The 50613-nt window shown below is 70.6% G+C and carries 36 protein-coding genes and 3 pseudogenes; 20 read left to right on the top strand and 19 right to left on the bottom strand.

Annotated features, from left to right (window positions below; translation table 11 throughout):
- Positions 1-275: pseudogene (locus ACWCRB_RS26625) on the top strand (hypothetical protein); the annotation flags it as partial.
- Between the two features lie 115 nt (positions 276-390).
- On the opposite strand, the gene ACWCRB_RS26620 reads toward ACWCRB_RS26625, so the two are convergent.
- From ACWCRB_RS26620 to manD, 6 genes are all read right to left on the bottom strand, one after another.
- Positions 391-1023 carry a bifunctional 4-hydroxy-2-oxoglutarate aldolase/2-dehydro-3-deoxy-phosphogluconate aldolase gene (locus ACWCRB_RS26620; RefSeq protein ID WP_450998438.1) on the bottom strand — a complete coding sequence of 211 codons (633 nt, stop codon included), beginning with the start codon at positions 1021-1023 and terminating at the stop codon, positions 391-393.
- 31 nt (positions 1024-1054) lie between these two features.
- Entirely contained in the window at positions 1055-2059 is a 1005-nt protein-coding gene (locus ACWCRB_RS26615) for a sugar kinase (protein WP_450998437.1), read from the bottom strand.
- Between the two features lie 49 nt (positions 2060-2108).
- Positions 2109-3140: an L-idonate 5-dehydrogenase gene (locus ACWCRB_RS26610; RefSeq protein ID WP_450998436.1), complete on the bottom strand. Its 1032-nt coding sequence runs from the start codon at positions 3138-3140 to the stop codon at positions 2109-2111.
- 26 nt (positions 3141-3166) lie between these two features.
- Positions 3167-4570 carry an MFS transporter gene (locus ACWCRB_RS26605; RefSeq protein WP_450998435.1) on the bottom strand — a complete coding sequence of 468 codons (1404 nt, stop codon included), beginning with the start codon at positions 4568-4570 and terminating at the stop codon, positions 3167-3169.
- A 75-nt stretch (positions 4571-4645) separates the two neighbouring features.
- Positions 4646-6091: a mannitol dehydrogenase family protein gene (locus ACWCRB_RS26600; protein WP_450998434.1), complete on the bottom strand. Its 1446-nt coding sequence runs from the start codon at positions 6089-6091 to the stop codon at positions 4646-4648.
- The gene (gene manD / locus ACWCRB_RS26595; RefSeq protein WP_450998433.1) at positions 6088-7296 is read right to left on the bottom strand and encodes a D-mannonate dehydratase ManD; all 1209 of its coding nucleotides are present in this window, start codon (positions 7294-7296) and stop codon (positions 6088-6090) included. Before manD ends, ACWCRB_RS26600 begins: the two co-directional genes overlap by 4 nt.
- A 160-nt stretch (positions 7297-7456) precedes the next feature.
- Between manD and ACWCRB_RS26590 the strand changes: the two genes are divergently transcribed.
- The 5 genes from ACWCRB_RS26590 (at position 7457) to ACWCRB_RS26570 (ending at position 12439) form a co-directional block, all read left to right on the top strand.
- Positions 7457-8170: a GntR family transcriptional regulator gene (locus tag ACWCRB_RS26590; protein ID WP_450998432.1), complete on the top strand. Its 714-nt coding sequence runs from the start codon at positions 7457-7459 to the stop codon at positions 8168-8170.
- A gap of 148 nt (positions 8171-8318) precedes the next feature.
- Positions 8319-9539, top strand: coding sequence for a metallophosphoesterase (locus ACWCRB_RS26585; RefSeq protein ID WP_450998431.1), 1221 nt, complete (start codon positions 8319-8321; stop codon positions 9537-9539).
- Positions 9540-9602: 63 nt separating this feature from the next.
- Positions 9603-9965, top strand: a complete 363-nt coding sequence (locus ACWCRB_RS26580; RefSeq protein ID WP_450998430.1) for a winged helix-turn-helix transcriptional regulator — start codon at positions 9603-9605, stop codon at positions 9963-9965.
- A gap of 123 nt (positions 9966-10088) precedes the next feature.
- Positions 10089-11126 carry a zinc-binding alcohol dehydrogenase family protein gene (locus ACWCRB_RS26575; protein ID WP_450998429.1) on the top strand — a complete coding sequence of 346 codons (1038 nt, stop codon included), beginning with the start codon at positions 10089-10091 and terminating at the stop codon, positions 11124-11126.
- Between the two features lie 518 nt (positions 11127-11644).
- On the top strand, positions 11645-12439 hold the full coding sequence (locus ACWCRB_RS26570) for an SDR family NAD(P)-dependent oxidoreductase (RefSeq protein ID WP_450998428.1): 795 nt from the start codon (positions 11645-11647) through the stop codon (positions 12437-12439).
- Between the two features lie 479 nt (positions 12440-12918).
- On the opposite strand, the gene ACWCRB_RS26565 is transcribed toward ACWCRB_RS26570, so the two are convergent.
- The 4 genes and pseudogenes from ACWCRB_RS26565 to ACWCRB_RS26550 all read right to left on the bottom strand — a co-directional run.
- A complete protein-coding gene (locus ACWCRB_RS26565) occupies positions 12919-14061 on the bottom strand; it encodes a ricin-type beta-trefoil lectin domain protein (RefSeq protein WP_450998427.1) in 1143 nt (380 codons plus the stop codon).
- 182 nt (positions 14062-14243) lie between these two features.
- Positions 14244-14426: a hypothetical protein gene (locus ACWCRB_RS26560; protein WP_450998426.1), complete on the bottom strand. Its 183-nt coding sequence runs from the start codon at positions 14424-14426 to the stop codon at positions 14244-14246.
- A gap of 261 nt (positions 14427-14687) precedes the next feature.
- Positions 14688-14831 (bottom strand): annotated as a pseudogene (locus ACWCRB_RS26555) (sugar kinase); the annotation flags it as partial.
- A gap of 1 nt (position 14832) precedes the next feature.
- Positions 14833-15210: pseudogene (locus ACWCRB_RS26550) on the bottom strand (bifunctional 4-hydroxy-2-oxoglutarate aldolase/2-dehydro-3-deoxy-phosphogluconate aldolase); the annotation flags it as partial.
- A 256-nt stretch (positions 15211-15466) separates the two neighbouring features.
- Here ACWCRB_RS26550 and ACWCRB_RS26545 point away from each other — a divergent pair.
- The 9 genes from ACWCRB_RS26545 to ACWCRB_RS26505 all read left to right on the top strand — a co-directional run bounded on the left by ACWCRB_RS26545 (position 15467) and on the right by ACWCRB_RS26505 (position 28705).
- On the top strand, positions 15467-16402 hold the full coding sequence (locus ACWCRB_RS26545) for a metal ABC transporter solute-binding protein, Zn/Mn family (RefSeq protein ID WP_450998425.1): 936 nt from the start codon (positions 15467-15469) through the stop codon (positions 16400-16402).
- The gene (locus tag ACWCRB_RS26540; protein WP_450998424.1) at positions 16399-17241 is read left to right on the top strand and encodes a metal ABC transporter ATP-binding protein; all 843 of its coding nucleotides are present in this window, start codon (positions 16399-16401) and stop codon (positions 17239-17241) included. The genes ACWCRB_RS26545 and ACWCRB_RS26540 overlap by 4 nt, the downstream gene beginning before the upstream one ends.
- A complete protein-coding gene (locus tag ACWCRB_RS26535) occupies positions 17238-18119 on the top strand; it encodes a metal ABC transporter permease (protein ID WP_450998423.1) in 882 nt (293 codons plus the stop codon). Before ACWCRB_RS26540 ends, ACWCRB_RS26535 begins: the two co-directional genes overlap by 4 nt.
- Before the next feature lie 144 nt (positions 18120-18263).
- A complete protein-coding gene (locus tag ACWCRB_RS26530; RefSeq protein WP_450998439.1) occupies positions 18264-19826 on the top strand; it encodes an acyl-CoA carboxylase subunit beta in 1563 nt (520 codons plus the stop codon).
- A gap of 98 nt (positions 19827-19924) precedes the next feature.
- Complete coding sequence (locus tag ACWCRB_RS26525) at positions 19925-21673, top strand: fatty acyl-AMP ligase (RefSeq protein ID WP_450998422.1); 1749 nt, start codon at positions 19925-19927, stop codon at positions 21671-21673.
- Positions 21670-25647, top strand: a complete 3978-nt coding sequence (locus ACWCRB_RS26520; protein WP_450998421.1) for an acyltransferase domain-containing protein — start codon at positions 21670-21672, stop codon at positions 25645-25647. Before ACWCRB_RS26525 ends, ACWCRB_RS26520 begins: the two co-directional genes overlap by 4 nt.
- Before the next feature lie 21 nt (positions 25648-25668).
- Positions 25669-26610 (top strand): alpha/beta hydrolase, encoded by a 942-nt coding sequence (locus ACWCRB_RS26515; RefSeq protein WP_450998420.1) that lies wholly within the window; start codon positions 25669-25671, stop codon positions 26608-26610.
- A gap of 122 nt (positions 26611-26732) precedes the next feature.
- Entirely contained in the window at positions 26733-27971 is a 1239-nt protein-coding gene (locus tag ACWCRB_RS26510) for a PucR family transcriptional regulator (RefSeq protein ID WP_450998419.1), read from the top strand.
- A gap of 80 nt (positions 27972-28051) precedes the next feature.
- Positions 28052-28705, top strand: a complete 654-nt coding sequence (locus tag ACWCRB_RS26505; RefSeq protein WP_450998418.1) for a cutinase family protein — start codon at positions 28052-28054, stop codon at positions 28703-28705.
- Between the two features lie 92 nt (positions 28706-28797).
- Here ACWCRB_RS26505 and ACWCRB_RS26500 read toward each other — a convergent pair whose 3' ends face one another.
- Positions 28798-30525 (bottom strand): hypothetical protein, encoded by a 1728-nt coding sequence (locus ACWCRB_RS26500; RefSeq protein ID WP_450998417.1) that lies wholly within the window; start codon positions 30523-30525, stop codon positions 28798-28800.
- Positions 30526-30636: 111 nt separating this feature from the next.
- The gene (locus ACWCRB_RS26495; RefSeq protein WP_450998416.1) at positions 30637-31263 is read right to left on the bottom strand and encodes a hypothetical protein; all 627 of its coding nucleotides are present in this window, start codon (positions 31261-31263) and stop codon (positions 30637-30639) included.
- Between the two features lie 145 nt (positions 31264-31408).
- Here ACWCRB_RS26495 and ACWCRB_RS26490 point away from each other — a divergent pair, with 145 nt between their 5' ends.
- Positions 31409-34609, top strand: a complete 3201-nt coding sequence (locus ACWCRB_RS26490; protein WP_450998415.1) for a glycoside hydrolase — start codon at positions 31409-31411, stop codon at positions 34607-34609.
- Between the two features lie 92 nt (positions 34610-34701).
- Complete coding sequence (locus ACWCRB_RS26485) at positions 34702-34917, top strand: superinfection immunity protein (RefSeq protein ID WP_369030101.1); 216 nt, start codon at positions 34702-34704, stop codon at positions 34915-34917.
- Positions 34918-34943: 26 nt separating this feature from the next.
- Here the strand turns inward: ACWCRB_RS26485 and ACWCRB_RS26480 are convergent, their stop codons facing one another.
- The 5 genes from ACWCRB_RS26480 to ACWCRB_RS26460 all read right to left on the bottom strand — a co-directional run bounded on the left by ACWCRB_RS26480 (position 34944) and on the right by ACWCRB_RS26460 (position 42269).
- Positions 34944-37094 carry a glycoside hydrolase family 127 protein gene (locus ACWCRB_RS26480; RefSeq protein WP_450998414.1) on the bottom strand — a complete coding sequence of 717 codons (2151 nt, stop codon included), beginning with the start codon at positions 37092-37094 and terminating at the stop codon, positions 34944-34946.
- A gap of 36 nt (positions 37095-37130) precedes the next feature.
- Positions 37131-39092 (bottom strand): glycoside hydrolase family 127 protein, encoded by a 1962-nt coding sequence (locus tag ACWCRB_RS26475; protein WP_450998413.1) that lies wholly within the window; start codon positions 39090-39092, stop codon positions 37131-37133.
- Positions 39093-39150: 58 nt separating this feature from the next.
- Positions 39151-39972, bottom strand: coding sequence for a carbohydrate ABC transporter permease (locus tag ACWCRB_RS26470; RefSeq protein ID WP_369030103.1), 822 nt, complete (start codon positions 39970-39972; stop codon positions 39151-39153).
- A 14-nt stretch (positions 39973-39986) separates the two neighbouring features.
- A complete protein-coding gene (locus ACWCRB_RS26465; protein ID WP_450998412.1) occupies positions 39987-40859 on the bottom strand; it encodes a carbohydrate ABC transporter permease in 873 nt (290 codons plus the stop codon).
- A gap of 114 nt (positions 40860-40973) precedes the next feature.
- Positions 40974-42269 carry an ABC transporter substrate-binding protein gene (locus ACWCRB_RS26460; RefSeq protein WP_450998411.1) on the bottom strand — a complete coding sequence of 432 codons (1296 nt, stop codon included), beginning with the start codon at positions 42267-42269 and terminating at the stop codon, positions 40974-40976.
- A 235-nt stretch (positions 42270-42504) separates the two neighbouring features.
- On the opposite strand from ACWCRB_RS26460, the gene ACWCRB_RS26455 reads away from it, so the two are divergent.
- The 3 genes from ACWCRB_RS26455 (at position 42505) to ACWCRB_RS26445 (ending at position 48463) form a co-directional block, all read left to right on the top strand.
- Positions 42505-43533, top strand: coding sequence for a LacI family DNA-binding transcriptional regulator (locus tag ACWCRB_RS26455; RefSeq protein ID WP_450998410.1), 1029 nt, complete (start codon positions 42505-42507; stop codon positions 43531-43533).
- Between the two features lie 124 nt (positions 43534-43657).
- Complete coding sequence (locus tag ACWCRB_RS26450) at positions 43658-46942, top strand: discoidin domain-containing protein (protein WP_450998409.1); 3285 nt, start codon at positions 43658-43660, stop codon at positions 46940-46942.
- Between the two features lie 24 nt (positions 46943-46966).
- A complete protein-coding gene (locus ACWCRB_RS26445; RefSeq protein WP_450998408.1) occupies positions 46967-48463 on the top strand; it encodes a family 43 glycosylhydrolase in 1497 nt (498 codons plus the stop codon).
- Here ACWCRB_RS26445 and ACWCRB_RS26440 read toward each other — a convergent pair.
- Both ACWCRB_RS26440 and ACWCRB_RS26435 read right to left on the bottom strand, forming a co-directional pair.
- Positions 48435-49619 carry a PP2C family protein-serine/threonine phosphatase gene (locus ACWCRB_RS26440; RefSeq protein WP_450998407.1) on the bottom strand — a complete coding sequence of 395 codons (1185 nt, stop codon included), beginning with the start codon at positions 49617-49619 and terminating at the stop codon, positions 48435-48437. The two genes, ACWCRB_RS26445 and ACWCRB_RS26440, sit on opposite strands and share 29 nt — an antisense overlap.
- 107 nt (positions 49620-49726) lie before the next feature.
- Positions 49727-50485 (bottom strand): IclR family transcriptional regulator, encoded by a 759-nt coding sequence (locus tag ACWCRB_RS26435; RefSeq protein ID WP_450998406.1) that lies wholly within the window; start codon positions 50483-50485, stop codon positions 49727-49729.
- Positions 50486-50613: the final 128 nt, after the last annotated feature.

Here is a 50613-nt window from a genome sequence, read left to right as displayed (position 1 = left end):
GTTGGGGGGACGCCGACGAGATCGGCACCCTCAACCTCATCACCGACCAGGTCGTCCGCGAGGCCACCGCCGTCCCCCCCTTGGCCCCGACCACCGTTGACCACTCCGGCGCCGACGTTGCACCTGACCGCCCCGGCCTGCACGTCACCCGCCGTAGCCCGGCGTACGGCACAGCTCCCGGTTCCTCCCACCGCTGTCCCGCTCCTGACCAGCGCTTCCGGGCCAGTCACGGACCGAACCCCCGACTCGCCCCGCAGGTACCGCGCCCTGGCTGACGCGATCCCGCCGCTGCATGGAGTGCTCGACGAGACGGTTGGCCTGCTCCCGAACGCCGTCCAGGAACCCTCCTGAGCAACCGCCACGAGGAGACGGGCGACCTGGGCCCTGAGGTCAATCAGCGGCCCTGGTCGCGTCGGTGAAGGCACGTGCGCGTCGGGTGATCTCCGGCCAGTCGCCCGCGGCCACGACGGCCGGCGGTACGACCTCCGAACCGGCGCATACCGCGCGTGCCCCGGCCGTGAGGAAGTCGGCCGCGTTGTCCGCGTTGATGCCGCCCGAGGCCACCAGCGGTACGTCCGGGAAGGGGCCGGCCAGGTCGCGGAAGTGGCGGGGGCCGAAGGCGCGGGCGGGGAAGATCTTCACCGCCGCCACGTCGAGGTCGAGTGCGAGGCCGACCTCCGTGGGGGTCAGGGCGCCCATGACGACCGGTATGCCGGCCGCCGCTGCCGCCCGGGCGACGCTTGGGCGGCAGCCGGGGGTGACGAGGTACCGGGCTCCCGCCTCGATCAACTCCTCTGCCTGATCAGCGGTCATCACCGTGCCGGCGCCGACGCCGTCCCGGCCGTCGGCCACCGCGCGGCGCAGATGCGCGGCGAGTCCGGGGGTGGTGCGGGTGAACTCGATCCAGTGGATGCCGCCCTCGCGAAGGGCCTCGCACAGGGCCGCGCCGTCGGGGATCTCCGGGGCCCGGACTACGGCGATCACCCGGTCCTTCGACAACTGGGCGAGGAAGTCGGTGCTCATGGGGCCAGGGCTCCTTCACGTGTCTGTGGGTTCAGCGTGGGGTCGTGCGGGACCAGGCCGCGCCGTCCAGGGCCAGGTGGCGGTCGGTCTCCGGGCGCGGTGGCAGGGCGGGGACGTCGGCCCTGGTCCGTAGTGCCGCGGAGGCTGCCAGATGGCCGAGGCGCAGGCGGGAGCGTTCGTCGCGGTTCTCCAGTACGGCGGCCAGGTAGCCGGCGGCGAAGGCGTCGCCCGCGCCCACCGGTTCGACCACCCGGGTGGGCAGCGCGGGGACGAACGTACGGGTGCCGTCGGCGTAGGAGGTCGCGCCGTGTTCGGCGTCCTTGACGACGATCAGCGGGGCGGGTGAGAGCAGCTGCGCCACGTCGTCCGGGTGGGCGGTGCCCCAGAGGGCCTCGGCCTCGTCCCGTCCGACGAACACGATGTCGGCGGCGCGGGCGAGGGTCAGCAGACTCTTCGCGGCCTCCGCGGTGCCGCCCTGCCACAGTGCGGGGCGGTGGTTGACGTCGAAGGAGACGGTCGGCCCGCCGGTGGCGCGGTCGACGAGGATCGACTCCAGCAGCCGGGCGCAGCTGTCGGAGAGCGCCGCGGCGACGCCTGACAGATGCACGATGCGGGCGTGGCGCAGCGCGGGCAGCCGGGTCAGCTCGGGTCCCATCAGGGTGGCGGCCGATCCGCTCCGGTAGTAGTGGGTGCGGGTGCCGTTCGGGGTCGGGTCCTTGAAGTAGATGCCGGTCGGGCGGACCGGGTCGGTCTCCACCGCCGTCACGTCCACGCCGCGCGCGGCGAGTTCGGCCAGGATGCGGCGCGCGAACGGGTCGTCGCCCAGGCGGCTCACCCATGCGACGCGGTGACCGAGGCCGGCCAGCGTGCAGGCGACGTTGGACTCGGCACCGCCGATGGCCATGGCGAGTGTCGACTGCTCGGCGAGCGGGCCGCTGCCCGGTGGGCTGAGGACGGCCATCGTCTCGCCGACACACACGACGTCGGCCGCCTGTTCCTGTCCGTCGGCCGTACGGGGCGGGGGCGGCAAGGGCACGGGAATCTCCTGGTTCTCGGGAGGGCGACGTGTGGTCACGTGCGGGGGGTCAAGTGGCGGTCAGGCGGAGCATCACCTTGCTGCTCCCGCTGCCGGGGTCGGCAGCGACGGCCAGCGCCTCCTCCGCCCGTTCCAGCGGGAAGCGGTGGGTGATCACCGGTGTCACGTCCAGACCGTCCCGCAGCGCGAGCAGGGCGTCGTCGATCTCCTCGACGAAGCGGTAGGAGCCGATCCAGGTGATCTCGCGGGTCACCAGGTCACCGAGGGCGGCGGACACCGCCGTACCGGGGAGGTTGCCGACCTGGACGAGCGTGCCGCCGCGAGCCGTGGCCCGTAGCACCGGGCCGAGCGCGGACGGGGCGCCGGACGCCTCGAAGACCACGTCCACGTCCTCGGGCAGGCCCTCGCCGCGGGAGATGTCGCGGGTCTCGTCGGCGCCCATCGCGCGGGCGACGGCGAGGGAGGAGGCGGACAGGTCGGCGGCGATGACGGTGCCCGCCCCGTGGTGTCTGGCGGCGGCCACGACCAGGGAGCCGATCGGGCCCGCTCCGTTGACCAGGACCGTCCGGCCGCGCAGCGCCGGGACCCGGCCCACGGCGTGCAGGGCGACGGCCAACGGTTCGGCCAGGGCGCCCTGTTGGGTGTCGACGCCGTCCGGCAGTGGTCTGACCTGGGCCGCGCGGACCGTACGGTATTCGCTGAACCCGCCGTCGGTGTGCGGGGCGAAGGCCGCCGAGCCGAAGTAGCGGATGTGCGGGTAGAGGTTGGTGCGTCCGGCGATCCGGTCCGGCAGGACGCCGTCGCCGACCAACTGGGCCGGGTGGACGGTGACCTGCTGTCCCTCGTGCAGACCGGTGACCCCGTCGCCGAGTGCGGCGATCCGGCCCGCGACCTCGTGGCCGAGCACCAGCGGGTGTGAGAGGGAGGCGGTGCCGGATGCCCCGTTCTTCCAGTACGCGATGTCGGATCCGCAGATCCCGCCCCACTCCAGGGCGAGCAGCACCTCGTCGGCGCCCGGCACCGGCCGGGCCCGCTCGTCGACGCGTACGTCGCCGGGGCCGTGCACCACGACCGCCCTCATACGGCATGAACTCGTACGGCACGGACTCATACGGCGTCCTCCAGTCGGACCAGGTCGCGTCCCCGTGTCTCGGGTGCCAGGTACGCGCTGACGAAGGTGATGAGCGAGTAGACGACGAGCATCACCGCGATGGGCCACCAGCTGCCGGTGACGGCGGTGAGCGAGGCCGCGAGGACCGGGCCGATCGCGGTGGTGAGGATGCCGCCGATCTCCTTGGCGAGGGCGAGCTGGGTGAACCGGGTGCGGGAGCCGAAGAGTTCGGCCATCGTCACGCTCTCCAGGGAGAAGAGGCCGAGGACGCCGATGTTCAGGCCGAGGACCATGCCGAGCATCAGCGCGGGGGTGGAGCCGGACGTGATGAGGAACATCACCGGGAAGGCCATGACGACGGTCAGCAGCGAGAGCGCCATGTAGAGCGGGCGGCGTCCGAAACGGTCGCCGAGCATGCCCACCGCCGGCACGGTGGCGAAGCCGAGGAGTGAGCCGTAGACGATCGCGTCCGTGGGGATGGAGCGTCCGACCGAGAGGTTGGTGGCGATGTAGCCGACCAGGAACGTCTGGATCAGCCCGGAGTTGCCCGCCTGGCCGAGGCGCAGCCCCAGCGCGAGGAAGAACGCCCTGCCCTTGCGCTGGCGGATGCCCGCCGCGAGGACGCTGCTCCGGTGCTCGTCGACGGAGGAGACTGCGGCGATGGTGGACTCGACCTCGCTGCGGTCCATCGCCACACCGTCGACGACGTCGGGGCGTTCCTCGAAGACCGGGCTCTCCTTGAGGCCGCCGCGCAGCCAGACCGCGAAGAGCATGAGGACGAAGCTCAGCAGGAACGGCAACCGCCAGCCCCAGGAGAGGAGTTGGTCCTCGCTGAGTACGCCGATCAGGATGGCCCACAGCCCGGAGGCGGCGAGAGTTCCGGAGTTCGTGCCGAGCGACACCAGCGAGGCGATCAGCCCGCGCCTGCGTACGGGGGCGTACTCGGCGAGCAGCACGGTGGCCCCGGCGATCTCCGCACCGGCGCCGAAGCCCTGGATCAGCCGCAGCAGGACGAGCAGGCTCGGCGCGAGGATGCCGATCGTGGCGTAGGTGGGCAGGGCGCCTATGAGGGTGGTGGACGCGCCCATCAGCAGGATCGTGATGACGAGGACCTTCTTGCGGCCGATCCGGTCGCCCATCCGGCCGAAGTAGATGGCACCGGCCAGCCGGGCGACGTAGCCGACGCCGTAGGTCGCCATCGCGGCTATCAATCCGATCGCGGGGCTGACGTCCGGGAAGAAGATCTTGTTGAAAACGATCGCCGCGGCCAGCGAGTACAGCTGGAAGTCCATGAACTCCATGGCCGTACCGAGCCAGCCGGAGACGGCGGCCTTGGTGAGATCGCGTGTGGTTCGCCGAGCGGGGGGAGCGGTCTCCGCGAGGGTGGGGCTGTCGTGCATCGTGAACTCCGTTGTTCGTATGCCGTGTTGGGGACGCGGGGCGGGAACGAGATGGGGGACGGGCGGGGCGGGGGCTCAGATCTCGATGCGTCCGGCCTGGAGGGCGGGGAGTCGGCCGGCGATCGCGGTGGTGAGTGCGTCGTCGTCGGCCAGGTCCGTCGAGCCGAGGGCGCGCAGCAGTGCGCGGACCGTCTCCACAGGGGTGGTGCCCACGTCCCAGCAGGCGGCGAAGGTGTCGGCCGCGGGGTCGGTGAAGGTGCCGGGTGGGCGGGTGCCGAACACCCAGGCGGCGAGGGCGAGTTCGAGTACCGGGGCGCTGGTGCCCCGGGCGCGCAGCGTGCGCAGGGCGGGCAGCCAGCGCTCCGGGATCTTCAGGGATCCGTCGGAGCCGATCTGCCGCAGCAGATGGTGCATCGCGGGATTGCGGAAACGTACGACGAGGTCGTCGGCGTACGCGCTCGGATCGGGGCCGCCCGCCGGGAGGGTGGGGGCGACCTCCGCGCACAGAGCTCGGACGAGACGCTCGCCCCAGTCGGTCGCCATGGTGTCGGCGACGGTGGTGCGGCCGGCTGCCGTGCCCAGGTACGCGAGCGCCGAGTGGGAGCCGTTCAGCAGTCGCAGCTTGGTGAGCTGATACAGCGTCACATCCCTGACGAACAGGGCGCCGTCCCGTTCCCACGGCGGCCGGGGCGCCGCGAAGGAGTCCTGCAGCACCCACTGCCGGTACGGCTCGGCCGTCACGGGCAACTCGTCGCGTACGCCGAGTGCGGTCGCCGCGGCCACCCGGTCAGCCTCGCTCACCGCGGGCACGATCCGGTCGACCACCGTCGCGGGGAAATCGACGGTCTCGGCGATCCGGTGCAGGATCCGGTCACGGTCGGGCCAGTCGGACGCGTCGACGAATTCCCGTACGACCCGGCTCAACACGGCACCGTTGTCCGCCATGTTGTCGCAGGACACGACGCTGATCGGCGCACCGCCCGCCCGGATCCGCGCCGCCAGCCCGGCGGCCAGCCGCCCGAGCACGGTGGTGAGCGGCCCGTCGGGGTCCGCGACGAGGTCGGCGGCGACGGCGGCCGTGTCCAGCCCGCCCGTGGACGCGAGCCGGTGGTAGCCCTTCTCGGTCACGGTGAGCGTCACCACCGTCACCTCCGGATCGGCGAGCAGGGCGTCGACGGCCTGCGCGTCGGGCCCCATGGCCAGCGCGTCGACCACCGCGCCGACGACCCGGGTGCGCGGGCCCTCCGGGCGGCGCTCGGTGAGCGAGTACAGGAAGTCCTGCTCTCGCAGGGCCCGTACGATCTCCGCCGACCTCGGCGCCACGGCGGTGATGCCCCAGGGCTCGCCGGACAGGGCGGCGGCGTTCTCGGTGTAGACGGCCTGGTGGGCGCGGTGGAAGGCGCCGAGTCCGAAGTGGACCACGCGGGTGCGCAGTTCGGCGGGGTCGACCGCGGGCCGGGCCTGCGGGGCGAGCGGCGTCGTACGGCTCAGAGGCTTCGTAGGGTTCGGTCGCGCGTTCACCAGTCGTGCACCGACCCGTCGAGGCGGCGCGCGACCGGGAGATAGCGCTGCTGGTACGGGAAACGCTCCGCGGCCTTCTCGTCGTACTCGACGCCCAGGCCTGGCTCCTCGGACGGGTGGAGCATGCCGGCGGAGAACGTCACGCCGGTGCGGAACACCTCGGCGGCCTCGTCGGGGTGGCCCATGTGTTCCTGGATGCCGAAGTTCGGCACGGCGATGTCGAGGTGCACGGCCGCCGCCATGCTGACGGGAGAGAGGTCGGTCGCGCCGTGCGAACCGGTCCGCACCTGGTACAGCGCGGCGAGGTCGAAGATCCGCCGTAGGTGGGTGATGCCGCCCGCGTGGACGACGGTGGTGCGGACGTAGTCGATGAGCTGCTCGGTGATCAGGTCCTTGACGTCCCAGATCGAGTTCATCACCTCGCCGACCGCGATCGGTGTCGTGGTGTGCTGCCGGATGAGGCGGAACGCCTCCTGGTTCTCGGCCGGCGTCGGGTCCTCCATCCAGAACAGCCGGCACTCCTCGACGCTCTTGCCGAAGCGGGCGGCCTCGATCGGGGTGAGCCGGTGGTGGATGTCGTGCAGGAGGTGGAAGCCGAAGCCGAAGCGTTCCCGGACGGCTTCCAGATAGGTGGGCGCGAACCCCAAGTAGGCCTCGGTGTCCCACGGTTGCTCGTCGGGCAGCTCGCTCGCGGCCGGTTCGTAGACCTTGCCCTTGCGGACGCCGTAGGTGCCCCCGACGTCGGGCACGGCGGCCTGGGCGCGGACGGCCTTGTAGCCCAGCTCCAGGTAGCGCTCGACGTCGTCGAGCAGTGAGGGTACGTCGGTGCCGCTGGCGTGCGAGTAGACCAGGACGCCGTCCCGCGACCGGCCGCCGAGGAGCTGGTAGACGGGCAGTCCGGCGGTCTTGCCCTTGATGTCCCAGAGTGCGGTGTCGACGGCGGCGATCGCGGTCATGGTGACCGGCCCGCGCCGCCAGTAGGCGCCCTTGTAGAGGTACTGCCACATGTCCTCGATACGGGCGGGGTCCTTGCCGATCAGCAGGGGGACCACGTGATCGCGCAGATAGCTGGCGACGGCCAGCTCACGGCCGTTCAGCGTGGCGTCACCGAGGCCGGTCACGCCGTCCGTGGTGGTGATGCGCAGCGTGACGAACGTGCGCCCGGGAGAGGCGACGAACACGTCGACGCGCTCGATCTTGCTCACGGGTGACTCTCCTTCGAGGGTGCGTGCGACTAGTCGGCCAGTACTTGTATACAAGCATGTGTCGTGAAGTGGCAATGGTCGTGGCGCCACGTTTTCACGCCCCCTGCCCCGCCGCGGGCTCCGCAGCTCACGGGCACGCACCCACCGATACGATGGCCGCATGGCTCAACCGAAACGGGACCGCACGAGTCGACGCGAGATCTATCTGAAACTCCGTCAGATGGTCCTGACCCTCGAACTCGCCCCGGGCGCCGCCCTGTCGGAGAACGAACTCGCCGCGTCTCTGGGCGTGAGCCGGACACCGGTGCGGGAGAGCCTGATCCTGCTGTCCCAGGAGGGGCTGGTGCAGGTCTTCCCGAAGATCGGGTCGTTCGTCTCCCGCGTGGACCCGGCGCAGGTCGCCGACGCGCAGTTCCTGCGGGAGGCCGTCGAACTCGCCTCCCTGGACGATCTCCCCGCGGAGCTCGACCCCTCGGTCGACAGGGAACTGCGCGAGAACCTGGACCGGCAGCAGCGCGCGGATCTCGGCCTGGAGGAGTTCTTCGAGCTGGACGAGGCCTTCCACCAGGGCCTGATGCGGCTGAGCGGCCACGGCAACGTGTGGACCAACGTCGCCGCGGCCAAGGGGCACCTCGACCGGGCCAGGCGGCTCGGCCTGCATGAGAACGTGTCGCCGGCCGTGTTCGCCATCCAGCATCGCGAGATCTACGACGCGGTCGTCGCCGGTGATGTCGCGCTCGCCCGCGCCGCCATGCGCACCCATCTGCGGGCCGTCTTCAGCGACATCGAGCGCATCCGCGCACACTCACCGGAACTGTTCGCCAGCGGGCCCTCGACGGTGCCGGTGCGGCGCAATGTGGTGGTGTGGGAGTGACCGCGCACGCCGCGGTCCACGGCGGAGTCCTGACCTCCCGCGGAAAACCCTTCGCCCCAAGGAACCGCACCCATGAACACCCCTCCGGTCGGCCCGAGGACGACCGGATACAGTGCGCGGGACGGTAGCCCGGTCAGAGAGGGGAAGCGTGACCGACACCAGCGACACCCGACCCGCCGACAGCGAGGTGCAGGCTCCGCGGCAGAGCCGACTGCACCGCCTGATGCGCTACATCCCCCTGATCGCGCCCGTCCTGCTGTGGGCCGTGCCCTGCTGGGTGCTCCTGTACACCGGCCAGCACTGGCCGCTGCCCGTCGCGCTGGTCGGCACCGCCCTGTTCGCCCTCGGCCTCGTCGTGATGCCGCTCGCGATGGGGCGCGGGCACGGCCGACGCCAACAGGACCGGGCGGCGATCGTCGGTGACACCCTGCTGGGCGCCGTCTGGGTCCTGTTCACCTGGTCCGTCCTGCTCGGCATCCTCTTGCGGCTCGCCCTGACCGTGACCGGCGTCGGCGAGAGCCAGGACCGCGCCCGGATCGTCACCTGGGCCGTCCTCGGCACCACCGCCCTCCTGCTCGCCTGGGGATACGCCGAAGCCCGCCGCGTGCCGCGCGTGCGCCGCCTCGACGTGCAACTCCCCCGGCTGGGCGCCGGGTTGGACGGCCTCCGCGTCGCCCTCATCACCGACACCCACTACGGCCCCCTCGACCGCGCCCGCTGGTCGGAGCGGGTGTGCGAGACGGTGAACACCCTGGAAGCCGACCTGGTCTGCCACACCGGCGACATCGCGGACGGCACGGCCGAACGCCGCCGCGCCCAGGCCGTCCCGCTCGGTACCGTGCGAGCCACCCGGGCCCGGGTCTACGTCACCGGCAACCACGAGTACTACAGCGAGGCCCAGGGCTGGGTCGACCTGATGGACGAGCTGGGCTGGGAGCCGCTGCGCAACCGCCATCTGCTGCTCGAACGCGGAGGCGACACCCTCGTGGTCGCCGGCGTGGACGACGTCACCGCCGAGTCCTCCGGCCTGCCGGGCCACGGCGCCCACCTCGCCGGAGCCCTGAACGGCGCCGACCCCGATCTGCCCGTCCTGCTCCTCGCCCACCAGCCCAAGTTCATCGACCGGGCGGCAGCCGACGGCATCGACCTCCAGCTCTCCGGCCACACCCACGGCGGCCAGATCTGGCCCTTCCACCACTTGGTCCGCCTCGACCAGCCCGCCGTCGCCGGTCTCAGCCGCCACGGCGCCCGCACCCTCCTCTACACCAGCCGCGGCACCGGCTTCTGGGGCCCGCCCTTCCGCGTCTTCGCCCCCAGCGAGATCACCCTGCTCGTACTCCGCTCCCCGCACCTGCCCACCTCGCAATAGCGCCTCCGGTCACTCCGACAGAGGACGCCGGGGGCACCGGTACCCAATGGGTACTATCGCTGGATGACGACGACATCGGACCTCTGCGACGACCCCAAGAGCGTCTACGCGGCCGCCTGCCCCTGCCGCGACATGCTGGATCTGCTCGCCAACAAGTGGAGCGCTCTCGCCCTGGGGGCACTCGAGGACGGGCCGAGGCGCTTCGGAGCACTGCGAGGCCAGCTGCAGGGCGTGAGCCCGAAGGTCCTTACCCAGACGCTGCGCCGCCTGGAGGACCACGGCCTGATCAACCGCCGGATCTACGCCGAGGTACCTCCCCGTGTCGAATACAGCCTGACCTCGCTCGGCAAGGACGCCTGCGCACCTCTCGCCCATCTGCGCACCTGGGTCGAGCAGAACATCGACCGGTTTCCCGACTCCGACTGACCCCACCTGGATACTTCCCAATGGGAAGTAGACTCCCTTGAAGGTTACTACCCCCCGGTGGATACCTTGCGGCCATGGCCGCCACCCCTCGTCGGCCCACCCCACACGTCGAGGAGATCCATCATGAGTAAGACCTGGAAGACGACGACGATGCCTGCCGTCGCCTACCGCAAGAGCCTGCCGATCGATGACGACGAGAGCCTCGTGGATGTCGAGCTGCCCGTGCCGCAGCCGGGTCCGCACGATCTGCTGGTCCAGGTGGAGGCTGTCGCGGTCAACCCCGTGGACTACAAGGTCCGGCAGAGCAACGACCCGGGCGGCGAACCCAAGGTGCTCGGCTGGGACGCCGCCGGCACGGTCGTCGCGGTCGGTGAGCTGGTGGAGTTGTTCGAGGTCGGCGACGAGGTCTTCTACGCCGGCGCGATCGACCGGCCGGGCACGAACGCACGCTTCCACACCGTCGACGAGCGCATCGTCGGCCGGAAGCCCGCCACGCTCTCCTTCACCGAGGCGGCGGCGCTGCCGCTGACCTCCCTGACCGCCTGGGAGGGCCTGTTCGAACGCCTGGGCCTGCGCGAGCGCGCTCCGGAACAGACCGGCACGCTCCTGGTGACCGCGGCGGCGGGCGGTGTCGGAGCCATGGTGGCCCAGCTGGCGCGAGCCCTCACCGGCCTGACCGTGATCGGCACCGCCTCACGCCCGGAGACCGTCGAGTTCGCCCGCCGGATGGGCGTGACGCACGTGGTCGACCACCATCGCCCGCTGCCGGCGCAGGTGACCGAGGTGGTGCCCGGCGGGGTGGACCACATCTTCAGCACCGCCGGCACGGACCGGAACCTCGCCGCGTACGCCGACATCCTGAAGCCGTTCGGCCGGCTGGTCGCCATCGACGACTTCGGTCCCGTGGAGATCGGCCTGCTGAAGCCGAAGAGCATCTCGTTCCACTGGGAGCTCATGTTCACCCGCTCGCTGTACCGGACCCCGGACCAGGCGGCGCAGCACCACATCCTCGGCGAGATCGCCCGGCTCGTCGACGCGGGCGCCCTGCGCACCACAGCCACCCGGGACCTCGGCGCGATCAACGCCGCCCATCTGCGCGAGGCGCATCGGATCCTGGAGTCCGGCTCCGCCATCGGCAAAATGACGCTCACCGGATTCTGAGTCTTCCGTGAACCTCCTTCTTCTCCGTCCCGTCTACAGGGCTGATGGAGAACAGGCCTTCTCGCAACCATGGAAAGGTGACGGGCATGCGAGTTATGAGGTTCACGCCGGAGCAGCGAACAAATCACCTGCTCAGCTGGGCAACCGAATGGAACGGAACGCGACAAGGGCGAAGTATGTGGGCGTACTCCCTGAGTCTGGGAGGTTCTCATGCCCTTCTGAACGACTGGGTCAACAACGAGAAACTCATGGATCTCCTCTCCCCGGAAGAGAGAAGCGTGATAGCCGCAGCACGCCGACGGGCGACTCGACGCGAGACCGCTGCGATTCGGCGAGCGCGATAGCGGCATATGGCCGTCCGCCATTTTCCGATTTCACCGTTCTTCTCCGGGAAGCAGTAGGGCGCGTGCATGAGATCGGCCGGAGTGGCGAACCGATAGGCCTCCGGCCAGGCTGACGGCAGACATACCGGCGCGCAGGACGGACGCACCTACCAAGCACAAAGGGACTGGTTCCACATGCAGATCGACCTGGCGGGACGCACCGCCCTGGTGACGGGCTCGACACAGGGCATCGGCGCGGCGATCGCCGCCGGGCTCGCGCGCTCCGGCGCCCGGGTGGGGGTGAACGGCCGAGACGAGCGGCGGGTCGAGGAGGCCGTGGCGCGGCTGGCGGCGGAGGTGCCGGGTGCCTCCTTCGTGCCCGTGGCCGCCGACGTGGCGAACGAGGAGGGCGCACAACGCGTCCTGGAAGCACTGCCTGACGTGGACATCCTCGTCAACAACCTCGGCATCTTCGGCTCCGCCGACCCGCTGGAGATCAGCGACGAGGAGTGGCGGCGCTACTTCGAGGTGAACGTGCTGGCCGCGGTACGGCTGACCCGCATGTATCTGCCGGGTATGACGGAGCGCGGCTGGGGCCGGATCCAGTACATCGCCAGCGACTCGGCGGTCGTCATCCCGGCCGAGATGATCCACTACGGCATGTCCAAGACCGCGCTCCTCGCCGTCGGCCGCGGCTTCGCGAAGCAGGCGGCGGGCACGGGCGTGACGGTCAACTCGGTCATCGCCGGACCCACCCACACGGGCGGCGTCGAGGACTTCGTCTACGAACTCGTCGACCGCGACCTGCCCTGGGACGAGGCCCAGCGCGAGTTCATGCGGAAGCACCGGCCGCAGTCCCTCCTGCAGCGGCTGATCGAGCCCGAGGAGATCGCCCACATGGTCGTGTACCTCAGCTCCGACCAGGCTTCGGCCACAACGGGCGGAGCCCTGCGGGTCGACGGTGGATACATCGACTCGATCCTGCCCTGAGGAGGCGGCGGCTTGGCTTCTCCCAGGGCTGGTTTCTTCCAGGGGCTGGTTTCTTCCAGGGGCTGGTTTCTTCCAGGGGCCTGGCGAGGGGTGTCTGCCCGGGAAACTCGTAGGCAGACACACCCTTCGGGTGTACGGCGTCGTCCATCGCGGTGTCGATCCCCTGAGGGCCCCGTCGGCGAGCTGGTGATGCGTCAGCGAGGTGCGCCCGAGGAGTCGGGACCCGGCAGCGCGCGATCGACATCGCCGAGCGCGCCGGCCGCGAGGGCCTGCTCGCCGCGGCCCTCATCGGCCGGCAGGTGCCGCCCCCTTGGCAGGCCCGGCCGTACGGGGTTGTCGACCACGGAGTCGTGAGCGCACTCGAACGGCTGCTCAGGGACACCGAGTTGGACCCGTCGACCCGCTGCCGCCTGCTCGACAGCCTCGTCGCGGAGCTGACCGGCGAGGAGCGCATGCCCTCGGATTCAGTGGGTGTGCCCTCAGCCGGTGCTCCATTTCTGGTTGTCCCCGCCGGTGCAGCTCCACAGTTGCAGTTCCGCGCCGTTGCCGGTCCCCTGGTCGGTGACGTCGACGCACTTGTCGGCCTGGATGTTGACCAGGTCGTGCGCGGCGTTGAGCCGGAACCGCTGGGCCCCGGTGCCGTTGCAGGTGACGAGCTTGATCCACGCGCCGTCCTCCCGTGAACCGCCGTCCACGTCCATGCACTTGCCCAGGGCGCGGACGGTCCCGTCCGACGAGAACTGCCACTTCTGGCGGGCGGCGCCCGTGCAGTCCCAGATCTGCAGGCGGGTGTGGTCCGCCAAGCTGCCTCCGCTCACGTCGATACAGCGGCCGGAGGCGTGGCCCCGGACCAGCACGCCCTTGACCACGTCGGAGTCGGCGTCTCCGGAGTCGACGGTCGGCGCGGAGTCGCCGGGCGAACTCCCGGTCTGCGCCCCGCCGTTCTCGGTGTCGCCCTTCGAAGCGGGCGTCGCATCGCCGGTGTTGTCGCCGGATGCCGGTGAACTGCCGCCCGGGGTCGGCTGCCCGCCAGGCCGCTCGGTCACGTTCGTGGCGTTGGCTTCCAGCGCGGAGGATCCGCCCGACGGCGAGGCGGAGCCGAACGTGCCGGATGCGGCCGGGTTCTCCCCGCCGTCCGGGACCGTGTCCGATCCGGTACCGGCAGCCGCCGGACGCCCCTTGCTGTCGCCGCCGCCGCTCACGAGGAACACGGAGCCGACCAGCAGGACGCCGACGCCGGTGCCGACGGCAGCCGCCAGCAGCATCTTGCGGTACCGCACGAGCAGCGGCACGGACCGGCTCGGAGCGACTGCGACACCGGCGCGGTGGTCAGCCGTGTCTCCGGCAGGGGCATCGGGACGGATACCGGGCACCGCGGTGTCCGGCGGGGTCCCGGTGAGTGCCGCGAACTCGGCCGCCGCCGCGGACATGGGCGGCGGGGGCACGGACTCGGGGTCGGGTACGGCCTCGGGTTCGGAGGTGGCGGCGGACCCCAGCGCGGCAGCGGCCTCGGCGATCGCCGAGGAGCCCTTCGACCGGCGTGGCAGAGGCAGTGACGCGGCGTCGGTCTGGTCGGGCCGGGCCGTGACGGCCTCCGCCGTCGGATCCTCGGAGGAGGCCATCATGTCGTCCTTCCGGTACTGGGGTTGGTGGATTCCCGCGCGGCCGGAACGCCGTCGAGGTGTCGAAGACGTCGTGGTCGTGCGCGGTGGCCCGTGATGGTGCGTGATGGCCTCGGGCGGGCGCCAGCGATCGGCCGTCCACGTACCCGGGGGCGATGTACCCGATGGCGATTCTGTCGTGCTCACGACCGCCTAGGCAAAGGGCGACACGCGGTGTCCGGTACCGGAAGCTCGCGGAGTTCGGCGCGCAGACAGTCGGCGTCGGCGCGGCCGAGCCGTTCGAGGATGTGCAGGGCCGCGGTCCACCCGGCGCGCACCAACTCGGGGCGCCCCGCGCTCAGATGGGTGTCGCCGAGCCGGCCCATGCTGTCCGCCTCGGCATAGGGGGAGGGCGTTGCGGTAGGCGATGACGGCCTCCTCGTGCTGGCCGAGATGGTGGCGGGGGCAGCCGATGCTGTCCCAGATGTCCGCCTCTCCGTAGTCATGGCCGGGCTCCTGAACCGGCCTGCTACCGAACTATGCAGACGGGTCTTGGAACAGACTTGGAACGCTGGAGCCACGAGCTGAGACGGGGGCGCCCGACTTCGCCGCCGGCATGCCCATCAGCCCACCGGCGATCTCCCGGATCAGCGAATGGTCGTACCCTCCGCCTCGTCCAACAAGCCGAGTTCGTGCCGCGTCGGAAGGCCCTCCCAGTCGCCCCGGGTCGCGACGGCGAAGGCCGCGGTGGAGACGGCCCGGTGCAGCCGGGCCGGGATGTCCGCGCCGTCAGAGTTTGATCGCGGCGGCGCCCCGGGCGAGGGCGGCCTCGACCTCGGTCGGTGTCAGGGCGCCCATCAGCACGGGGACGCCGTACGGCTCAAGACCGTCGACCAGCGCCGGGGTGACCAGGTACGACGCGCCAGCGTCCACCGCGCGGGCGGCGTCCGTGGCCGAGCGTACGGTGCCGGCGCCGAGGAGTGCGTCGGGGCCCAGCTCGGTGCGTGCCCGCCGGATGACGGTCAGGGCGTCGGCGGTGGTCAGCGAGACCTCGACGGCCGGGATGCCCTCCTCCGCGAGGGTGCACACGGCGCGCAGGGCAGCGACGGGATCCTTGCCTCGTACGATCGCCAGCAGGCGGTGGGCCCGGAGCGATTCCACCAGGTTCATGGGAGCGGGCTCTCCTTCTGCTTCTGCGTGGCGTGCCGGCTTCGGCTTCTGCTTTTGCGTGGGGCGCCTGCCTGCCTCTCGCGGCATCGTCATGATCTTCTCCCGGGCGACGTGGGGCGCGTCAAGGGTTGGCAATGGTTTCCATATCGATCGGAATCGGCCATGTTCTTGACATTCATTTCCATCTACCGTGGCGCATGCCGGTCCGTCGCGTGCCGACCGGGCCCCCTGTGCATGCTGCTCTCGTGGAGGATCCATGTCCCCGTCCCCGTCCCGGCGTCTCGCCCTGATCACCGGCGCCTCGCTGGCCCTTCTCGCGGGGTGCGGCAGTTCGTCGGACTCCGGCGGTGACGGGAGCGGTGCGCAGGAACCGGTCGCCTCGTCGAAGGTCGCCGTGGTCGCCTCCACCAACGTCTACGGCGACATCGTCGAGCAGATCGGCGGCGCGAAGGTCGACGTCACGTCGATCATCAGCGACCCCGACCAGGACCCGCACTCCTACGAGGCCAACACCCAGAACCAGCTGGCGCTGTCCAAGGCCAAGCTCGTCGTCGAGAACGGCGGCGGCTACGACGACTTCGTGGACCGCATGCTGAAGAGCAGCAGTTCCTCCGCCGAGGTCGTCAACGCCGTCAAGGTCTCCGGGAAGACCGCCCCGAAGGGGGGTGAGCTGAACGAGCACGTCTGGTACGACTTCCCGACCGTCGCGAAGATCGCCGACCGAATAGCCACCGCCCTCGGCAAGGCCGACACCGCCGACGCCGCCCTCTTCACCAAGAACGCCGAGGCCTTCAAGACGAAGCTCACGGCGTTGGAGGCGAAGGAAGCCCAGATCAAGAAGGAGCACGCGGGCGAGGGCATCGCCATCACCGAGCCCGTGCCGCTCTATCTCACCACCGCCAGCGGTCTCGTCAACAAGACGCCCGAGGCGTTCAGCGAGGCCATCGAGGAAGGCGACGACGTCTCCCCCCGGGTGCTTCAGGCCACGCTGGCGGTGTTCTCCGACAAGCAGGTCGCGGCGCTCGTCTACAACGAGCAGACCTCCGGCCCGCAGACCGAGAAGTCCAAGGCCGCGGCCAAGGCGGCCGGCATTCCCGTCGTACCGGTGACCGAGACCCTGCCCGCAGGCAAGGACTACCTCGGCTGGATGACCTCCAACGTCGACGCGCTCGCGAGCGCGCTCGCCAAGTGAGCCGGTCCGCCCCGGAGGCGGTGATCAGCCTGCGCGGCGCCGAACTGTCGTACGGTGCGCGCGTGGTGTGGCAGGGCCTCGACCTGGATGTACGGCCGGGTGAGTTCCTGGCCGTGCTCGGGCCGAACGGCTCGGGCAAGACCAGTTTCGTACGGGCCCTGCTGGGCCGGCAGCCGCTGTCCGCCGGGACTCTGACCGTCCTCGGTGGCCCCGCTCGCGAGGCCGGCCGTCATCTCGGGTACGTCCCCCAGCAGGCGGAACTGTCCGCGCAGGCCATGCTGCGGGCCCGCGATCTCGTGCGCTTCGGCATCGACGGGCACCGTTTCGGACCCCGGCTGCGCACGGGCGCCGTCCGCCACCGGGTCGACGAGATCCTCGCCTCGGTCGGCGCGTCGGCGTACGCCGATGTCCCCCTCGGCATGCTGTCCGGCGGTGAACGGCAGCGCGTCCGGATCGGGCAGGCCCTGGCGACCGACCCGCGCATCCTGCTCTGCGACGAGCCGCTGCTCTCCCTCGACCTGAACCACCAGCGGGCCGTCACCGAACTGGTGGACGCCCGCCGCCGCTCCCACGGCACGTCCGTGGTCTTCGTGACCCACGAGATCAACCCGGTCCTCGGCCTGGTCGACCGCGTGCTGTACCTCGCGCCGGGCGCTCACCGGGTCGGGACCCCGGAGGAGGTCCTGACCTCGGAGTCGTTGTCGCAGCTGTACGGCACCCGGGTCGACGTCCTCCGCGTCCAGGGCCGGGTCGTGGTCGTCGGCGCCCCCGACGGACCGGCCGCACCCCCCCATCACACCAACCAGACCATTCTCGAGACCGAGGAAGTGCGCCGATGACGCTCGCCGAGGGGGTCTGGCACCAGATCTTCAGCTTCGAGAACTACGGCGAGCTGCTGGCGCTGGTCCGCAACTCCCTCATCGCGGGTGCCGCGCTCGGCCTCGTCGGCGGGCTGGCCGGGGTCTTCGTCATCATGCGCGATCTGCCCTTCGCGGTGCACGGCATCAGCGAGCTGTCCTTCGCGGGCGCCTCGGCGGCACTGCTGCTGGGCACGAACATCGTGGCGGGCTCGATCGTGGGGTCGCTCGTCGCGGCCGGTGCGATCGGGGTGCTGGGGGCGCGGGCCCGGGACCGCAACTCGGCGATCGGCATCCTCATGCCGTTCGGACTCGGGCTCGGCGTGCTCTTCCTCGCGCTCTACAAGGGCCGCGCGGCCAACAAGTTCGGCCTGCTCACCGGGCAGATCGTCGCCGTCGACACCCCGCAGATGACCTGGCTCCTGGGCACCTCCGCCCTGGTTCTGGTCGCCCTGGCCGTCATCTGGCGGCCGTTGACGTTCGCCAGCGCCGACCCGGACGTCGCCGCGGCCCGTGGTGTGCCGGTGCGCGGGCTGTCCTTCGTCTTCATGATCGTGCTCGGACTCACCGTCGCCCTGTCGGTCCAGGTCGTCGGCGCGCTGCTGGTCCTGACCCTCGTCGTGACACCCGCCGCGGCCGCCGCCCGCGTCACCGCGTCCCCGGTGCTGCTGCCACTGCTCAGTGTCGTGTTCGCCGTGCTGTCCATCGAGGGCGGCATCCTGCTGGCCCTGGGCAGCTCCATCCCCATCAGCCCGTACGTCACCACGATCTCGTTCGGCATCTACGCACTGTGCCGCCTCGCGGGCTCCTACCGCACCCGGCGCTGGGGAGACCGGAGGCCGGTCCCGCAGCCCGCCTGACACACAGCAGTCGCACAGCACCCACACTTGTCACTCACGGACGAACCCCGGTCCCTCAGGACTCACCTCCCGCACACAGAACGGTGATTGACCCGGTCCGCTCCTCCGGCGCTGCCATATTCGAAAGCCACTTCGGAGGTGGCTGTGACGCTAGAGGCGACAACATCCTGGGCGACGCACGTGCCCGACCGCACCGCCGACCGCATCACCGTTCTGGAGAGCCGTCGGGCGCGGGCACTGACGGAGGGCGGCCCGAGAAGACGCGGGGAGTACGGCGCCCGCGAGCGGATCGACCTGCTGCTGGACGAGGGCTCGTTCACCGAGACCGGGCAGTTCGTCCGGGCGCGGCCCACCGTCGACGGCGGCCCTCGCCCGTACGGGGACGGCGTGGTCACCGGGCACGGCACGGTCGACGGCCGTCCCGTCTGTGTGTTCGCCCAGGATTCCACGGTGTTCGGCGGAAGCATGGGCGAGGCCTTCGGCGAGAAGACGATCGCCCTGATGGACCTGGCGATGAAGACCGGCTGCCCGGTGATCGGCCTCAACGACGGCGGCGGCGCCCGCATCCAGGAGGGCGTCACCTCGCTCGCCCTCTACGCCGAGCTGGTCCGCCGCAACGTCCAGGCGTCCGGGGTGATCCCCCAGCTCTCGGTCGTCCTCGGCCCGTGTGCGGGCGGGGCCGCGTACTCGCCCGCCATCACCGACTTCACCGTGATGGTCGACGGAGCCTCGCACATGTTCGTCACCGGGCCCGACGTCATCGAGGCGGTCACCGGGGAGCGCACCAGCGCGGAGGATCTGGGCGGCGCCCGCACCAGCAACTCCGTGAACGGCAACGCCCACTTCCTCGCCGCCGACGAGGTGGAGGCCCTCGACACCGTACGCGACCTGCTGTCGTACCTGCCCGCCAACAACCTGGAGCGGCCCCCGCAGTACACGCCCGCGGCGGCGCCCGCCGACGTGTGTCTCGACGAGGTCGTGCCGGACCGGCTCGGGCAGGCCTACGACATGCGGGACATCCTGCGGTCGGTCGTCGACGGCGGTGAACTGCTGGAGATCCAGGAGCTGTTCGCGCCGAACATCATCTGCGCGCTGGCCCTCGTCGAGGGCTCCTCCGTCGGTGTCGTCGCCAACCAGCCACTCCACGCAGCCGGTGTCCTCGACATCGACGCCTCCGAGAAGGCCGCGCGCTTCGTACGGTTCTGCGACGCGTTCGGCATCCCGCTGCTGACCTTCGCCGACGTCCCCGGCTATCTGTCCGGCGTCCGTCAGGAGCAGGCCGGGATCATCCGGCGCGGCGCCAAACTCCTGTACGCGTACGCCGAGGCGACCGTCCCGAAGGTGACGGTGGTGGTGCGCAAGGCGTACGGCGGCGGGTACGCGGTCATGGGCTCCAAGCACCTCGGCGCCGACATCAACCTCGCCTGGCCCACCGCCCGGATCGCCGTCATGGGCGCCGAGGGCGCGGTGGGCATCCTGCACCGGCGCGAACTGGCCGCCGCCGACGACCCGGAGACCCTGCGCGCCAGTCTCGTCACCGCGTACGAGAGCACGCACGGCACGCCCTACCTGGCCGCCGAACGCGGGTACGTCGACGCCGTGATCGCCCCGCGCGACACCCGCACCCACATCGTCCGCGCCCTGCGCGCACTGCGCGGAAAGCGCGCCCCGATGCCGACGCGCAGACACGGCAACATCCCCCTCTGACCTCTCTGACTTATCTGACCTATCTGAGACGTCTGAGCCGCCCGAGTGCTCGTGAAGTCGTGAGTCCCGCCGTTACGCGATGTGAGGAGCCATGCCCGATGGACAGCCGCCGCCCCCCGCTCGCCCCCGCCCACCGGAGTCTCCCGGAGTACGTACGCCACTGGGCCGAAACCACCCCCGACCGCCGGGCGTTCACCTTCGTCGACCATCCCGCCCCGCACTCGCGCGGCGTCCACCGCACCATGACCTGGCGCCAATTGGATCTGCGCGTACGGAAGTTGGCCGCCCGGCTCGCCGAGGAGGCCGAGCCCGGATCCCGGGTCGCGCTGCTGTGCCCGCAGGGTACGGACTACGTCACCGCGTTCCTGGCGGCCCTCACGGCAGGACTCGTCGCCGTACCGCTGTATCCGCCCGGCCTGCCCGGACACGGCGACCGGCTCGCCACCGTACTGGGGGACGCGAGTCCCGCGACCGTCGTGACGAACAGTCACCTTCTTGACGACGTACGGGACTTCTGCGCCCGCGTCCTGCCGGTGCGGGTCATCGCAGTCGACCAAGTGCCCGACACCGCCGGGGACTTGCTGTCGGTCACCCCGCACGACGACGCGGTCGCCTACCTCCAGTACACGTCCGGGTCGACCCGTTCCCCGGCGGGCGTGGAGATCACTCACGGCAATGTCGTCGCCAACGCCCGTCAGGCGCTGGCCGCTTACGGTGTGGACGACCGTTCGGTGACCTGTGTGGGCTGGCTGCCGCTGTACCACGACATGGGGCTCGTCCTGAGTGTCGCCGCCCCTGTCGTACGGGGGCTGCTGTCGGTGCTCATGGATCCGGCCGCGTTCCTCCACGAACCGGTGCGCTGGCTGCGGCTGCTCGCCGCGCATCCGCGTGCGCTGAGCGCGGCGCCCAACTTCGCCTACGACTACTGCACTTCGACCGTCACCGAGGCCCAGAGATCAGGACTGCGGCTGGACGGTGTCGCCGCGCTGATCAACGGCAGCGAACCGGTCCGCCCCGGCACGGCCGACCGCTTCCACGCCGCCTTCGCCGCCCAGGGGCTGGCGCCTGACGTCCACTGTCCGTCGTACGGGCTCGCCGAGGCCACCGTCTTCGTCAGCGCCGGCAGACCCGGGGAGCCGCTGCGCCGGTTCGCGCTCGACCGCGACGCCCTCGCCACCGGGAAGGCGTTACCCGCGCGGGCCGACGATCCCAGAGCCGTGACACTGGCCGGCTGCGGGACTCCGGCGGGCCAGCGGGTACGGATCGCCGATCCCGTGTCCCGCGCCCGGTTGTCCGAGGGAGAGATCGGCGAGATCTGGGTGCAGGGGCCCAACGTGGGGCGTGGTTACCGGAATCGGGAGCAGCAGAGCCGACGCGTGTTCGGCGCCGAGTTCGCCGACGGCACGGACGGTGGCGGCCGCTGGCTGCGCACCGGCGACCTCGGGACCTTCCTGGACGGGCAGTTGATCGTCACCGGGCGGCTGAAGGACCTGATCGTCGTCGACGGTCGCAACCACTATCCGCAGGACGTGGAGGCCACGGTCCAGGACGCGGACCCGGCCGTGCGGCGCGATCGGCTCGCCGCGTTCGGGGTGGCGGGTGACGCGGGCGAGCGGGTGGTTGTCGTGGCCGAGCGGGTACGGAGCACCGGCTTCGCGGAGATCGACGTACCGGGACTGGTGCGTGCCGTGCGCGCGGCCGTCTCGGCACGGCACGGGTTGCGGCTCGCGGACGTCCTCCTCGTACCGCCGGGCGCGATTCCGCGTACGTCCAGCGGCAAGGTGGCCCGGGCGCTGACCCGGCAGCGCTATCTGGAAGGTGCCTACGGGCCGGAGGCGGCGGGATGAGCGGCGGCGACGACGAGGGCCGGTTGCGTCGGCTGGTCGCCGAGCGGGTGGCCGCGTGGGGCGGTACCGCTGTCGAGGACGTGCCCATGGACCGGCCGTTGGCGGACCTCGGCATGTCCTCGCGGGACGCGGTCGTGCTGGCCGGGGAACTGTCGCGGGCGACGGGTCGTGAGCTGGCGGCGACGCTGCTGTGGGAGGCGCCCACCGGGGATGCCCTGGTGGCGTACTTGTGCCGCGCGGAGACGGGGCCGGGGACAGGGACAGGAACAGGGGTCGCTCAGGCGCCTGCCCCGGCGACGGCCGACGAGCCCGTCGCGGTCATCGGGGTCGGCTGTCGGCTGCCCGGGGGTGTGCACGGGCCGGGTGACTACTGGCGGCTGCTGGCCGACGGCGTCGACGCCGTGCGCCGGGTTCCGGAGGACCGGTGGCGCGACTTCGGGGCGTTTCCGCCCTCCGACGCGCCCCTGTACGGCGGTTATCTCGACGACATCACCGGGTTCGACGCGGACTTCTTCCGCATCACCCCGCGAGAGGCAGCGGTGATGGACCCGCAACAGCGGATCCTCCTGGAGGTCGTCCACGAGGCCCTCGACCACGCCGCCGTCCCGGCCGCGTCCCTCGCCGGTACCGCCACCGGGGTCTTCATCGGCGTCTCCGCCGCCGAGTACGGCTCGCTCACCGGCGCCGACCCGGCGACCGTCGATCCCTGGGCCCCTGCGGGCGGGGCGCTGAGCGTGACGGCGGGGCGGCTGGCGTATGTGCTGGACACCCGGGGGCCGAGCATGGCCGTCGACACCGCCTGTTCGTCGTCCTTGGTCGCCGTGCATCACGCCTGTGTCAGCCTGCGCACCGGTGAGAGCGACACGGCGATCGCCGCCGGGGTCAACCTGCTGCTCTCCCCCACCGTCGGGGTTGCGTTCCAGCGGGCCGGTGCCCTCGCGCCGGACGGGCGGTGCAAGCCGTTCTCGGCGGCGGCCGACGGCATCGGACGCGGCGAGGGCTGCGCGGCCGTACTGCTCAAGCGGCTGTCCGACGCCGAGCGGGACGGCGATCGCGTCCTTGCCGTCATCCGCGCCACGGCCGTCAACTCCGACGGCCGCTCCAACGGCCTCCTGGCCCCCAACCCCGCTGCCCAGCAAGCCCTGTTGACCACCGTCTACGCCCGGTCCGGACTCTCCCCCGCCCACATCGACCACGTCGAGGCCCACGGCACCGGCACCCGGCTCGGCGACCCGATCGAGGCGGGCGCGCTCAGTGCCGTACTCGGCGCCGGCCGCGACCCCGACCAGCCGCTGCTGCTCGGCTCCGTCAAAGGCAACCTCGCCCATCTGGAGGCCGCCGCTGGCATCGCCGGACTGGTGAAAACGGTCCTCGCACTGCACCACGACGTCATCCCACCCTCCCTGCACTGCACGGACGGGAGCGCCCTCGACGACGTACGGCTGCGGGTGGTCACCGAGTGCGAGCCGTGGCCGCGTTACGGCGGTACGGCCACCGCCGGGGTGTCCGGCTTTGGGTTCGGCGGCACCAACGCCCATGCGGTACTGGAGGAATGGCGGCCCGAGGTCCTCCCGCCGCCCCGGGAGGAGGACCCGGTGCCCCGCCTCCACCTCCTCTCCGACGTCGACACCGTCCGTCTCAGCGACACGGCGTCCCGGCTCGCCGACTGGCTCCGGACGCCCGAGGGCGGCGCCGCCCACCCCGCCGACGTGGCACGCACGCTCGCCGGGCGGGGTGGGCGAGGGCCGGTACGCGCGGCGATCGTCGCCCGCGACCGTGCCGAACTCGCGGACGGGCTGGGCGCGTTGACGCAGGGGCTCCCTCATCCACGGCTCGTGACGGACACGCGGAACCTCGTCGGGCGCGGGCCGGTGTGGGTCTTCTCCGGGTACGGGAGCCAGTGGGCCGGTATGGGGCGTCGGCTGCTCGCCGAGGAGCCCGCCTTCGCCGCCGCCGTCGAGAAGCTCGACGCGCAGATCGCCCCGGAGTGCGGGCTGTCCCTGTACGACCAGCTGGCGTCCGGCGGCGACCTCGACCGGCTCGAAGTCACCCAACCCGTGCTGTTCGGGCTCCAGTTGGCGCTGGCCGAGCTGTGGCGCTCGTACGGTGTCGAGCCCGCCGCCGTCATCGGCCATTCCGTGGGCGAGGTGGCCGCCGCGGTGTGCGCGGGCGCACTGGACGTGTCGGAGGCCGCCCGGGTGGTCGCCGTACGGGCCCGGTTACTCAGCGGACTGCGCGGCGGCGCCATGGCTGTCGTCGACCTCGACGACGGTGAACTCGACGCCCTGGAACGGGACTTCCCCGGCGTCTGCGTCGCCGTCCACTCCTCGCCCGGACAGAAGGTCGTCACCGGGGAGGAGGCCGCGGTGGCCCGGTTGGTACGGCGGCTGGAGCAGGAAGGGCGGACCGCTCGCGCCCTGCATGTCGTCGGCGCCGGGCACTCCCCCCAAGTCGATCCGCTGCTGCCGGAGTTGACCGAATCCCTGGCCGACATGGCGGGCGGCCGACCCCGTGTCCCCGTCTACTCCACCGTCCTGGACGACCCGCGCGGCGACTCCCTCTTCGACGCCGCCCATTGGGCCGCGAACCTGAGACGGCCCGTGCGCCTGGACCAGGCCGTCGCTGCGGCCCACGCCGACGGTCACACCGCCTTCGTCGAGATCTCGCCCCACCCGGTCCTGACCAGGGCGATCACCGACACCGCGCCCGGCGCCCTCGCCATCGGCACCCTGCGCCGCGACGCCGACAGTTACGCCGAGTTCCTGGCCCAGGTGGGCGCCCTGTACTGCGCGGGCGGGCGACTGCCGTTGCCACCGGGCCACGTCATCGACCTGCCCGCGCCACGCTGGCGGCACGTCCGGCACTGGTGGACGGACGGCAGGCATGCGACACCCGCCGCCAAGGAGGCGGACGTACCGGACACGTCCGTCGCCGGACGGCTGCGGCACCACATCGCCGCCGTCACCGGTCACCCGGCGACCCGTATCACGCCCGCCACCGCGCTGGCGGACCTCGGACTGGACTCCCTGATGGCGGTCCGTATCCGCACCGCCCTGGAAGGCGAGTTCGGGATCGAGCTGCCCCTGCGCGAGCTGCTCGGCGCCACCACTGTCGAGGCCGTGGCCGAGCGCCTCCAACAGGCGCTCCCCACAGGCGAGTCGGCCGCCCCTCTGCGCACCCTGCGCGCCACCGGCTCCGGTGCCCCGCTCTTCCTCGTCCACGCCGCCGGCGGTACGACCGACGTCTACCGGACGCTCGTCGAACGGCTCGGCGAGGAACGGCCGGTGCACGGCCTGGAACGGCTCCCGGACGCCCGTACGGTGACTGAGAAGGCGCAGCTCTACGCCCAGGCTGTCACCGCCGCCCACCCCAACGGGCCGTATCTACTTGCCGGTTGGTCCTTCGGTGGCTTCGTCGCTCAGGAGACCGCACGGCAACTCGCCGCCGCCGGGCGGGAGGTCGGGCTCGTGGCGCTCCTCGACTCCGTACGGCCACTCCCCCGGCCCGGCGACACTCCGGCCGACCGGATCCGCGCCCACTTCACGGGCTTCGCCCGTCATGTCGCCGATGCGTACGGGGTCCAACTGGAGCTGCCGTACGACGAGTTGCTGGCGATGGACGACGACGGTGAGCGCATCGACACCGTGCTGCGGGCCCTGCGCGCGGCCGTCGACGTACCGCCCGCCGCTCTGGAGCATCAGCGCTCCTCGTATCTGGACCTGAGGATCGGCGAGGCGCACGAACTCGGGCCCTACGGCGGGCGGGTGGTGCTCTACCGGGCCACCGAGCCCGCTCCGCACACCGTGCGCGACCCGGCGTACGAGCGGGACGACGAGGCGCTCGGCTGGGACGAGGTGTGTCCGCGCCTGACGGTCGTTCCGGTCGCGGGGCACCATCTGTCGCTGCTCGACCCGCCGTACGTCGACGAGATCGCCGCCCATCTGCGGTGCGCGCTCGACGAGCACAGCCGCTGAACCGGACCACGAGGAGCCGCCATGTCCCACCACCACGCCGCAGGAGTGTCCCGACGGACCGTCGCCAAGGCAGCCGCCGCCGTCGGGCTCACCGGGCTGCTCGGGGCGAGAACCGCCACCGCGCACGCCGCGACCCGCCTCGGTCCGCGCACCCTGGACGTCTCTGTGTCGTCGCCCGCCCTGGGCCGCAGCGCGCCGGTGCGGCTCATCCTGCCGTCGGGGTTCGACACCCAGCCGGGGCGGACCTACCCCGTCCTCTACCTCTTGCACGGCGCCCACGACGACTACACGTCCTGGACCCGGGAGACGGACATCGAGGCGTTCACCGAGGGCCGGGACCTGATCGTGGCGATGCCGGACGCGGGGCCCACCGGCATTCCCAGTGCCTGGCGCGGTGGGCCCGACTACGAGACCTTCCAGCTCACGGAGGTCCCCGCGCTGCTCGCCCGTGGGTACCGGGCCTCCGGTGTCCGGGCGGTCGCCGGGGTCTCCACCGGCGGCTACGGGGCGATGGCGCACACGGCGCGCCATCCGGGCATGTTCGCGGCGGCGGCCTCGTACAGCGGCATCCTCGACACCACCGCACCCGGGGTGCCCCCTCTCGTGGACGCCATCGTGGCCCGTGAGGACCTCGCGCCCCGCTCCCTCTGGGGCAGCCCGCTGCTGAACCTCCTCACCTGGCGCGACTTCAATCCGCGGGCCCGCGCCGAGGGGCTGCGCGGCACCCCGTTGTACGTCTCCAGCGGCAGCGGGATCGTCGGCGGCACCGGGGACTGGCTGCCCGAGGCGCTGGAGAGCGCGCTGTGGCTCTCCGCGCACGCCTTCACCGACACGCTCGCCCTGCTCCGTGTCCCGGTCACCACCCACTACTACGCGGGAGGAGGACACAGCTGGGCCTACTGGAAAGGGGAGTTCAGCGCGTCGTGGCCGATGCTCGCCGGTGCGCTGGGGGTGCCGGAGTGAGGCCCGTGCCGTCGGGGCACGGAACGGAGCGCAGGGGACGTCCGTCCAACCCTGGACTTGTCCCCCGCCCCACGGGCAACAGCCCTAGGGTGAGCCGTCTCCGGGTGAAAGGAGGGCCCGCCGTGGCCACCCCCTCCCCGCACGGCGCCCCGGACGGCTCCGGAGCGACCCCTGTGCCGGCCGAACTGGCCAAACTGCTGCGCGACCAGTTGGAGGCCGTCGCCGACGAGGTGGAGGCGGAGGTACTCACCCAGGTCCCGGAGTACGCCGCCCGGTCGTTCGACGGATCGAGCCGCGCGCTCCTCAGATCGGGGGTCGTGCAGGCGCTCACCCTGTTCGTCGACCACATCGCCGACCCGCGCGCCCGGGGAGACTCGATCACCGCGATCTACCACGAACTGGGGCGCGGCGAGGCGCTGGAGGGACACAGCCTCGAAACGCTGCAGTCCGCGCTGCGGGTCGGCGGGCTGCACGCCTGGCGGTTGCTGGGCCGGACGACAGAGGAACTCGGGCTTGACTCCTCGGTCATGGCCGGGCTGGGCGAGCTGGCGTTCCGGACCGTGCACGAGGTCGCCGAGGCCGCGGCGGCGGGGTACGCGGAGGGGCAGCTGCGTTCCACGGACGAGCTGGAACGGCGCCGGGGCCGGCTGCTCGCCCTGTTGCTGGGCGAGGGGCCGGTGTCCCCGGAGGCGGTGCGGGACCTGGCGCACGGCGCCCGGTGGACCGTACCGCCGTACGTCGCGGTCGTCGTCCTCGCGGCCACGCCCGAACAACGGGACGAGGAGCGGCCGTTGGTGGCGGCAGGGGCGCTGGTCGACATGGAGACCCGGCCGCCGCGGATGCTGGTGCCCGACCCGGACGGCTCGGGCGGCTTCGGCGGGCGGGCGTTCACCCTCGCACTGCGGGGGCGGCCGGCGGCGATCGGGCCGACTGTGCCGCTGACCGAGGCCGCCAGGTCGCTGCACTGGGCCACCCGGGCCCTCGGGCTGATGGGGCGCGGGATTCTTCCCCGGCAGGGGGTCGTGCGCTGCGCCGACCACCTGTCGACCCTGCTGCTGCACAGCGACGAGCCGATGCTCGACCAGCTCCGGGCGCGTGTCCTCGCTCCCCTCGACACGGTCTCGGAGCAGCAGCGCGGCAGGCTCGCAGAGACACTGATCGCGTGGCTGCTCAGCGGCAGCAACGTGCCTGACGTCGCCGCCCGGCTGCACATCCACCCGCAGACGGTCCGCTATCGCCTGCGCCAGCTGGAGAAACTCTTCGGCGAGGCCGAGCTGCACGATCCGGGTACGCGTCTGGATCTGATCCTGGCACTCACCTCGGCACAAAAAGGCGAGGAATTCCTGAATTCCCGTCCATAACCCTCAGTGCGGCAACGCGAATACGTTCGGGACGTCCTTTTCCATAGGCGCTGACACGCCTCACCCGCAAAGGATCCCCCATGCCTATCCGCTACTGTCTCGCCGCGCTCGCATTCGCCGGCGGGGCCGCACTGACCACGGTCCCGGCACCCGCCGCGTCCGCCGCCGTGACCGCCGCCGCCTGTACCGACATCGACGTCGTCGCTGCTCGGGGCACGTTCGAGCCGGGCACGCTCGGCGCGATCGTCGGCGACCCGGTGTATTCCGCGCTCCAGCGGAAACTGACGGGCAAAAGCCTGTCCAGCTACAAGGTGGACTATCCGGCGGACCTTTCCCTGACCTCGGCCGCCCAGGGCAACTCGGATCTGGTGGACCACGTCAGGAGCCAGGCGGCTTCCTGTCCGAGCCAGCGTTTCATTCTGGTCGGATATTCGCAGGGCGCGAACGTCGTCGACAACTCCGTCGGAATCAGCAGCGCCGGCGCGGTGGTCGGTAGCCCGATCGTGGCCACCATTCCGGCCGCGCTGGAGCCGAGGGTCGCCGCGTTGCTGCTGTTCGGCAACCCGATCCGGGCCATCGGCAAGAGCGTCACCGGCACCTACCAGAGCCGCACCATCGACTTCTGCGCCGAGGGCGACCCCATCTGCGAGAACGGCGGCGACGACGTACTGGCCCACCTCGGCTACACCGCGAACGCGGGTGCGGCGGCCGACTTCGCCGCGACCAAGGTCTGAGCCGAAGGCCGTACAGGGCAGGAAAGGGCCCGGGAGGAAATTCCTCCCGGGCCCTTCTTCCATGGGGGAACTCTTGGGGAGCTGCGAGGGACCTACTGGGGATCCCGGGCGAACTCCGTGAGGCTCGTGGAGACGGGCTCCGGACGGCCGTTGTTCTGCTCGGGAGCCGCGGTCAGCACATCAAGGTGCTGGTAGCCGTCGGCGACCACGGGATCGAGGTCGGCGGGGACCCGGCCCGCGAGCAGTCCGTCGCCCGCGAGCACGGTGAGTGTCGGGTTGGCGGTGAGCCCCTCCGGGTGCACGATCAGCCGCTTCACCTGCGGGGAGGTGGCCAGTTGGAGGTCGGTGACCAGCTTGGTCGGGAAGTACTGCTCGGTGAAGTCGAGCGGCTGTTCGGCGAGACTGCGGGCCAGCTCCTGGATGTCGGTGACCTCCTTGCCCGCGCCGGTGAAGGGCGTCCCGTCCGCCGACCGGTATCCGGGGTCGTCGGGATCGCCGACGCGGTCGTAGTTCCGCCACGTGTAGAGCGGCCCGTGCGGCCGGTCCGGGATGGCCTTGTACGCGGTGCCGAACAGCCCCGGCTGCTGGTCACCGCCGTTGGCGACGGGGAAGGTCTTGTCCACGATCGGCCCGCCGTCGAAGAACCCCACGCTGCTCTGCAGGAACGCCAGCGGTACGGAGTTGTCGTCCAGCAGCGCGCCGAGCACCGCCTCGTTGGTGAGCCGGAAGTCCTTCACGGCCGGTGTGCCGGTGAGAAAGACACCGGCGTCCTTGGAGAACAGGAAGCGGTTCGTCGCCTCGATGTTGACGTTGGCAGGCAGATACGACGGCAGGTCGGCCTCGCCGCCCCCGTCCCGTACGGCACCCAGGCCCGCGATGGCCAGCAGGGTCATCGTCTCGGCGTTGAGCAGGACCGGCGCGGACAGCGAACGGGGCAGCACTCCGCTGTCGAGCCCGGCCTGGACGACGCCGTAACCGAGGCCGATGTCGGGCAGGTTGGTGTCGTCCGGGATGCTGCCGCTCAGGTCGGCGAGCGAGGTGGAGACGGTGGTGTCGAGGGCGAAGTAGCCCGCGCACTGACGGTGTCCGGCGTCGGCCGTCGTGGCCGGGTCGCCGTCGAAGTCGGCGACCGCGAAGTACCCGGTGATCACCCCGCCCAGGGAGTGCCCGCCGCACAGCACCTTCTCCTCGCGCAGCGCCTGGTCGGGCAACTCGGCGGTGAGCAGGGCGTATTGGTCGCGGACGGTCTGCTCGATGCCGAGTTTCGCCATCCATCCGAGCTTGTCGTTGCCGAGGAACCCGGCGAACGTACGGCCCTCGACCTGCTTGCCCCGGTAGTAGTAGTCGACGGCCGTGTGCTGGTCGCCGGAGTCGGTACCGGTGTGGTCCTCCAGGCAGTTGGAGCGCCGGTCCAGCGCCCAGAACTCGATGTGCAGCCCGCGCTCGGCGGCCTGCGCCACGGTGTTGCGGGCGACGCTGTCGAAGGCCCCGGCGCCTTCCAGGATGCCCGGCTGGGCGACGAGGATCCGGTCGGCGTCGGCCGAAGACGCGGGCCCGTCGGAGGAGCGGTAGCGCAGGTACGACAGCCAGTCGCACGCCGCCGGCCGGGCCCCGAAGGACGCCGGCAGCGGTGCCTTCACCCGGACCACCGTCTCCGTCACCCCGGCGACCGCACCCGGGCTGGACGACGCCACGGGGGCCTCGGTGCGCGTGCTTTCACCTCGCGCGTCCGGGGCCACCACGGTGAGCGTCCCGGTGGTCAGCAGCACCGCAAGCGCGGTGCTGCGCCACGAACTCCCTCTGCTGCGACTCGTCTTCATAGCGGGACCGTAGGACCGCGGGGACCACGCGATCAGGCGGTGCTCACAAGAACGCAGCTCCCGTTGGCACCTTTGTCATCAGGCACCAACTCCTCATGCCCGTCAGGCCGCCTACAGTCCGTCGGCCTTCATCGCGGCGACGATCCGGACATGGCGATCGGCCGCCGTACCGGAGAACTCGTTCTCGTAGTTGAGGCCGTACGGCCAGAAGTGGCCGCCGCCGGTGGAGATCTTGGCGCTCGATCCGTCGAACTGCCGTACCAGCGCCGTGGCTTGCGCGCCGGTCCAGGTGCCGCTGCCGCCCAGCGAGGACCAGCCGGAGCTGGTGCCCACGCCTATCGTGTGGGCGATCTCGTGCAGGGCGGTCCGCTCGGTCATGTAACTGCGGTTGCTGCCGAAGCGGATGGTCCCGTTGATGTTGCCGTCCGCGGTGGGCACGCCGGGCTCGTAGCGGACGGTGATGGTCTTCCCGAGGTCGCTGAGGTTGTTGTAGCGGGCCACGGCGGCGTTCATGGCCGTGGTGATGAGGTTGTACGCACTCTGCTGGTCCGTCGTGGGGTTGCTCGCCCTGACGAGGGTCCAGGTGATGGTGGCCGCCGCGGCCCGTTCGCCGGCGACCGGTGCCGGCTGCGGTGCCGCCTGTGCGATGCCGGGACCTGCCAGCATCGCGGCTGCCAGGGCGGCCACAACTGCCTTGTTGCGCCAAGGGGATCGCCGAGAACTCGACTCTGAACTCATGGGGGCTCCTGTGGGGGGGGAGGACCGAAGAGGAAACGTGCCCACCATCTTGACGTGTTCATTCCCGTAATCAAGCATGTGAACGCGATTCCTTCTGTTCGGTTCTGTTCGTCTCCGTGTATTCGTCTCCGTTGAAGGGAGTGCCGTGTCCCCTCGGCATCGCCGTCGCCTCGTCCGGGTACTGGCTCCAGCGGTTCCTCTGGTGCTCGGTGCGGGACTCGTGATCGCACCGTCCGCAGCGGGCGCGGACGCGGGCCCGGCGGCACAGAGCGCGGTCACGGTACGGATCGATCCGTCGTACCAGCAGCAGGAGTTCGAGGGCTGGGGCACGAGTCTCGTCTGGTTCGCCAACGCGACGGGCGGCTATCCGGAGCCCGTGAGAAGACAGCTGGTGGACATGCTGTTCGGCGACGACGGGCTCGCGCTCAACATCGCGCGCTACAACATCGGCGGCGGCAACGCCCCGGACGTCCGCACCAACTACATGAAGGCCGGCGCGACCATGGACGGCTTCTGGAAGGCGCCCGAGGGCACCACCCAGAAGGACATGGACTGGTGGGACCCGAACAACCCGGACCACTGGGACTGGGACGCCGACGCGGGCCAGCGCTGGTGGGTGGACCAGATCAAGGACAAGGTCACCACCTGGGAGGCGTTCAGCAACTCGCCGCCCTGGTTCCAGACGGTCAGCGGATATGTCTCCGGGGGCTTCGACGCGAGCACGGACCAGATCCGCGCGGACCGGGTCGACGAGTTCGCGACCTATCTGGTGAAGGTCACCGAGGAGATGGAGAAGCGACACGGGATCGAGTTCGACACCATCGATCCACTCAACGAGCCCAACACCAACTACTGGGGTACCCAGTTGGGTGCCGACGGCCAGCCCACGGGCGGTCGTCAGGAAGGCGCGCACGCCGGTCCGGGACTCCAGCAGGAGGTGATTCTCGCCCTCGACAAGGCGCTGGCCGGGGCACAGACCGACGCCACGATCTCCGCGATGGACGAGACGAACCCCGGTATCTTCACCCAGAACTGGAACGCCTACAGCGCCGAGGCCCGGGCCGCCGTCGACCAGCTCAACGTGCACACCTACGGCACGGGACAGCGCACCAGTGCCCGGGACATCGCCAAGGGCGCCGACCGGAAGCTCTGGATGAGCGAGGTCGAGGGCACCTGGGGCACGGGCACCGACTTCACGAGCATGGACCCGGGGCTCGGCATCGCCACCCGGATGGTCGACGACATGCGTGAACTGGAGCCCTCCGCCTGGGTGTTCTGGCAGCCCGTCGAGGACTCGATCCCGCAGGCCGCCGCCGGCAAGAACTGGGGCAGCATCCATGTCCCGTTCAACTGCACGGCCACGGACACCCTGGAGACCTGCCCGATCAAGGCCAACACGAAGTTCCACACGATCAGGAACTTCACCCACTACATCCGCCCGGGCGACCACTTCGTGAAGACCGACGATCCGTCCACGGTCGCCGCAGTGAAGGCGTCCGGCCGCGCGGCGACGGCGGTCCACGTGAACAGCGCCACGACCGCGCGTTCCGTGACCCTCGATCTCTCCCGCTTCGGCAAGGTCGGGCGCCAGGCCTCCGTCACGCCCGTGGTGACGAGCGCCGACGGCGCGCTCGTACAGGGCACACCGGTTCCGGTGACGGGCAGGTCGGCGACGCTCACCGTCCCCGCGAAGTCGGTCACGACCTTCCTGGTCGAGGGTGTCAGCGGCGTGGCGAAGGACGCGGCCCTCGTACAGCCCGGCCACGTCTACCGGCTCCAGGGCGCCCAGAGCGGCAAGTCGCTCACTCCGTCGGACGACGGCACCGGCGTCGTCATCCGCACGACCGACGCGACGAACCCCCAACAGCTCTGGTCCGTACGGCAGTTGACGCCCGGCACCGAGAACCGCGAACGCTACGCCCTCACCACCGCCACGACGGGGAGACAACTCGCCGTACGCGACAACCTGGCCGTGCTGGAAGACCCGCCGACCGGAGAGCCCGACGCCGCCGCCCAGTGGATCCTGTCGACCACCGGCGACAACACCTGGACCTTCGTCAACGCCGCCACCGGCCGCCTGCTCGATGTCACCGGCCAGTCTTCGGCGGACGGCGCCAAGGTGTCGACGTACACGCCGACTTCGGCCGCGAACCAGCGCTGGGCGGTGCCCGACGAGACGGTCCTGCGCACCGAGTCCGCCAAGGTGTTCACCGTCCCCGGTCTGCGGCCCGAGCTGCCGACCACGGTGACGCCGGTGTTCCGGGACGGTTCCCGGGGCGCCCTCCCCGTCGTGTGGAACGTGCCGTCGGACCGGGCCTGGCGTCATCCCGGGACCGTACGGGTCAGGGGTGAGGCGACCGACGCGCTCGGACGCACCGTCCCGGCGACGGCGGTCGTCACCGTCGACACGATCGCCTCGACCCTGCCCGGCCGTGCCAAGACCTACCTGGGCGGCCAACCGGAGTTGCCCACCACGGTCGTCGGCGTCGGCGCGCACGGCGGCCGGACCGACCTGCCGGTGACCTGGGACCCGGCGCCCGATGGGGCGTACGGCACGACCGGGGTCGTCACTCTCCACGGCACCGCCCGGATCGTCGGCGGCGGTGCGGCCGACGCGACCGTACGCGTCCAGGTCACGGAGCCGGTGGCGACGAACATCGCGCCCGGCCCGGACGTCTCCGTCGCCGCCACCTTCACCGAGAGCGGCTACTCGGCGGAGCGGCTGCGCAACGGCGACCTGTCGGAGAAGGCGTGGTCCAACTGGAAGCCGGGGAACACCAAGAACCCCTCGGACACCGTCACGTTCACGCTGCCGAAGGCCCGCGATCTGAGCAGGATCGTCGCGTACTTCCACCGGGACGGGTCCAACGCGTCCTTCCCGGAGAGCCTCAAGGTGCAGGTCCAGGACGCCGACAGCGGCACATGGACCGACGCGGGCGACCCCGTCCCGGTCGGGACCGAGGGCACGCCGGTGATCGACGTACCGCTGGCGGCGGGGCCGGCGACCGGGGTGCGTGTGGTCATGACGGCGCGTCAGGGCGGTTACGTCACGATGAGCGAGGTCGAGGTGTACGCCAAGTCCCCCGGCGTCTCCTCGGATTCGGCCGCCGCGTCGATCGAAGTGGCCGGAGTCCCGGTCGCGGCCTTCGACCCGGGGACGACCGGCTACCGGGCCACGACCCGCGATCCGGCGCGGGCCGTGGTCACGGCGACGGCTCGCGACCCCTACGCGAACGTCACGGTCGAGACGATCCGCGAGCACGGCCGGACGCGGGCCGTCGTCACGGTGACCGGTGAGGACGGGACGCGGACGACGACGTACCGGATCGCACTCGTACGACGCTGACGACACTGACAACACGCCGAATCTGGCCTGTTATGCACATGGCAGCATAGAGTTGCGGTTTGCAAAATACCGTTCCAGTTGGGGTGTGAGTTGTGGGAAGTGCACTGACCGCAGTCGTCATTTTGGCTCTTGCCGTGCTTTATCTGCTGCCGTCGTACATCGCATTCAACCGTGGGTCGAAGGACCGGTGGCTGATCCTCATCATCAATGTGTTCCTCGGCGGATCGGTCATCGGGTGGGGTGTCGCTCTCTACCTGGCTCTCCGCGCGCCGAAGAAGGTCAAGGACACGGCGGAGAGTCTTGCCTGACGGCTGGCTCTGCGGCTCCACAGGCGTCAACGCCTCAGGTTCGCCCGGACGGCGGCGACGACCGCGTCCCGCTCCGTCCGGCTGAACAGCCCCTGCGCCAGCCAACCGTCGGCGAGGACCCGGACCGCGTCCAGGAAGGCCCCCTGGGTGGCGAAGGGAGCCCGCTCCCAGAGCACGTCGAGGAAGGTCAGGCCGTCCGGGCGGGCGCGGTTCGGTACGCCGGAGGTCGCCGTGCCGAACACCACGACGGGCTCGGAGCGCTTGAAGTAGGCGTGGTAGCGGGCGGTGTCGGCGATGTGGAAGGGGGCCAGGGTCAGACCGTGCGTGGTGAAGTGCAACGGACGGCCCTCGGGCCTCACCGTGGCGGCGAGGTCGCCGCGCAGCGTGAAGTCCTTGTAGAAGGAGAAGGTGCGCAAGGTCGTGGCCTGGCTCCGGGCGACCAGCAGGACCGGTCCGTAGAACAGTGACTGGACCGTGGGGTCGTCCAAGGCCCGTTCGACGCGCAGTCGGTAGGGGGCGGAGACGGTGATCCGGTCGCCGGGCTGCCAGTTCCGGCTCAGGGTGAGGTAGCTGCCGGGTGCGGAAGTCGCCGCCTGCGGAACCCCGTTGACCGCGACGGCGAAGCCTCCCGTGGCCCAGGACGGCACCCGGAGCTTGAGATCGAGGTTGCCGCCGCCCTCGCGGAAGATCAGGGTACGGACGCCCTCGGCCGGATAGTCGCTCGTCTGCTCGACGACCAGGCTCCGCTCCGGCCAGCGCAGGGTCGACGCGAGATAGAGATTCACGTACAGCGCGTTACCGTCGGCTGAGCGGAAGTACACCGAGTCCTGGTACTTGGTGTGGTTCTCCATCCCCGTACCGCCGCAGCACGTACCGGTGTTGCCGAACTCGCGCACGACTCCCGGACCCATCCCGACGAAGTACGTGACCTCCGGACTGTCCGAACTGCGGGCGTCCCGGCGGGAGGCGAGGATGTGGTTGGTCAACCCCCGCTCGTAGTAGTCCAGGTAGGCGGGGTCGGGGGTGTGGAAGAACAACTGCCGGCTCAGTTTCAGCATGTTGTACGTCGCACAGGTCTCGGCGTTGTTGTCGCCGAGGGTCGCCGCGATCGCGTTCCGCGCCCGGAACATCTCCCCCTGACCCGTGCCGCCCAGGCTGTACGTCCGGGGACCCGCGACCATGCCCCAGAAGTTGCGGGCGGCGGTGGCGTACTCCGTCTCCCCCGTGTGGTCGAACAGCCGTACATAGCCGGTGAATTGGGGGATGTGCTGGTTGGCGTGTCGGCCGTCGAGGATGTCACGGTTCTCGGCGCAGGCGTCCAGTAGCGCGGTGTTGTCGAAGCATCGGGCGGCGGCGAGGTGTTCCGCCCGGCCTGTGAGGGCGTACAGATCGGCCAGTACCTCGTTCATACCGCCGTACTCACCGGCGATGTAGATCGACCACATCCGCTCCAACTGCGCCTGGGGCAGACGGCTCAGCCTGCTGTGCACCCAGTCGCCCATCTTCGAGACGATGGTCAGGGCCTGCTGGTTTCCGGTCAGGGTGTGGGCGTCGAGGAGGCCGCGCATGATCTTGTGGCAGGTGTAGTAGGGCGCCCAGATGGTGGGGTAGGTCGTGTAGCTCTCCAGCAGGACGAACTGCGTCTCCGGGTACGCCGCGAGGTATCCGGGGTGGCTCGGTCTCGGCGATCCGTGGTCGGCCAGGGCCTGTTGGCACTCGCCGAGCGCGGTGACCAGATAGTCGAGCTTGGTCTTCAGCGCGGCCTCGCGGGTGTCGGCGTACGCCTGCGCCACGAGGGTGAGGAAGTGACCGCCGAAGTGGCCGCGCAGATTGCCGTCGGCGGTCTCCCAGCCGCCGGGCGGCTGCGCGCCCCGGGTGTCGAGCCCGGCGTTGGCGCGGAAGACGGCCAGGATGCGGTCAGCCGGGTAGGCCCTGGCGTACTCCAGCATCAGGTCGCGCTTACGGCGGAACACGCCTTCGCCCAGGGTGACTTGGTCGAGGGGGAAGGGGTGTACAACCCAGGTGGCGGGCGGGGCGAGCGTGGGGAGGGTGGCACCTGACGCGGGTAACTCCGGGGCGGCCGCGTGCGCCGCCGGTATCGCGTACGCAAGGGGTGTGGCGGCCGCACTTCCGGCCGCGAGTCTCAACAGGCCTCTACGGGTGGGGGGTTGGTTCATCTCGGGCTCCGATCGTGGGGTTCGGGGGACCGGGGTTTACGGCTCTGTGGTCGTCGGCAGCCACACGCGCATCGTCGAAGGGCCGCGGTTCGCCCAGGAGTTGTAGGGGACCAGGACGATTCCCGCGCGCTCGGCGGCGGAAACGGTGGCCCGGTCCAGTGGCCGGTACGGCCATGCGGCCTGGCTCGGATCGACCTCGGCCTGCTCGACGAGTTCACCCGGCGCGACCACGGTGCCTTCCGGCCCGTCCTCCGGCTCGACGGACGGATCCACCCGTACGGCGTCCACCTCATGTCCGTCCGGCAGGTCCACGGACTCGGCGCAGTACACCAGCGGGCCGCGCTGGACGGCGACCGTGCCGCGCACGGCGTCGATGCGCGGGTCCGGCGCGATCCACCGTGGGGCCACGGGGAGTTCGAGCCGTATCTCGTCGCCGGGGACGAACATACGGGTGATCTCCGCAGTCCCCGGGTCGACCGTACGGCAGGTTCCGTCCGGGTCGACCAGGTAGGCGGTGGCGCCCTCCGTCCAGGCGGGGACACGCAGCGACAGGGTCCACGGGTGGGCCGGGGGCGAGCTGTCGATCCGTACCGTCACGTTGCCGCCGGACGGGTAGTCGGTGCGGACGCTGAGGGCGACCGTGTGGCCGCCGGTGAGGGTCGTGGTGATCTCCGCGTCGGCGTACTGGTGGAGCTGGACGCCCTGGTCGTCGGCCGTGGCGAGGTAGGCGGGGAGCTGGGCCAGGGTGCGGGCCACGTTCGTCGGGCAGCAGGAGACCGCGAACCAGGGGGCACGCAGGCTCGATTGGGCGCGCGGACTCACCTCGTCGGCGGCGGGTACGGCGCCCCGGTGGCGCCGGTGCAGGGTGTTGGCGTAGAAGAAGGACCGGCCGTCCTCGGACGGGGAGGTGGCGACCACGTTGAACAGGGTTCGCTCGGCGAGGTCGGCGTAGCGCGGGTCGCCGGTGGCCAGGAGCAGCCGCCAGCCGAGCTGGACGGAGGCGACGCCGGCGCAGGTCTCCGAGTAGGCGCGGTCGGGCGGGAGGACGAAGTCGTCGCCGAAGGCCTCGTCGCGGTGGTGCGAGCCCATGCCGCCGGTCAGATAGGTGCGCCGGGCGACCCCGGCCTCCCACTGCCGTACGACCGCCGCGAGCAGTTCCTCATCTCCCGTCTCGACGGCCACGTCGACCGCGCCGGACGCGAGATAGAGGGCGCGGACGGCGTGACCGCGCAGCGCCATGGCATCCCGTACGGGCACGTCGTCCTGGTGGTAGACACGGCCGAACTCGCCGTCGGCCAGGGTGCCTTGGCCTCGGCGGTCGATGAACAACGCGGCCTGGTCGAGATAGCGTTGCTCGCCGGTCAGCCGGGCCAGTTCCACGAGGGCCATCTCGATCTCCGCGTGGCCGCAGACGCGCTCGATGCCGCCCCGGCCGAAGGTGGCGCAGATGTGGTCGGCGGCGCGTAGGGCGACTTTCGTCAGCTCTCCCTTTCCCTCTCCCCCGCCCCGAGCCCGGGCTTGGGCGACGCCTGCCTGGATCAAGAACCCGTAGCAGTACAGCTCGTGACCCCATTCGAGGTCGCTGTAGCGGGGCTGCTGCCCCGGGTGGCCGAAGGCGGTGTTCAGATAGCCGTCCGGTTCCTGGGCGGATGCGACGGCCTCGGTGAGGGCGGCGATGTCCGGGTCGAGCGCGGCGCCGGTGCCACAGGCAGCCTGCCAGGCCATCGCTTCGAGGAGCTTGTAGACCTCCGAGTCCGCGAACTCCCTTCCGTGCCGATCGTGTTGGATGCGGCCCTCGGCGACGGCCCGGAAGTTGCCGGTCCAGCCGACGCGTTCCATCCAGTCACGGCAGTGGGCGAGCGTGGCGGTGGCGTTGGTCTCCCTGCGCCGGGCCCAGAATCCGCCCGTGATCCTGACCTCGTCCAGACCCAGCGGACGCAGCCGTCCCCGGGTCGGGGCCACGGGCAGTACGGTCGACAACTCTCGGTTCTCGCTCACCAATTGATGCCTTTCATCCGGTCGTCAGGGTCGTCCGGTTCGTCGTCAGTCTTCAGCGTCAGCCCTTCAGCGCGCCCGACATGAAGCCCCGTACGTAGTGCCGTTGCAGCAGCAGGAAGAGCAGGAGGCAGGGCACCGCGAGGACCACCACACCGGCCTCGGTGGCGCCGTAGTCGACGGCGCCCATGCTCTGCTGCCGGAGGTTGGCGACGGCCAGCGGCAGAGGGGCCTTCTCACTGTCGGAGATGAGGATCAGCGGGGCGATGAAGTCGTTCCAGGCGGCGAGGAACGCGAACAGGCCGACGGTGATCAACCCCGGTCGTACGGCCGGGAGTAGCACCCGGCGCAGCGCACCCGCCGTACCGCAGCCGTCGACGAGTGCCGACTCCTCCAGTTCACGCGGTACCGCCTCGAAGGAGATCCGCATCATGAAGGTGGCGAACGGCAGTTGGAACATGGTCAGGACGAGGCTCAGCCCGATGAGCGAGTTCTGGAGGTGGAGCCGGCCGAGCAGCACATAGAGAGGGATGAGGAGGGTGGCGTACGGGACCATGAGGATGGCCAGCGTCAGCAGGAACAGCAGGTTCTTTCCCGGGAAGTCGAAGCGGGCGAAGGCGTATCCGCCCAGCAGGGACACCCCGAGGGTCAGGGCGACGGTGAGCGCGGAGACGACGGTGCTGTTGAGGAAGTACTGCCACAGGCCCGCGTCGTAGTCGAGGAGCGTCCGGTAGTTGCCGAGGCCGTAGCCGGACTCCTGTGCGGTGCCGGGTTGTCCGCTGACCGAGGCCCAGGCGTTCCACACCAGAGGGAAGAGGAAGATGACGGCCAGCCCTCCGGCGACGACGTAGTAGGGCGTACGGCCGAGGGCTCGGGTCAGCACGGTCGGGGCCCCTCTCATGACTCGTCGGCGCGGCGCAGACCGCGGAACTGGAGGGCGTTGAGGAGCAGCAGTACGGCCAGGACGATCACCGAAAGGGCCGCCGCCGTACCGAGGTTCATCCGCTGGAAGGCCTCCCGGTAGATCAACTGGACGACGGTGACGGTGCTGTTGTCCGGTCCGCCCTTGGTGAGGACGAAGAACTGGTCGAAGGCCAGCAGGGATCCGGTCACGCAGAGCAGCAGCGTCAGCGCGATGGACGGGCGCAGGAGCGGCAGCGTGATGGAGCGGAAGATCTGTCCCCGGCTCGCGCCGTCCATCCGGGCCGCCTCGAACACGTCGTGGGGGATGCGCTGGAGGCCCACGAGAAGGATCAGCATGTAGAACCCGGCGAACTTCCAGACGATGAGGAAGACGGTCGAGAGGAGGGCGGAGGTCGGGGTACCGAGGAAGGACACCGGGTCGTCGACGAGGCCCAGGTTTTCGAGGATGCGGCTGAGGGGGCCGGTGGTCGGGCTGTACAGCCCCCAGAAGAGCAGCGACGCGGAGGCGAGCCCGAGGGCGCTGGGCAGGAAGTAGACCGTACGGAAGAAGCCCGCCGCCGGTCGGGACTCCTGCACGAGCAGGGCGAGGAGGAGGGCGAGGCCGAGGAGGATGACCGTGACGATCACGGTGTAGAGAAGCGTGAAGCGGACGGCCGGCCAGAAGAGGGTGGTGTCGGTGGCGTCGGTGTAGTTCTCGGGGGTGTTGAGGCCCCGGTCACCGGCGAGGAGGGGCCAGTCGCTGAGGGACATCTGGCCTACGAGGAGTAGGGGTAGGAGGAAGAAGACGGTGACGAAGACGGCGGTGGGGGCGGCGTAGGCGAGGCCCTGGGCCTTGCGGGTGCGCATGAGGCTCCTTTACAGAGTCGGCCATCTGTGCCGCTGAAGGGCAGGGGCGCAGCCCCGCCCTTCAGGGGCGCGGGGAACTGCGCGACCAGCCCCCACGCACCCGCAGACAACCCTTCAGTCCGCCAGCGACGCACTCACCGCGTCGTTGTCCTTCTCCACATCCGACCCATCACCGAACACCGCATCCCGCATCAAGCTCAGCCAGGGCCCGTTCGGGTCGTTGAAGGTCTGGCCGAACTTCAAGGCGTACGGAGTACGCCCGTCCCCCACCAGCTCGTTGATGGTCACGAGCCTCGGATCCGCGTCCGAGTACTTGTTGGACGCCAGATCCGCCCGCGCCACCACGTCCTTGTGCGCGGCGACCACATCGACCTGTGCCCTGTCGCCCAGGGACCATGCAAGGAAGTTCCAGGCCTGGTCGGCCGACTCGCTGGTGGCGGAGACGCCGATGGCGTCGCCGCCGACGAAGGTGGACTTGCCGCCGTCGGGTCCGGGGATGGGCGCGACACCGAGGTCCAGGTCCTTCGGCATCAGGCCCAGCGTGGTCGAGGGCATCGGCATGACCCCGACCTGCCCCTTCGGGAAGACCCCGGTCCAGGTCGCGCCGGTCTCGTCGCGGGCGCCGGGGGCGACGATGTCGTCGTCGACCCAGCCCCGGTAGGTGTCGTACACCTTCTTCGCGGTGGCGGAGTCCAGCGTCGCCTCGGTGCCGTCCGCGTTCAGCACGTCCTCCCCGGCGGCCCAGATGGACGGCCACCAGGTGAAGACTCCGCAGCCGCCGCAGTTCCCGCCGAAGAACGTGCCGTTGACGCCGCCGCCGAGCGCGTCCACGGCGCGGGCCTGCTGGTCCCACTCGGCGAGGGTGGTGGGCGGCTTCTCGGGGTCGAGTTTCGCCTGCCGGTAGAGGTCCTTGTTGTAGAAGAGGACCGACAGATCGAGGGTGTGCGGGACGACGTACTTCCGGTCCTCGTACGTGCCCGCCTTGATGTGGGACGGGGCGAGGCTGTCGGCGAAGGGCAGGGCGTCGATGCGTTCGGTGAGGTCGGCGAAGAGGCCGCTGGAGGTGTAGTTCGGGACGAACACCACGTCGGAGGCGAAGAGGTCGGGCAGGTCCTTGGAGCCGGCCGCCGCGCCGACCTTGGCCTGGTAGTCGTCGGTGGGGACGACGGTCAGCTCGACCTTGTTCTTGTGGCTCGCGTTGTACGCCTTGACCAGTGCCTCGCTCTGCGGCCGGGTCGCCGCCCGGGTCCACATCGTCAGCGTGGCGCCGTCGTCGACGCCGGTGGCACCGGCCGCTCCCCCGCCACCCCCTCCTCCACCGTTCGAGCCGTTGTCGCCGGAACCGCAGGCGGTGACCAGGCTCACGGCGGCGAGAAGCGCGACGGCGGCGGTGGCAACTCTGTGCCCCATAACGATCCCCATAAGGATCCCCCTCGTGTGGGTTCCGCGCCGGAAAGAAACCGAAAAGGCTTTCTGAAGCTAGGACTAGGCTCACGGCCCGTCAATCCCCTTGCACAGAAGGGAAGTCGGGGCCCGATGTCACACCCGCCGCGCGTGCCGAAACCTGTGAAAGTGCTCGGGAGCCACCTCGGCCGAAACAACTCGCGTACGGTTTACGCACGCAAGGCGAGACAGGAGTTCATCCATGGCACAGGCCACCGGCCCCTCTCGTTCGCAGCCCGCCACCCTCAGCGACGTGGCCCGGCTGGCGGGCGTGTCCATCGCCACCGCGTCCAAGGCCCTCAACGGCCGCAGCCAGGTGCGCGCCGAGACCCGGCAGCGGGTGGTCGACGCGGCCGAGCGGCTCTCGTTCCGCCCGAACCAGCTGGCGCGCGGTCTGCTCGCCGGGCGCACCGGCACGGTCGGGCTGCTCACCAGCGACCTGGAGGGCCGGTTCAGCATCCCGATCCTCATGGGCGCCGAGGACGCCTTCGGGGCGGGCGAGGTCGCCGTGTTCCTGTGCGACGCCCGGGGGGACGCGATCCGCGAACAGCACCATGTGCGGGCGCTGTTGGGCCGCCGGGTCGACGGTCTGATCGTCGTGGGCAGCCGGACCGATCCGCGTCCGTCCCTGGGCCGGGAGCTGCCGGTCCCGGTGGTCTACGCGTACGCCCCGTCGGACGACCCGGACGATCTGTCCATCGTCCCCGACAACGTCGACGCCGGCCGGATCGCCGTGACCCACCTGCTGGCGTGCGGGCGTACCCGGATCGCGCACATCACCGGCGACCCCGGGTATCTCGCGGCGCGGGAGCGGTCCGAGGGCGCCCTGGCCGCGCTCGCCGACGCCGGTCTGACCCCGGTCGAGGAGCCCCGGTTCGGGGCCTGGTCGGAGGGCTGGGGGCGGGCGGCCACCGCGCTGCTGCTCGACCGGCACGCGGACGTCGACGCGGTGCTGTGCGGCAACGACCAGATAGCGCGCGGCGCCATGGACGTACTGCGCGAGCGCGGCCGGCGGGTCCCGGAGGACGTGTCGGTCATGGGCTTCGACGACTGGCACGTCCTGACCTCCGGCGCCCGGCCGCCGCTGACCAGCGTCGACATGAACCTCGAACAGGTCGGCCGGGCCGCCGCGCACGCCCTGTTCACCGCGATCGGCGGGGGCCGGCGCTCGGGCATCGAGGCGCTGCCCTGCCGGGTGGTGATCCGGGGCTCGACGGCACCGCTGTCCTGAATCCCGCTGTCCTGAATCCCGCTGTCGATGAACTGGGCTCTCGACCACCACTCTTGACACTCCATCAGCTCGCTCCTACGTTGCGAAAACCTTTTAGGTCGTTTCAGCAAAGGGGAGCCATCCGATGCGAAGACGAATCGAACCCGCCTTACAGCGCCTCCTGATCGTCCTGGCGCTCGTGGCCTGTTCCGCCCTCACCGCGACCCCCGCTCGCGCCGCGCAGACCATCGGGTTCCCCACCTTCAGCGGACCCGCGATCCCGGCCCCGCCCGTCGCCCACACCACCGGCGACATGATGAAGTCCATCTACGACGCGGAGAGTTCGGGCACCGACTTCTGGATGGACCGGCTGCTCGCCCGTACCGGCGACGACCCGGCAGGACCCTGGCTGATGAGCCGTGGCCGTGCCCTGTTCATGAAGACCCACAATCCGGCGGTGCTCGGCTTCGGCGGCAGCGTCGCCTACTGGGAGAGCGTCAACAACCAGAACGCCTACGCCGTCGCGATCAGCCCGGGCACCTTCACCGAACAGGTCGCCCAGCGCCGCCAGATGCCCAGCCACTGGAACAGCGTCCACACCAGCGGGTCGGTCACGGTCAACCAGACCAAGTTCATCACCGACAACAACGTGGCCGTGACCAGCCTGTCGATCAGGAACACCGGCAGCAGCTCAACGACCCTGCAACTGCGGGCCACTTCGCCGTATGCCACCACGGGCACCGGCAGCGAGCTGACCGGCCAGGTGAACGCGTACAACAACCTGACCACCCTCCGCCCCCGCCTCACCGGCGACGGTTTCACGGTCTCCAGCGGCGGCCTCAACCGCTCGGTGACGGTCGCGGCCGGGGCCACGGTGACCGCGAAGGTCGTGATGGGCTTCGTCACCGACGAGATCCCCGAGTCGCTCACCGAGTACAACGCCTACGCGGGCTACTCGAACGCGACCGCCTTCGCAACGCACGTCAGGGCGTACAACCTGTGGTGGGCGCAGAACGTGCCGTACATCGACGTACCGGAACCGGCGATCAAGAAGAGCGTCTACTACCGCTGGTGGCTGATGCGCTTCAACAACCTGGACGCCGACATCCCCGGGCAGACCTTCCAGTTCCCGACGTCGACCGAGGGCGTCCTCGGCTACAACAACGCGATCGCGCTCACCCAGCCGATGCACATCGACGACCTGAAGTATCTGCGCAACCCGGCCTACGCGTACGGGGACTGGCTGAGCGTCGGCCAGACCTCCAAGGGCGGGCGGTTCCTCGACAACCCGGGTGACCCGGAGAACTGGTCCAACAGCTACACCCAGTACATCGCCGAGGCGGCCTGGAAGAGCTACCAGATCCACGGCGGCCAGCCCGGCATCGCCGCCAACCTGGCGCGCTACGCCGAGGGCGACGTCAAGGGCCAACTCTCCTACTACGACCACGACAACAACAAGCTCATCGAGTACGACTGGGGCGCACTGACCGGCAACGACGCCGACGCGGTCTCCTTCCACTGGAAGCCCGGCAACATGGACCGCGCCGAGTCCGCCTACCAGTACAGCGGCGCCCTGGCCGCCGCGCAGGCCTACGAGGCGATCGGCAACACGGCCAAGGCGACCGAGATGCGCACGCTCGCGACGCAGATCAAGGACGCCATCGTCAACGTGCTGTGGAACCCCAACCGGCAGTTGTTCGAGCACCGGTTGAAGTCGACGAACGAGTGGGTGCCCTGGAAGGAGATCAACAACTACTACCCGTTCTCCGTCGGAGCCGTCCCCAACACCACTGCCTACAAGCAGGCGTTGCGCCTGTACGACGACCCGGCCCAGTACCCGATCTTCCCCTTCTACACGGCCAACCAGGTCGACAAGCAGGCGGCGGCCGACGCCGGGGAGCCGGGTTCCAACAACTTCTCGACCATCAACTCCACGGTTCAATTCCGGCTGTACTCGTCGGTGTTGCGCAACTACCCCAACTCGTGGATGAGCGCGACCGACTACAAGAAGCTCCTGTACTGGAACACCTGGGCGCAGTACGTCGGCGGCAACACCCAGTGGCCCGACGCCAACGAGTTCTGGGCCGACTGGAACGGCAGCTCCATCGACTACCGGTCCTGGATCCACCACAACATCCTGGGCAGCAGCAACTGGACGGTGATCGAGGACGTCGCCGGTCTCCGGCCGCGCAGCGATGCCAAGGTGGAACTCTCCCCGATCGACATCGGCTGGAGCCACTTCACCGTCAACAACCTCCGCTACCGCAACGCCGATCTGTCGATCGTCTGGGACGACCCGGCCGACGGTGTCGTGCGCTACCCGGGCGTCCCGGAGGGCTACTCGATCTACGTCAACGGCAACCGGGCCGCCACCGTCAACTCCCTGGTGCCCTTCACCTGGGACCCGGCGACCGGTGCCGTGACGACGAACGGCACGGTCACCTACAACACGGCGGTCGCCGGACTCCAGGCACCCAACCAGGTCGTCCAGAGCAGTCCCCGTATGGTCGACATGCTGGCCAAGGCGGGCGTCGACCTCACCGCCGATCTGACCAACCTGGCTGCCGGGGCGACGACTTCGGCCTCGTACACCGGGTCGGGCAGCTCGGTGTCGGGCGCGGTCGACGGCTATCCGACCAACGAGCCGTTCTGGGGCGCCGGCGGCTCCGCCAACAGCCAGGACTGGTACGAGCTGAACTTCGGCGCGGCCCGCACGCTCAACGAGGTGCGCCTGTACTTCAAGGACAGCCGCCCTGCCAGTACGACCTACCGGGCGCCGTCCGCGTACACCATCCAGTACTACGACGGCAGTTCATGGGTGAACGCGCCGAGCCAGACCAGGACCCCGACCGCTCCGCGCGCCAACTACAACCTGGTGCAGTTCCCGGCGGTCACCGCCCAGCGCGTCCGCGTCCTGGCCACCAACGCCTCCGGCGCGAAGACGGGCCTCACCGAGGTCAAGGTCTTCAACCGGGGCGGTGTCCAGCCGCCACAGCCACCGGCCAACCAGGCGTCCTCGGCGACACCGTCCGCGTCCTACACCTCCGCCTGGGAGAGCGTCGCCGCGCTCAACGACGGCATCGATCCGCCCTCGTCCAACGACACGGTGAACCCGCGCTGGGGCACCTGGCCGGAGACGGGCCAGCAGTGGGCCGAGCTGACCTGGCCGGCCGCGAAGACCCTCAACAGGGCCGACGTGTACTTCTTCGACGACGACCAGGGCATCGACATGCCCTCGGCCTGGAAGCTCCAGTACTGGAACGGCAGCGCGTACGTGGACGTGCCCGGTGCGAGCGCCTACTCACTCGCCAAGAACCAGTACAACCCCGTCACCTTCACCGCCACCAGCACCACCCGGCTACGGGTGCTGCTCACCGCCACCGGCAGCAGCTCCGTCGGACTCCTCGAAGTCAAGGCGTACGGCCCCTGAGGGATGAGAAGGGATGTGCCTGAAGTGACCCGTTCCAGATGTACGGCCGTACTCGTCGCCGTGCTCGCCATGGTGGTCGCCCTCCTGGTGGCGCCGCCCGCGTCCGCCGCCGTCACGTTCGGCTCGACGGGCGTGAACCAGAACGGCGGCAACTGCCTTGACCTGCCCGGCGGTTCGACGACCAACGCGACGCAACTGCGCGCGTTCACGTGCAGCTCCGGCGCCAACCAGAACTTCGGCTACACCCCGGTCGCGGGGACGTCCGACACGTACACGATCACCACGCAGTCCGGTCAGTGCGTGGACGTCTTCGGGGCGTCCACGGCGGACAACGCCACGATCATCCAGTGGCCCTGCCACAACGGAACGAACCAGCAGTGGCGGCTCGTTCCGGTGACGGTCTCCGGCACCGACAAGACCTTCAACATCGTGTCCGTCTCCTCCGGCAAGTGCGTGACGCCCAGCGGCGGTTCGTCCGCCTCCAACACCAACCTCGTACAACTCCCGTGCGCCGCCGCCAACGGCAGGGTGTGGCGGCTGCCCGGCTTCATCAGCGACGGCACCGGCACGCGCACCTTCACCAACCCGCTCTCCCAGCACGGGCCCGACCCCTGGCTGACGTACTACGACGGCTACTACTACCTCGCCACGACCACCTGGAACTCGACGGTCACCATGCGCAAGGCGAGCACCCTCGCCGGGCTCGCGACCGCCACCGACCAGGTGATCTTCAACCTGACCCGGCCCAACGGGGCGGGCACGATGTGGGCCCCGGAGTTCCATCTGCTCGACGGCCCGAACGGCAAGCGGTGGTACTTCTACTACACGGCCGGGCGGGAGCCGTACGACCTGGGCACCCAGCGCATCCACGTACTGGAGAGCGCCGGCCTGGACCCGATGGGCCCCTACTCCTTCAAGGCCGACCTGCTCGACCCGACCCAGGACAACACCTGGGAACTCGACCCGGGCATCCTCCAGTTGAACGGTCAGCTCTATCTCCTCGGGACGTTCTACAACGGCTCGCAGCCCATGTTCATCCGGCCGCTGTCCAACCCGTGGACCGCGAGCGGCACCCGCCGGATCCTGTCGACCCCGACCTACAGCTGGGAGACGGTCGGCGGCGCGGTCAACGAGGGCGCCGAGGTGCTCCAGCGGAACGGCAGGACGTTCATCGTCTACTCGGCCAGCCACTGCTCCACGCCCGACTACAAGCTGGGAATGCTGACGTACAACGGAACCGGCGACCCGCTCAACTCCGCCTCCTGGGTCAAGTCACCGAACCCGGTCTTCCAGCGCTCCAACGCCAACGGCGTGTACGGGCCGGGCCACAACGGGTTCTTCAAGTCACCTGACGGGACGGAGGACTGGATCGTCTACCACGCCAACAACTCCACCTCGGGCGGCTGCGACATGAACCGCACCACCAGGGCGCAGAAGTTCACCTGGAACGCCGACGGCACACCGAACTTCGGTACGCCGGTCGCCCTGGGCGTCACGCTGACCGCGCCGTCGGGCGAGTGACCGCGGACTCGTAACCTGTCGCTCCGCAGACCGTCGGTTCGGGAACCACCACTTCCCGGACCGTCGGTTTGCGGATCAGGAGCAGCGCCGCGTCGTCGTGGAGCCGGCCGCCCACGTGGTCCAGCAGTTCCTCGTGGAGCGCGTCGAGAGTGCGGGCGGGCTCGTCGGAGGCGTGGCGGGCCAGTCCTTCGTCGAGCGGGTAGAAGGCGCGGCCCCGGTCGCGGGCCTCGGTGACCCCGTCGGTGTACAGCAGGAGCTGGTCGCCGTCGGCGAAGGGCAGTACGTGCAGGTCGGGGGTGTGCCCGGTGAGGGCGCGCAGGCCGAGGGGCGGGGCCGGGTGCGCGGGCTCCACGGCCGCGACCTCGCCCGAGGCGTGGACGAGCAGCGGCGGCGCGTGGCCGCAGTTCACCACCTCCAGGTGTCCCGTCCTCGGGTATCCGGCGACCACGGCGGTGACGAAGTCGTCCGGGCCGAGGTTGCGGGCGAGGCTCCGCTCGATGCGGTCGACGACGGCGAGCAGATCGGGCTCGTCGTACGCGGCCTCCCGGAAGACGCCGAGCACCAGCGCGGCAGTCCCCACGGCAGGCAGCCCCTTGCCACGCACATCGCCGACGATCAGTCTCACCCCGTACGGCGTGGGTATCAGCGCGTACAGATCACCGCCGATCCGGGCCTCGGCCGCCGCCGCGCTGTAGCGGACGGCCACCTGGAAGGGGCCGACCGTCGCCGGGACGGGGACGAGCAGGGCGTGCTGGGCGGTCTCGGCGACCGAGCGGACGGCGTCGAGGACCCGCTCCCGGCGTCCGCGCAGCGCGCTGGCCAGGCCGCTCGCCAGGGTGACGGCGGCCAGGGCGGACAGTACGGCGGCCAGCTCACGGGCCGGTACGCCGTCCCAGCTGCCGAGCGTCGCGCCGAGCACCCCGGCGAGGAGGCCGACGTACAGGACACCGCGCGGACCGTTGGTGGTGGCGGCCAGTGCGGGCCCGGCGGCGAGCAGCGGCAGCCAGCTGCTCCCGGCCCCACCGACGAGGTCGCCGAGGACGACGCCGGCGACGATCAGCACGGGCAGGGCGGGCAGGATCGGCAGTGCGGCCATGCGGGTCCTGAACGTCCGCATCGGCCAGTGGTCGCCGTCATGGTGTCGGGCCTGACTCATGTTCCGTCCGCAGTCCTCACCTGTGTACGGGGCGAGCCCCCGATATGCCTGTTTCATCCAGTAATCAGGAAACGCGATCAACCGGGTCGGAAACAAGGAGCGGATTTTCAGATAGTGAGCGAGAGACTCCTGGTCACACGGTCCGCGATCGGCATCAGCCGGGCCCGGATCTCCGGCAGCCGGGAGAGCCGGTCCACCGGCATGGACACGCCGAGCGAGCCGAGCGTGTCGCCCCGGTAGACGGGGACGGCGACACAGACCGTGCCGAGGGAGTACTCCTCCAGGTCCGTGACGGCCGGGGCCACCGGTGAGGAGTCGATACGCCGGAGCAGTTCCGGCGGGCTGGTGATCGTTCTCGGGGTGAGGTCGGCGAGGTGGTGGCGGGAGAGGTAGTCCTTGCGGGAGTCCTCGTCCAGTTCACGCAGGACGGACTTGCCCAGCGCGGTGGCGTGGCCGGCGTCCTCGAACCCGACCCACAGATCGACGCGGGGCGCCCGCGGACCGTCGACGATCTCGGCGACCCTGATCTCGCCCTCCTCGTAGAAGGTGAGGTAGGCGGCTGTCGCCAGCTCGTCGCGCAGCGCGGCCAGCGTGGGACGGACCCGGCTGAGCAGCGCCTGCCCCCGGCCCGTGGTCCGCAGGGTCTGGAACTTGTCGCCGAGGATGAACCCGCCGTCGTCCAGTTTCCGCAGGTAGCCGTCGTGGACCAGGGTCCGCAGCAGGTGGTAGGCGGTGGCCAGGGGCAGCCCCGTCTCGCGTGCCAGCTGCTTGGCCGGCGCGCCGTTCTCGTGCGCGCTCACCGCCTCCAGCAGGCGGAAGGCCCGCTGGACGGAGGTGATGAGCGTGGGGCCTTCGTGCGCACCCATGGGACCAGCGTGCGCCCGGCGTGCGGCACGGGCAAGGCGTGCGCGGCGAGGGGCGCGCCAGCACTTGTTCTCGCCCCCGCCGCCCCTACCCGTCCCATCCCTGGGGGCTCCGCCCCCAGACCCCCGCT

The sequence above is a fragment of the Streptomyces sp. NPDC002156 genome, from assembly GCF_053593675.1.
This window is presented reverse-complemented; position numbering and strand designations above follow the sequence as displayed.

Excerpts from the sequence above, each read along its gene's own strand:
- ACWCRB_RS26620 (WP_450998438.1), bottom strand. The coding sequence starts at position 1,023 with ATGAGCACCGACTTCCTCGCCCAGTTGTCGAAGGACCGGGTGATCGCC.
- ACWCRB_RS26610 (WP_450998436.1), bottom strand. The coding sequence starts at position 3,140 with ATGAGGGCGGTCGTGGTGCACGGCCCCGGCGACGTACGCGTCGACGAG.
- ACWCRB_RS26605 (WP_450998435.1), bottom strand. The coding sequence starts at position 4,570 with ATGCACGACAGCCCCACCCTCGCGGAGACCGCTCCCCCCGCTCGGCGA.
- ACWCRB_RS26590 (WP_450998432.1), top strand. The coding sequence starts at position 7,457 with ATGGCTCAACCGAAACGGGACCGCACGAGTCGACGCGAGATCTATCTG.
- ACWCRB_RS26580 (WP_450998430.1), top strand. The coding sequence starts at position 9,603 with ATGACGACGACATCGGACCTCTGCGACGACCCCAAGAGCGTCTACGCG.
- ACWCRB_RS26575 (WP_450998429.1), top strand. The coding sequence starts at position 10,089 with ATGAGTAAGACCTGGAAGACGACGACGATGCCTGCCGTCGCCTACCGC.
- ACWCRB_RS26570 (WP_450998428.1), top strand. The coding sequence starts at position 11,645 with ATGCAGATCGACCTGGCGGGACGCACCGCCCTGGTGACGGGCTCGACA.
- ACWCRB_RS26565 (WP_450998427.1), bottom strand. The coding sequence starts at position 14,061 with ATGGCCTCCTCCGAGGATCCGACGGCGGAGGCCGTCACGGCCCGGCCC.
- ACWCRB_RS26560 (WP_450998426.1), bottom strand. The coding sequence starts at position 14,426 with ATGGGCCGGCTCGGCGACACCCATCTGAGCGCGGGGCGCCCCGAGTTG.
- ACWCRB_RS26545 (WP_450998425.1), top strand. The coding sequence starts at position 15,467 with ATGTCCCCGTCCCCGTCCCGGCGTCTCGCCCTGATCACCGGCGCCTCG.
- ACWCRB_RS26535 (WP_450998423.1), top strand. The coding sequence starts at position 17,238 with ATGACGCTCGCCGAGGGGGTCTGGCACCAGATCTTCAGCTTCGAGAAC.
- ACWCRB_RS26525 (WP_450998422.1), top strand. The coding sequence starts at position 19,925 with ATGGACAGCCGCCGCCCCCCGCTCGCCCCCGCCCACCGGAGTCTCCCG.
- ACWCRB_RS26520 (WP_450998421.1), top strand. The coding sequence starts at position 21,670 with ATGAGCGGCGGCGACGACGAGGGCCGGTTGCGTCGGCTGGTCGCCGAG.
- ACWCRB_RS26515 (WP_450998420.1), top strand. The coding sequence starts at position 25,669 with ATGTCCCACCACCACGCCGCAGGAGTGTCCCGACGGACCGTCGCCAAG.
- ACWCRB_RS26505 (WP_450998418.1), top strand. The coding sequence starts at position 28,052 with ATGCCTATCCGCTACTGTCTCGCCGCGCTCGCATTCGCCGGCGGGGCC.
- ACWCRB_RS26500 (WP_450998417.1), bottom strand. The coding sequence starts at position 30,525 with ATGAAGACGAGTCGCAGCAGAGGGAGTTCGTGGCGCAGCACCGCGCTT.
- ACWCRB_RS26495 (WP_450998416.1), bottom strand. The coding sequence starts at position 31,263 with ATGAGTTCAGAGTCGAGTTCTCGGCGATCCCCTTGGCGCAACAAGGCA.
- ACWCRB_RS26480 (WP_450998414.1), bottom strand. The coding sequence starts at position 37,094 with ATGAACCAACCCCCCACCCGTAGAGGCCTGTTGAGACTCGCGGCCGGA.
- ACWCRB_RS26465 (WP_450998412.1), bottom strand. The coding sequence starts at position 40,859 with ATGCGCACCCGCAAGGCCCAGGGCCTCGCCTACGCCGCCCCCACCGCC.
- ACWCRB_RS26460 (WP_450998411.1), bottom strand. The coding sequence starts at position 42,269 with ATGGGGCACAGAGTTGCCACCGCCGCCGTCGCGCTTCTCGCCGCCGTG.
- ACWCRB_RS26455 (WP_450998410.1), top strand. The coding sequence starts at position 42,505 with ATGGCACAGGCCACCGGCCCCTCTCGTTCGCAGCCCGCCACCCTCAGC.
- ACWCRB_RS26450 (WP_450998409.1), top strand. The coding sequence starts at position 43,658 with ATGCGAAGACGAATCGAACCCGCCTTACAGCGCCTCCTGATCGTCCTG.
- ACWCRB_RS26440 (WP_450998407.1), bottom strand. The coding sequence starts at position 49,619 with ATGAGTCAGGCCCGACACCATGACGGCGACCACTGGCCGATGCGGACG.
- ACWCRB_RS26435 (WP_450998406.1), bottom strand. The coding sequence starts at position 50,485 with ATGGGTGCGCACGAAGGCCCCACGCTCATCACCTCCGTCCAGCGGGCC.